At 73.1% G+C, this 45525-nt stretch carries 44 protein-coding genes and 3 pseudogenes; 19 read left to right on the top strand and 28 right to left on the bottom strand.

Features of this window, described 5'->3' with window-relative positions:
• The first annotated feature begins 154 nt into the window (after window positions 1–154).
• Genes BJF79_RS38255 through BJF79_RS38250 form a run of 3 tightly spaced genes read left to right on the top strand, consistent with a single transcriptional unit; the run spans window position 155 to window position 3305 of the window.
• Complete coding sequence (locus BJF79_RS38255; RefSeq protein ID WP_075904712.1) at window positions 155–952, top strand: hypothetical protein; 798 nt, start codon at window positions 155–157, stop codon at window positions 950–952.
• Window positions 949–3009: a hypothetical protein gene (locus tag BJF79_RS63630; RefSeq protein ID WP_262403179.1), complete on the top strand. Its 2061-nt coding sequence runs from the start codon at window positions 949–951 to the stop codon at window positions 3007–3009. Before BJF79_RS38255 ends, BJF79_RS63630 begins: the two co-directional genes overlap by 4 nt.
• 17 nt (window positions 3010–3026) lie before the next feature.
• Entirely contained in the window at window positions 3027–3305 is a 279-nt protein-coding gene (locus BJF79_RS38250) for an ATP-binding protein (RefSeq protein ID WP_262403182.1), read from the top strand.
• A gap of 35 nt (window positions 3306–3340) precedes the next feature.
• Here the strand turns inward: BJF79_RS38250 and clpB are convergent, their stop codons facing one another.
• From clpB to dnaK, 5 genes are all read right to left on the bottom strand, one after another.
• On the bottom strand, window positions 3341–5938 hold the full coding sequence (gene clpB, locus BJF79_RS38245) for an ATP-dependent chaperone ClpB (protein ID WP_075904708.1): 2598 nt from the start codon (window positions 5936–5938) through the stop codon (window positions 3341–3343).
• Window positions 5939–5981: 43 nt separating this feature from the next.
• Window positions 5982–6428, bottom strand: coding sequence for a heat shock protein transcriptional repressor HspR (locus BJF79_RS38240; RefSeq protein ID WP_143220764.1), 447 nt, complete (start codon window positions 6426–6428; stop codon window positions 5982–5984).
• Window positions 6429–6430: 2 nt separating this feature from the next.
• Window positions 6431–7606, bottom strand: coding sequence for a molecular chaperone DnaJ (gene dnaJ / locus BJF79_RS38235; protein ID WP_075904706.1), 1176 nt, complete (start codon window positions 7604–7606; stop codon window positions 6431–6433).
• Between the two features lie 103 nt (window positions 7607–7709).
• Window positions 7710–8447, bottom strand: coding sequence for a nucleotide exchange factor GrpE (gene grpE / locus BJF79_RS38230; protein WP_075904705.1), 738 nt, complete (start codon window positions 8445–8447; stop codon window positions 7710–7712).
• Window positions 8441–10297, bottom strand: coding sequence for a molecular chaperone DnaK (gene dnaK / locus BJF79_RS38225; RefSeq protein ID WP_075904703.1), 1857 nt, complete (start codon window positions 10295–10297; stop codon window positions 8441–8443). Before dnaK ends, grpE begins: the two co-directional genes overlap by 7 nt.
• Window positions 10298–10599: 302 nt before the next feature.
• Between dnaK and BJF79_RS52085 the strand changes: the two are divergent.
• The 4 genes and pseudogenes from BJF79_RS52085 to BJF79_RS38200 all read left to right on the top strand — a co-directional run.
• Window positions 10600–11754, top strand: a pseudogene (locus tag BJF79_RS52085) (S8 family serine peptidase); the annotation flags it as partial.
• 70 nt (window positions 11755–11824) lie between these two features.
• Window positions 11825–13918: a S8 family serine peptidase gene (locus tag BJF79_RS63625; RefSeq protein ID WP_083734551.1), complete on the top strand. Its 2094-nt coding sequence runs from the start codon at window positions 11825–11827 to the stop codon at window positions 13916–13918.
• Between the two features lie 203 nt (window positions 13919–14121).
• A complete protein-coding gene (locus tag BJF79_RS54460) occupies window positions 14122–14865 on the top strand; it encodes a HEAT repeat domain-containing protein (RefSeq protein ID WP_143220763.1) in 744 nt (247 codons plus the stop codon).
• 406 nt (window positions 14866–15271) lie between these two features.
• A complete protein-coding gene (locus tag BJF79_RS38200; RefSeq protein WP_075904695.1) occupies window positions 15272–15640 on the top strand; it encodes an ACT domain-containing protein in 369 nt (122 codons plus the stop codon).
• A gap of 305 nt (window positions 15641–15945) precedes the next feature.
• Here BJF79_RS38200 and BJF79_RS38195 read toward each other — a convergent pair whose 3' ends face one another.
• From BJF79_RS38195 to BJF79_RS38185, 3 genes are all read right to left on the bottom strand, one after another.
• Window positions 15946–16248, bottom strand: a complete 303-nt coding sequence (locus tag BJF79_RS38195; protein ID WP_143220762.1) for a hypothetical protein — start codon at window positions 16246–16248, stop codon at window positions 15946–15948.
• Window positions 16249–16310: 62 nt separating this feature from the next.
• The gene (locus tag BJF79_RS38190; protein WP_075904691.1) at window positions 16311–16589 is read right to left on the bottom strand and encodes a hypothetical protein; all 279 of its coding nucleotides are present in this window, start codon (window positions 16587–16589) and stop codon (window positions 16311–16313) included.
• A gap of 49 nt (window positions 16590–16638) precedes the next feature.
• Window positions 16639–17847, bottom strand: a complete 1209-nt coding sequence (locus tag BJF79_RS38185; protein WP_075904689.1) for a helix-turn-helix domain-containing protein — start codon at window positions 17845–17847, stop codon at window positions 16639–16641.
• A 256-nt stretch (window positions 17848–18103) separates the two neighbouring features.
• Here BJF79_RS38185 and BJF79_RS38180 point away from each other — a divergent pair, with 256 nt between their 5' ends.
• The gene (locus BJF79_RS38180; protein ID WP_075904687.1) at window positions 18104–18481 is read left to right on the top strand and encodes a hypothetical protein; all 378 of its coding nucleotides are present in this window, start codon (window positions 18104–18106) and stop codon (window positions 18479–18481) included.
• Between the two features lie 18 nt (window positions 18482–18499).
• Here the strand turns inward: BJF79_RS38180 and BJF79_RS38175 are convergent, their stop codons facing one another.
• Genes BJF79_RS38175 through BJF79_RS63615 form a run of 3 tightly spaced genes read right to left on the bottom strand, consistent with a single transcriptional unit; the run spans window position 18500 to window position 20643 of the window.
• On the bottom strand, window positions 18500–19945 hold the full coding sequence (locus BJF79_RS38175; RefSeq protein ID WP_075904685.1) for a sensor histidine kinase: 1446 nt from the start codon (window positions 19943–19945) through the stop codon (window positions 18500–18502).
• The gene (locus BJF79_RS63620; RefSeq protein WP_262403177.1) at window positions 19946–20203 is read right to left on the bottom strand and encodes a winged helix-turn-helix domain-containing protein; all 258 of its coding nucleotides are present in this window, start codon (window positions 20201–20203) and stop codon (window positions 19946–19948) included.
• Window positions 20194–20643 (bottom strand): response regulator transcription factor, encoded by a 450-nt coding sequence (locus BJF79_RS63615; RefSeq protein ID WP_262403176.1) that lies wholly within the window; start codon window positions 20641–20643, stop codon window positions 20194–20196. Before BJF79_RS63615 ends, BJF79_RS63620 begins: the two co-directional genes overlap by 10 nt.
• A 264-nt stretch (window positions 20644–20907) precedes the next feature.
• Between BJF79_RS63615 and BJF79_RS38165 the strand changes: the two genes are divergently transcribed.
• Window positions 20908–21450, top strand: coding sequence for a PepSY domain-containing protein (locus BJF79_RS38165; RefSeq protein WP_158079420.1), 543 nt, complete (start codon window positions 20908–20910; stop codon window positions 21448–21450).
• An 8-nt stretch (window positions 21451–21458) separates the two neighbouring features.
• Here BJF79_RS38165 and BJF79_RS63610 read toward each other — a convergent pair whose 3' ends face one another.
• On the bottom strand, window positions 21459–21800 hold the full coding sequence (locus BJF79_RS63610) for a hypothetical protein (protein WP_262403175.1): 342 nt from the start codon (window positions 21798–21800) through the stop codon (window positions 21459–21461).
• Between the two features lie 246 nt (window positions 21801–22046).
• On the opposite strand from BJF79_RS63610, the gene BJF79_RS38155 reads away from it, so the two are divergent.
• Both BJF79_RS38155 and BJF79_RS38150 read left to right on the top strand, forming a co-directional pair.
• Window positions 22047–23255: an MFS transporter gene (locus BJF79_RS38155; RefSeq protein WP_075904681.1), complete on the top strand. Its 1209-nt coding sequence runs from the start codon at window positions 22047–22049 to the stop codon at window positions 23253–23255.
• A 2-nt stretch (window positions 23256–23257) separates the two neighbouring features.
• Window positions 23258–24115: an SDR family oxidoreductase gene (locus BJF79_RS38150; protein WP_075904679.1), complete on the top strand. Its 858-nt coding sequence runs from the start codon at window positions 23258–23260 to the stop codon at window positions 24113–24115.
• 25 nt (window positions 24116–24140) lie between these two features.
• Here BJF79_RS38150 and BJF79_RS56425 read toward each other — a convergent pair whose 3' ends face one another.
• Window positions 24141–24305, bottom strand: a complete 165-nt coding sequence (locus tag BJF79_RS56425; protein ID WP_158079419.1) for a hypothetical protein — start codon at window positions 24303–24305, stop codon at window positions 24141–24143.
• 186 nt (window positions 24306–24491) lie between these two features.
• Between BJF79_RS56425 and BJF79_RS38145 the strand changes: the two genes are divergently transcribed.
• Genes BJF79_RS38145 through BJF79_RS38130 form a run of 4 tightly spaced genes read left to right on the top strand, consistent with a single transcriptional unit; the run spans window position 24492 to window position 25933 of the window.
• Window positions 24492–24947 (top strand): hypothetical protein, encoded by a 456-nt coding sequence (locus tag BJF79_RS38145; RefSeq protein ID WP_075904677.1) that lies wholly within the window; start codon window positions 24492–24494, stop codon window positions 24945–24947.
• Complete coding sequence (locus tag BJF79_RS38140) at window positions 24947–25264, top strand: winged helix-turn-helix domain-containing protein (RefSeq protein ID WP_075904675.1); 318 nt, start codon at window positions 24947–24949, stop codon at window positions 25262–25264. The genes BJF79_RS38145 and BJF79_RS38140 overlap by 1 nt, the downstream gene beginning before the upstream one ends.
• 43 nt (window positions 25265–25307) lie before the next feature.
• On the top strand, window positions 25308–25547 hold the full coding sequence (locus tag BJF79_RS38135; RefSeq protein ID WP_075904673.1) for a ribbon-helix-helix domain-containing protein: 240 nt from the start codon (window positions 25308–25310) through the stop codon (window positions 25545–25547).
• Window positions 25544–25933 carry a hypothetical protein gene (locus BJF79_RS38130; RefSeq protein WP_075904671.1) on the top strand — a complete coding sequence of 130 codons (390 nt, stop codon included), beginning with the start codon at window positions 25544–25546 and terminating at the stop codon, window positions 25931–25933. Before BJF79_RS38135 ends, BJF79_RS38130 begins: the two co-directional genes overlap by 4 nt.
• A 10-nt stretch (window positions 25934–25943) precedes the next feature.
• On the opposite strand, the gene BJF79_RS38125 is transcribed toward BJF79_RS38130, so the two are convergent.
• Window positions 25944–26531 (bottom strand): TetR/AcrR family transcriptional regulator, encoded by a 588-nt coding sequence (locus tag BJF79_RS38125; protein ID WP_075904669.1) that lies wholly within the window; start codon window positions 26529–26531, stop codon window positions 25944–25946.
• A gap of 32 nt (window positions 26532–26563) precedes the next feature.
• Window positions 26564–28333 (bottom strand): MMPL family transporter, encoded by a 1770-nt coding sequence (locus BJF79_RS38120; RefSeq protein ID WP_262403174.1) that lies wholly within the window; start codon window positions 28331–28333, stop codon window positions 26564–26566.
• Window positions 28334–28959: 626 nt separating this feature from the next.
• Between BJF79_RS38120 and BJF79_RS63605 the strand changes: the two genes are divergently transcribed.
• Window positions 28960–29232 (top strand): MFS transporter, encoded by a 273-nt coding sequence (locus BJF79_RS63605; protein ID WP_262403173.1) that lies wholly within the window; start codon window positions 28960–28962, stop codon window positions 29230–29232.
• Window positions 29139–30161 (top strand): annotated as a pseudogene (locus BJF79_RS38115) (MFS transporter); the annotation flags it as partial. The gene BJF79_RS63605 and the pseudogene BJF79_RS38115, both read left to right, overlap by 94 nt.
• Before the next feature lie 263 nt (window positions 30162–30424).
• On the opposite strand, the gene BJF79_RS38110 reads toward BJF79_RS38115, so the two are convergent.
• From BJF79_RS38110 to BJF79_RS38100, 3 genes are read right to left on the bottom strand one after another with little or no spacing between them, the layout of a single operon-like run.
• Window positions 30425–30829 (bottom strand): RidA family protein, encoded by a 405-nt coding sequence (locus BJF79_RS38110; RefSeq protein WP_075904667.1) that lies wholly within the window; start codon window positions 30827–30829, stop codon window positions 30425–30427.
• Window positions 30826–31581 (bottom strand): IclR family transcriptional regulator, encoded by a 756-nt coding sequence (locus tag BJF79_RS38105; RefSeq protein ID WP_075904665.1) that lies wholly within the window; start codon window positions 31579–31581, stop codon window positions 30826–30828. The genes BJF79_RS38110 and BJF79_RS38105 overlap by 4 nt, the downstream gene beginning before the upstream one ends.
• Window positions 31578–32549 carry a sugar kinase gene (locus tag BJF79_RS38100; RefSeq protein WP_143220760.1) on the bottom strand — a complete coding sequence of 324 codons (972 nt, stop codon included), beginning with the start codon at window positions 32547–32549 and terminating at the stop codon, window positions 31578–31580. Before BJF79_RS38100 ends, BJF79_RS38105 begins: the two co-directional genes overlap by 4 nt.
• Before the next feature lie 100 nt (window positions 32550–32649).
• On the opposite strand from BJF79_RS38100, the gene BJF79_RS38095 reads away from it, so the two are divergent.
• Both BJF79_RS38095 and BJF79_RS38090 read left to right on the top strand, forming a co-directional pair.
• The gene (locus BJF79_RS38095) at window positions 32650–33903 is read left to right on the top strand and encodes an amino acid deaminase (RefSeq protein ID WP_262403172.1); all 1254 of its coding nucleotides are present in this window, start codon (window positions 32650–32652) and stop codon (window positions 33901–33903) included.
• Window positions 33903–35498, top strand: coding sequence for an N-acyl-D-amino-acid deacylase family protein (locus tag BJF79_RS38090; protein ID WP_075904661.1), 1596 nt, complete (start codon window positions 33903–33905; stop codon window positions 35496–35498). Before BJF79_RS38095 ends, BJF79_RS38090 begins: the two co-directional genes overlap by 1 nt.
• Before the next feature lie 272 nt (window positions 35499–35770).
• Here the strand turns inward: BJF79_RS38090 and BJF79_RS38085 are convergent, their stop codons facing one another.
• The 10 genes and pseudogenes from BJF79_RS38085 to BJF79_RS38050 all read right to left on the bottom strand — a co-directional run.
• The gene (locus tag BJF79_RS38085) at window positions 35771–36652 is read right to left on the bottom strand and encodes a response regulator transcription factor (RefSeq protein ID WP_075904660.1); all 882 of its coding nucleotides are present in this window, start codon (window positions 36650–36652) and stop codon (window positions 35771–35773) included.
• 79 nt (window positions 36653–36731) lie between these two features.
• Window positions 36732–38375: an AMP-binding protein gene (locus BJF79_RS38080; RefSeq protein WP_075904658.1), complete on the bottom strand. Its 1644-nt coding sequence runs from the start codon at window positions 38373–38375 to the stop codon at window positions 36732–36734.
• Window positions 38372–40054 carry an AMP-binding protein gene (locus BJF79_RS38075; protein WP_075904656.1) on the bottom strand — a complete coding sequence of 561 codons (1683 nt, stop codon included), beginning with the start codon at window positions 40052–40054 and terminating at the stop codon, window positions 38372–38374. The genes BJF79_RS38080 and BJF79_RS38075 overlap by 4 nt, the downstream gene beginning before the upstream one ends.
• A gap of 110 nt (window positions 40055–40164) precedes the next feature.
• Window positions 40165–40836, bottom strand: a complete 672-nt coding sequence (locus tag BJF79_RS63600; RefSeq protein WP_262403171.1) for a VOC family protein — start codon at window positions 40834–40836, stop codon at window positions 40165–40167.
• A 5-nt stretch (window positions 40837–40841) separates the two neighbouring features.
• Complete coding sequence (locus tag BJF79_RS63595; RefSeq protein ID WP_262403170.1) at window positions 40842–41087, bottom strand: hypothetical protein; 246 nt, start codon at window positions 41085–41087, stop codon at window positions 40842–40844.
• 191 nt (window positions 41088–41278) lie between these two features.
• Window positions 41279–42073, bottom strand: a pseudogene (locus BJF79_RS63590) (sugar phosphate isomerase/epimerase family protein); the annotation flags it as partial.
• On the bottom strand, window positions 42037–42480 hold the full coding sequence (gene aroQ / locus BJF79_RS38065) for a type II 3-dehydroquinate dehydratase (protein WP_075904654.1): 444 nt from the start codon (window positions 42478–42480) through the stop codon (window positions 42037–42039). The pseudogene BJF79_RS63590 and the gene aroQ, both read right to left, overlap by 37 nt.
• 90 nt (window positions 42481–42570) lie before the next feature.
• Window positions 42571–43599: a DctP family TRAP transporter solute-binding subunit gene (locus BJF79_RS38060; protein WP_075904653.1), complete on the bottom strand. Its 1029-nt coding sequence runs from the start codon at window positions 43597–43599 to the stop codon at window positions 42571–42573.
• Between the two features lie 55 nt (window positions 43600–43654).
• Window positions 43655–44929, bottom strand: coding sequence for a TRAP transporter large permease (locus BJF79_RS38055; RefSeq protein WP_075904649.1), 1275 nt, complete (start codon window positions 44927–44929; stop codon window positions 43655–43657).
• 5 nt (window positions 44930–44934) lie between these two features.
• A partial coding sequence (locus BJF79_RS38050) for a TRAP transporter small permease (RefSeq protein ID WP_075904645.1) occupies window positions 44935–45525 on the bottom strand: 591 nt, incomplete at its 5' end.

Below are 45525 nucleotides of genomic sequence, written 5' to 3'. Positions count from 1 at the left end.
ACCGTCCGGACGAGCGGGAACGCTGGGCCCGCTGGCTCGTCGCCGACGCCTGGCGGCGCCGCGCGTTCATCGAGGCGGCGGTCGTCGGGCGGCTGCTGTCGAACCAGGAGGACGTTCGCCGCGTGCGCCGCGCCGACCACTGGAGGGCGCCCCGATGGGCGACCTGCTGCTCAGCGCGGCGCTGCTCCTGCTGGAGACCGAGTCCGCGGCGCGCCTGGTCGGCGCGGTCGGCGGGATGGCCGACGCGCTGCTCGGCGGCGGCGAGCACGGCGCCGAGGTGGCCCACATGCTGACCGACGTGCTGCCGGACGCCTGGCGCGGGCTCGCCGTCGAGGCCGTCGAGCGGGGGCCGCGCCGCCCGCTGCCGATGCGGACCTTCGCGTCCTCGCTCGAACAGGCGGCGGACCGCACCGAGGCCGAGGACACCTGGGCCGGCCTGGCGGCGGAGATCGACCACTTCGAGGAGTTGCGCGGCTGGTTCATCTTCGAGGCCGGGGGCGCGATGCACGAGGCGCTCACCACCGACGGCGGCCTGCTCACCCTGATCCGGGAGGCGGCCCTCGACCCCCGTCGGCGCCCCCACCTGGAGCCGCACCTTCCGGCGAGCGTCCGGCGGCATCTGGACGCGCTCGTCCGCGAGGCGGGCGGCACGCCGATCGCGGGGCGCGTGCAGACGTCCTCGCTGCGCCGGGTCGAGTCGATCGTCCGGACGGCACGGCACCTGGTGGCGCGGGAAGGGGAACTCGCCGACCTGGAGAGCATGGGCGAGGAACTGGACGGCTACCGCCGCCTCGGCAAGCTGCTGGCCGACCGCTGGGACGACCTGTTCACCGAGGTCGGGCGCGTCGCGGGCCCGTACGGGCTGCCGATGATCGCGCTGCTGGAACGGCTCCGCCCGCTCTACGACTGGTACCGGGCCGGGCAGCGCGGGGGACGGGGGCGACGGCGGTGAACGAGGAACTGGACGCCCTGCTGGGCGAGCTCGTCGAGGAGTGGCCGCAGCGGTTCCGGCACCGGCGGCTGCTGGTCGCGCTCGACGAGGCGGCCGGTCCGCCGGACCTGGCGCACGCCCTGCTTGCGGGTATCGCCGCCGGTCAGGACGAGTACGCGGTGTTCGACGGCCTGGTCGCCGAGGGCCGCTTCGCGCTCGCCGAATCGATGCTCGCCGACTGCGCCGCCATCGAGGAGGGGCGCGTCGGCGAGCTCACCCAGCGGCTCGACCGGGTGCGCGCCCGAAGGCAGAACCGGCTGGCCGTCCGGCTGGAGGAACTGGCCGAACAGGCGCGGCTCGCGGGCACGGACTTCACCGCCGACCGGGAACTGCTCGTCGAGTTCTGCCAGACGTCGTGGCCCGACGTGGCCGAGCACCTCGCGACGCTGGAGGAGGCGCTGGAAGATCGCATCGGCGAGCGGCGCGCCGCCGTCATCGCGCGGATCGACGCGCTCGCCGACAGCGCCGAGGAGTGGCACGCCGCCTGCCGGTCGCTGGCGGACAAGGGCCTGATCCTGGCCGCCGAAGGCATGCTGGACCGGCCGGACGAGCTGTCCGGCGGGCCCGCGGCCGCGCCGCCGCTCCCCGCCTGGCCCTGGAAGGCGGAGCCCGCGGAGGTCCTGCGCTGGCACCTGGACCCGGCGACGCCGCGGCCGTCGTCGTTCGCGCTGTGGTCCGTCCGGCAGGAGTCCGCCGAGCACCGGCTCCTCGACGCCTACGACTCCCTGCGCCGGACGGGCGGCCCGCACATCGCCGCCGGTTTCGCCGCCGCACTCGACGCGTTCCTCGGCGTCGAAACCGCCCCCGAGACGACCGCGCACCCCGTCGAGGGCGGCCACCTCACCGAGCTCTCCGGGCTGTTCGCCGACCCCGAGACCGGCGGCTTCCGCCCGTCCGGGCACGTCGACCTCTACGTCGCCGACCCCGGAACCCGGACGGTGCCGCCGCTGCCCGGTCTCGCGCCGTTCCTCGCCGTCGGCCACGGGCTCGTCCCGCGCGGGTACGCGGACCGGACGGACGCGGCCGTCCTCGACCTGCGCTCGCTGCTGCGGCTGGTCAAGACGCCCGCGCGGCGTCCGGTCGCGCTGCTGCGCGTCGCGGGCCGGCAGTGGCCGGTCACCGCCTTCACCCACGCCCTCGACACTCCCGACGAAACCGTGAACCTGCGGACGCTGTCGTGGGTCGTGGACCTCGCCGGGCTCGGCGACCTCGCCACCACGGCCGCACTGGAGTCCGAGAGCGGGCTCGACCCGGCGCTCGTCCGGCTGTTCCTCGACTTCCTGCGGCGGGACTCCGACCGGCGCCCGGCCGCCGGGGGCCTGCCCCGCTGGGGGGAGGACGCGCGGATGACCGCGCCGGTCCGCGACGCGGTGCTCGCGCCGGTCGCGGGCTCCCCGGCGGCCGAGGTCGTCTTCTGGGCGGCGCTGTCGGCCGCCATGCCGGGCGTGCCGGTCGGGGTGAACGACATCGTCCGCGAGATCGCGCTGAACTCCGACCGGGCAGATCGGGCGGGCCGGGGCGGCCAGGCGGACGAGGCGTCGGTGCGCGCGGGCATCGAGGCGCTCGGCGCCCTTCCCCTAGCCGCCCGGGCCGGCGACGACGGCATCGTGTTCCGCCGGTGCGGTGCGCTGATCGGCCTGGCCGGGCAGGCGAAGGAGCACCTCCCCGGCGCCGTGGAGCGGCTGTCGGAGGCGGCGGCCGAACCGGGACGCGCCGCCGCCGAACCCGACCTGCGCCCCTTCGATTTGTACCGGCACTCGCTCGCGCCGGGCCGTGCCGGCTACGACGCCGCGCCCGGCCCGGACGCGGCGCGCGCGCTCGTCGCGGAGACCGCGAACCTGACGGCCGCCGACGTGCCCGCTCGGCAGGCGACGGCGACCTCGCCGAGGTGCTCGCCCGCCTGCGGCCGGACTTCGCCGCCGCCCACCCGCGGATCGATCTCACGGTCCGCGGCCCGGCGGCGGCGCCCGTCGCCGTCCGGGCCGAGCTGCTGGAGACGCTGCTCTACGAACTGCTGAGCAACGCCGCCGAGGCCGTGGGCGAGAGCGGCGGCTCGGTCCAGGTGCTGGCCACGATGTCCGCCGGTGACCTGGTGGTCGACGTCCAGGACAGCGGCCCCGGGATCGACGAGACGATCGGCCACCGCGTCTTCCGCAAGGGGACGTCGACGCGCGGGGACGGGCGCGGCGACGGGCTGAACCGCGCCCGCACCCTCGCCCAGCGCGTCGACGGCGACCTGACGGTCGAGGCCCGGCAGGCCGTGCATCCGGTCCTGAAGGGCGCGCACTTCCGGCTCGTGCTCCCCGGCGGCTGAGCCGCCCGCCGCCCGGCCCGGACGCCCGGCGCGCCCTACTTCGTGAGCGTCAGCCCCCCGGCGGGTTCGACCGTGAGCCGGTCGGCGGCCTCGTCGAGGTCGACGACGACCCCGTCGCCGTCCCGCACGTCCCCGGCCAGCAGCTCGCGGGCGAGCTGGTCGCCGATCGCCGTCTGGACGAGCCGGCGCAGCGGCCGCGCCCCGTACAGCGGGTCGTAGCCGGTCAGCGCCAGCCACTCGCGGGCCGCGTCCGACACCGTCAGCGTCAGCCGCCGTTCCGCGAGCCGCTCGGCGAGCTTGTCGACCTGCAGATCCACGATGCGCGTCAGTTCCGCCGTCGACAGCGCGTCGAACAGGATGACGTCGTCGAGCCGGTTCAGGAACTCGGGCTTGAACGAGTTCCGGACGGCGTTCCAGACGGCTTCGCGCTTCGCGCCGTTCTCCAGCGTCGGATCCACGAGGAACTGCGACCCGATGTTCGACGTCAGGATCAGGATCGTGTTGCGGAAGTCGACCGTGCGGCCCTGCCCGTCGGTGAGCCGCCCGTCGTCGAGCACCTGCAGCAGGACGTCGAACACCTCCGGGTGGGCCTTCTCGACCTCGTCCAGCAGGACGACCGAGTAGGGGCGGCGGCGCACCGCCTCGGTGAGCTGCCCGCCCTCCTCGTACCCGACGTATCCGGGCGGGGCGCCGACGAGCCGCGCGACGCTGTGCTTCTCGCCGTACTCGCTCATGTCGATGCGCGTCATCGCCCGCTCGTCGTCGAACAGGAACTCCGCGAGCGCCTTCGCCAGCTCGGTCTTGCCGACGCCGGTCGGGCCGAGGAACAGGAACGACCCGGTCGGCCGGTCGGGGTCGCTGATGCCCGCGCGGGCGCGCCGCACCGCGTCCGACACCGTCCGGACGGCCGACGCCTGCCCGATCAGCCGGCGGCCCAGCTCGTCCTCCATGCGCAGCAGCTTGGCGGTCTCGCCCTCCAGCAGCCGCCCGGCGGGGATGCCGGTCCAGGACCCGACGACGTCGGCGACGTCGTCCGGCCCGACCTCCTCCTTCACCATCGCGTCCGTGGTGTCGGCGGCCTCCGACGCCTCCTCAAGCTGCTTCTCCAGCTCGGGGATCTCGCCGTAGGTGAGGCGGGACGACACCTCCAGGTCGCCGTCGCGCTGCGCCCGTTCGGCCTCGCCGCGCAGCTGGTCGATGCGTTCCTTGATCTCGCCGACCCGGTTCAGCCCGGCCTTCTCCCGCTCCCAGCGGCCGACCAGCCCGGACAGCTGCTCCTGCTTGTCGGCGAGGTCCTTGCGGAGCCGGTCGAGCCGCTGCCGGGACGCCTCGTCGGTCTCCTTCGACAGGTTCAGCTCCTCCATCCGCAGCCGGTCGACGGCGCGCTGCAGCTCGTCGATCTCGACCGGGCGGGAGTCGATCTCCATGCGGAGCCGGGACGCGGCCTCGTCCACCAGGTCGATCGCCTTGTCCGGCAGGAACCGCGACGTGATGTACCGGTCGGACAGCGTCGCCGCCGCCACCAGCGCCGAGTCGTTGATCTGCACCTTGTGGTGCGCCTCGTACCGGCCCTTCAGCCCGCGCAGGATCGCGACGGTGTCGGCGACGGACGGCTCCCCGACGAGGACCTGCTGGAACCGGCGTTCGAGCGCCGGGTCCTTCTCGATGCGCTCGCGGTACTCGTCCAGCGTCGTCGCGCCGATCATGCGCAGCTCGCCGCGCGCCAGCATCGGCTTCAGCATGTTGCCCGCGTCCATCGCGCCCTCGGCCGCGCCCGCCCCCACGACGGTGTGCAGCTCGTCGATGAACGTGACGATCCGTCCTTCGCTCTCCTTGATCTCGTGCAGGACGGCCTTGAGCCGCTCCTCGAACTCGCCGCGGTACTTCGCGCCCGCGACCATCGCCGACAGGTCCAGCGACACGAGCGTCTTGCCGCGCAGCGACTCCGGCACGTCCCCGGCGACGATCCGCTGCGCGAGCCCCTCCACGACGGCGGTCTTGCCGACGCCCGGCTCGCCGATCAGCACCGGGTTGTTCTTCGTGCGCCGCGACAGCACCTGGACGACCCGGCGGATCTCCGCGTCGCGTCCGATCACCGGGTCGAGGCGCCCGTCCCGGGCCGCGGCGGTCAGGTCGACGCCGTACTTCTCCAGCGACTGGTACGTGCCCTCGGGGTTCTCGCTGGTGACGCGCGCGTGCCCGCGCACCTTCGCGAACGCGTCCAGCAGCGCGTCCGGCGTCGCGCCCGCCTCCTTCAGCAGCCCGGCGGCGGGGCCGCCGTCCGCGGCGAGGCCCACGAGGAGATGCTCGGTGGAGACGTACTCGTCCTCCAGTTGCCGTGCGCGCGCGCCCGCCGTCGTGATCGCCCGGTGGAGCTGCGCGGACAGCCGCGGCGCCGACACCGTCGACCCGGCCGCCTTCGGCCGCGCGGCGAGCTGCTCCTCGGCGCGCCGCCGGATCGCCTGCCAGTCGGCGCCGACGGCCTCCAGCAGCGGCACCGCCGTGCCGTCCTGCAGCGAGATCAGCGCCACCAGCAGATGCTGCGGCTCCACCTCGGGGTTGCCTTCGGCCGCCGCCCGGCGGATCGCGACCGACACCGCCTCCTGGCTCTTCTGCGTCAGCTTGTCTTCCATGATCCGCTCTCCCCCTGCGTCACCTTGGAAAGCCCGGTGAGCCCTATTCGTGTTCGGGCCGCTGCTGCCAGACGACGACGCTGGTGCGCCGGATCGGCACCAGGTCGGACCCGGGCGCGCCCGGGTCGCCGTGCCGCCGCTGCTGCGCCAGCCGCGCCGCGACCGCACGGGTCGATTCGAGTTCGTTCGCGAGCTCCTCCAGGGCGGCGTGCGCCTTGGCGAGCTCGTCGCGGAGCCGCACGTTGTCGCGCTGCAGCTCCAGGATGTGCTTGATGCCCGACAGGTTGATGCCTTCCTCCTGCGAGAGCCGCTGGATCTCGCGGAGCAGGACGATGTCGCGCATCGAGTAGCGGCGGCCCCGGCCCGCCGTCCGTCCGGGGCACACCAGCCCCATCCGGTCGTAGGTCCGCAGCGTCTGCGGGTGCAGGCCGGAAAGCTGCGCCGCCACGGAGATCACGTAGACCGGTGTGTCGTCACCGAACGGGTCCATGATCACTCCTGTCTGGCCTGCTTGAGCAGGTCGGCGCGCAGGTCGTCGCCGTCGCCCGCCTCCCGCAGCCGGGTCAGGGCCTCGCGCGTCTGGTCGTCGATCTTCGCCGGGACCTGCACGTCCACCGTGACGAGCAGGTCGCCCTTGGTGCCGTCCCGGCGGGGCGCGCCGCGGCCCCGGACGCGGAACGTCCGCCCGTTCGGGGTGCCCTCGGGCAGCTTCAGCGTCACCGGCTGCCCCTGGAACGTCGGCACCCGGATCTCGCCGCCGAGCGCCGCCTCCGGGAACGTCACCGGCACCGACAGCGTCAGGTTGTCGCGGTCGCGGCCGAACACCGCGTGCGGCTTCACCTTGATGTTCACGTACAGGTCGCCGTTCGGGCCGCCCGCCTCGCCCGGCGCGCCCTTGCCCTTCAGCCGGATCTTCTGCCCGTCGGACACGCCCGCCGGGACGCGCGCCTGGATCGTCCGGGTGCCGGTGGCGCGGCCGCTGCCGTGGCAGGTCGGGCACGGGTCGTCCACGACCAGGCCGCGGCCCCGGCACTCCTTGCACGGCTCCTGGAACCCGAAGTTGCCCAGGTTGCGGGTCTCGTGCCCGGTGCCCTCGCAGTTCGGGCACACCCGCGGGACGGTCCCCGCCTTCGCGCCCGTGCCGCGGCAGTTCGCGCACGCGGCCTCGCTCGTCAGCTTGATCGGGACGGTCACGCCGTTCATCGCGCGGCCGAACGTCAGCGTCACGTCCGTCTCGACGTCGGCGCCGCGGCGGGCCCGCCGCGTCCCGCCCGTCCGGGTGCCGGCGCCGCCGCCCCGGTTGAACAGGCCGCCGAACAGGTCGCCGATGCGTTCCCCGGCGCCGCCGGTCTGCGTTCCGGCGCCGCCCTGCTGCCCGAAGATGTCGCCCAGGTCGAAGGGGAAGCCGCCGCCCTGCTGGCCGCGGAACCCGCCCGGCATGGACCGCACCGAGTCGTACTCCTTGCGGCGCTTCTCGTCGGACAGGACGTCGTAGGCCTCGGAGACCTCCTTGAAGCGGTCCTCGGCGTCGGCGTCGCCCCGGTTCGCGTCCGGGTGGTACTTGCGGGCCAGCTTCCGGTAGGACTTCTTGATCTCCTCCTGCGAGGCGGTCTTGGAGACACCGAGGACCTTGTAGTAGTCCTTCTCCAGGTAGTCCTTGGTGCTCACGGCGCCCCGCTCTCTGCTCTGCCCAACTGCCTACGTCCAGTCTCGCCGCCCGGCCGTCCGGCCCGTCCCGCCCCGCGCGGGGACGGGACGGGCCGTCCGTGCGTCACTCGTCGGACTTGCCGGAGTCGTCCGACTTGTTCGACGGCTTGTCCGCCGACTCGTCCGCCGCGGCGGCATCGGCGGTGTCGTCCGCCGCGTCCGCGTCGCCGCCCGCGGCCGGTTCCGCGTTCGGGTCCGGCTCGGCCACCGCGACCCGCGCCGCGCGCAGGATCCGCTCGCCGATCCGGTACCCGGGCTGCAGGACGTCCACGACGCTCGTCTCGGTGACGTCCGGCGAGTAGGAGTGCATCAGCGCCTCGTGCACCGTCGGGTCGAAGGGCTCGCCCTTCTCCCCGTAGCTCTCCAGCCCGAGCTTGCCGGTGACCGCCTCCAGCGCCTCCCCGACGGACTTGAACCCGCCGGTCAGCTCGTCGTGGTCGCGGGCGCGGCCGATGTCGTCCAGCACCGGCAGCAGTTCCGACAGCACCTGCCCGAGCGCCTGCTCGCGGACCGCGACCCGGTCCCGGTCGACGCGCTTGCGGTAGTTGTCGTACTCGGCCTTCAGCCGCCGCAGGTCGTCGAGCCGTTCGGTGAGCTGCTCCTGCAGCGCCGCGGCCTCGCCGTTGCCCGCCCCGGCCTCGGCGGCCCCCGCCGCCTCGTCGGCCGGGGCCGCCGGGGCGGCGGGCTTGTCCTTCTCGCCCGCCTTCTCCCGGACTTTCCCCGTCTCGGGGTCGATGCGCCGCTTGTCGCGGATCACCGGTCCCTCCTTCTCCTCGCCCTCATCGGGAGAGGTACTCACGATGCGTCACCCTTCGGCTTGTCGTCGTCGATGATCTCGGCGTCGACGACCTCGTCGTCCTGGCCGCCCTGCGCGTCCGCCGTCGGCCCCGGTTCCTCGGCGCCGGCCTGGGCGCCCTCGGGGTTCTGGGCGTACATCGCGGCGCCCATCTTCTGGCTGACCTGCGCGAGCTTCTCCGTCGAGCCCTTGATGGCGTCGACGTCGGTGCCCTCCAGCGCCTTCTTGACCTCGGCGACGGCCTCCTCGACCTCGCCCTTCAGCTCCGCGGGGACCTTCTCGTCGTTCTCCCGCAGGAACTTCTCGGTCGAGTAGGCGAGGGTGTCGGCCTGGTTGCGGACCTCGGCCTCCTCCTTGCGGCGCTTGTCGTCCTCGGCGTACTGCTCGGCGTCCTTGACCATCTGCTCGATGTCGTCCTTGGGCAGCGCGCTGCCGCCCGTGATGACCATCGACTGCTCCTTGCCGGTGCCCTGGTCCTTCGCGCTGACGTTCACGATGCCGTTCGCGTCGATGTCGAAGGTGACCTCGATCTGCGGGACGCCGCGCGGCGCCGGGGGCAGGCCGGTGAGCTGGAAGGTGCCGAGCTTCTTGTTGTACGCGGCGATCTCGCGCTCGCCCTGGTAGACCTGGATCTCCACGGACGGCTGGTTGTCGTCGGCGGTGGTGAACGTCTCCGACCGCTTGGTCGGGATCGTCGTGTTCCGCTCGATGATCTTGGTGAAGATGCCGCCCTTGGTCTCGATGCCGAGGCTCAGCGGGGTGACGTCCAGCAGCAGGACGTCCTTCACCTCGCCCTTCAGCACGCCCGCCTGCAGGCTCGCGCCGATCGCGACGACCTCGTCCGGGTTGACGCCCTTGTTCGGCTCCTTGCCGGTCATCTCCTTGACCAGGTCGGACACCGCGGGCATCCGGGTGGAACCGCCGACCAGGACGACCTGGTCGATGTCGTTCACCGTGATGTTCGCGTCCTTCAGCACCGACTGGAACGGCGCCTTGGTCCGGTCGAGGAGGTCGGAGGTCAGCCGCTGGAACTCGGCCCGGGTGAGCTTCTCGTCCAGGTGCAGCGGGCCCTCCGCCGAGGCGGTGATGTAGGGCAGGTTGATCTGCGTCTCGGACGAACCGGACAGCTCGATCTTCGCCTTCTCGGCGGCCTCGCGGAGCCGCTGCAGCGCCATCTTGTCCTTGGACAGGTCGACGCCGTTGGCGTTCTTGAACTTCTCGACCAGCCAGTTCACGACGGCCTGGTCCCAGTCGTCGCCGCCGAGGTGGTTGTCACCGCTGGTGGCCTTGACCTCGACGACCCCGTCGCCGACCTCCAGCAGGGACACGTCGAACGTGCCGCCGCCGAGGTCGAACACCAGGATGGTGGCCTCGTTCTCCTTCTCCAGGTGGTACGCCAGCGCCGCGGACGTCGGCTCGTTGATGATCCGCAGGACGTTCAGACCCGCGATCTGGCCGGCCTCCTTGGTGGCCTGGCGCTGGTGGTCGGAGAAGTACGCCGGGACGGTGATGACCGCGTCGGTGACGGACTCGCCCAGGTACGCCTCGGCGTCCCGCTTCAGCTTCTGGAGCACGAACGCGCTCATCTGCTGCGGGTTGAAGTCCTTGTCGTCGATCTTGGTCTTCCAGTCGGTGCCCATCTCGCGCTTGACCGACCGGATCGTCCGGTCGACGTTGGTCACCGCCTGGCGCTTGGCGACCTCGCCGACCAGGACCTCGCCGTTCTTGGCGAAGGCGACGACGGACGGCGTGGTCCGCGACCCCTCCGCGTTGGCGATGACGGTGGGCTCGCCGCCCTCCAGGATCGCGACGACCGAGTTGGTCGTCCCGAGGTCGATGCCGACCGCACGTGCCATGTTCTCGTTCCTCCGTCGTTCGTCCGGTGTTATCGCACCCGGTCGCGTCCCGCTGGTCGTAAGCGGCAGGGTGCGGCCGGTTGGTCTCCAGTTCGCAAGGTTGCCCGGGCGGCTCCTCGTTGTCAAATCACTTGAGTCGCCCCGACTCAACTTTGCTGATGTTCTCTCTAACAGGACGTGTGAGCCCCCTATTCCGGTTCCCGCCGCACGAGAAAACCGACCTATGGGGGCGAACACGGAGGCTTCCTCCGGCAGAGACCTAGCGAACCCATCCGCCAGAGGAGACACATGAGTCCCCAACGCTGGAGCCGGGCACTGCTCGGCTCCCTGCTCGCCGCGGGCGCACTGGCCGCGGTATCCGCACCCGCCGACGCCGCCCCACCGCCCACCGGCGGCCTGACCCCGGGCAAAGCCTGGAAGGTCACCCTGCTGACCGGCGACGTCGTGTCGGTCCGGACGGCCGAGGGCGAGCCCCCGCTCGTCTCGGTGACCCCCGCGCCCGGCCGCGAGAAGGGCGCCTTCCGCAAGGAGATCCGCCCGGACGGCCACGTCGTCGTCACCCCGATGGACGTCGCCGGGCTCGTCGGCCGCGTCATCGACCCCGAACTGTTCGACGTCACGTCCCTGATCAAGCAGGGCTACGACGACGCGCGCAGCAAGGACCTCCCGCTGATCGTGCGGCAGTCCGGCGGCCCCCGCGCCCTCTCCGCGCTCGGCGGCGGCCTCGACAAGACGAAGGACCTGCCGAGCATCGACGCCGTCGCCGTCCGGCAGCCCAAGAAGGAAGCCCGCGGCCTCGGCGAGACCCTCAGCACGAAGAGCGCGAAGTCGACCGGCATCGAGCACATCTGGCTGGACGGCAAGGTCGAGGCGACCTTCGCGCCCTCCGCCCCCGCCGCCCACCGCCTCGACCGGAACCTGCGCCAGGTCGGCGCGCCCGCCGCCTGCGCGCCGGGTACACCGGCGAGGGCGCGAAGGTCGCCGTCCTCGACAGCGGCGTCGACGCCGGCCACCCCGACCTCGAAGGACGCATCACCGCGACGGAGAACTTCTCCGAATCCCCCGACACCGCCGACCGCCTCGGCCACGGGACGCACGTCGCCGCGACGATCGCCGGCACCGGCGCGGCGTCCGGCGGCGAACGCAAGGGCGTCGCCCCGGACGCGGACCTGCTGATCGGCAAGGTCCTCGGCGACGACGGCTACGGCAGCGACTCCGCCGTCATCGCCGGAATGGAATGGGCCGCGGCCCGCGCCGACGTCGTCAACATGAGCCTCGGCGGCTACCCGACCGACGGCACCGACCCGGTCTCCCTCGCGCTGAACGGCCTCACCGCCGAGCACGGCACCCTGTTCGTCGTCGCCGCGGGCAACGACGGCGCGATCGAGACGGTCGGCGCACCGGGCTCGGCCGAAGCCGCCCTCACCGTCGGCGCCGTCGACGGCCGCGACCGCCTCGCCGAGTTCTCCAGCCGAGGCCCGGTCGGGCGCACCGCCAAACCCGAAGTCGTCGCCCCCCGGCGTCGACATCATCGCCGCCCGCTCCGAAGGCACCGCGATCGGCACCCCGCTCGACGCGAACTACACGAAGCTGTCGGGCACGTCGATGGCGGCACCGCACGTCGCGGGCGGCGCGGCCCTGCTCGCCGCCGCACACCCCGACTGGAAGCCGTCCCGCCTGAAGGCGGCCCTCGTCGGCACCGCCGACCCCGCCACCGGCGGCGACCCGTACGAACTGGGCGCCGGACGTCTCGACGTCGGCGAAGCCGCACGCACGCCCGTCCTGGCCGACCAGGGCGTCGTCGACCTCGGCACCTCCGCGTACCCCGGCCATGGCGAGCTGTCGACGAAGCTCGGCTGGACGTCGTCGTCGGGGAAAGCCGCCCGGTTGACGCTCGACGTCGAAGTGACCGACCGCGACGGCCGCACGACGGACGGCGCCGCGACCGTCCCGTCCCACGTGGACGTCCCGGCGAACGGCACGGCCACGGCCCCGCTGACGATCGACGCATCGCGCCTCGACCCCGGCCTGCACACCGCCGTCGTGACGGCGAAGGGCGGCGGCGCGACCGTCCAGACCGTCGCCACGCTCTACGTCGAACCCCCGACGCACACCCTCACCATCGACGCGACCCCGCTCCCCGGCGCCGACCCCGCGAACCTGTACGCCTGGGCGACCGTCGTCAACACGACCGACGTCGTGGAACTGGCCACGACCGTCGAGGTCGCGGACGGCGCGACGAAGATCCGCGTCCCCGAGGGGCGGTACTCGATCCTCGGCACCGTCCAGGGCGGCGGAACCGGTGACGCCTGGTACTACGCCGTCGCCGGTGACCCCGACGTCCTCGTCGACGGCGACACGACCGTGACGCTCGACGGCGCGAAGGCCGTCCCCGCCACCGTGCAGGTCGAGGGCGTCCAGACGAAGGCGATCTCGAACTACGCGAACGTCGTCCAGTCCACCGACCAGGGCATGTGGTCGATGACGACCACCTCCGGCGACGCCGAGGCGGCGCCCATGATGCTCCAGCCGATGGACGCCCCGCAGACCGGCTCGCTCCGCGCCTACGCCGCGCACCGGCTCCGCGGCCCCGACGGGTTCTACGACGTCCTGCGCCCGCTCGGCGACGGGATCCCCGCGGACCCGTCCCACGTCATCACCGCCGCCGAGCACGCGAAGCTGGCCCGCGTCGACGCGCGGTTCGCCGCGTTCGACGGCGACGCGACCGAAGTCCTCGCCGACAAGCGCTACGGGCTCACCCCCGAGGGCCTGCTGCTCTTCGACGCCTACGCCGACGGCACACCCGCCGGGACGACCCGCACCGACCACGTGTCGACCGGCGACGGCATCCGCTGGACGGCCTGGGGCTCGCCCCGCGACATCCCGGGCGGCTGGGTCGACCAGTCCACGGTGACCGAGTTCCGGCCGGGCCAGCACGTCGAACACACGTGGGGACGCCAGCCGCTCCGCCCCGGCCCGTACTCCGGCACCGGTTTCTCATCGAGCACGTGCGTCCCGGCCCCCACCACCCGCACCCGCGGCAACCTGCACGTCGCGCTCGTCGACCTGCAGACCCGTCCGGACGGGTTCGACTGCGGCGTCGAAGGCATCACCGGCAAGCTCGCACTGTCCGCCGACGGGAAGAAGGTCGGCGAGACGGACGGCCCGGTCGGCGACTTCACCGTCCCGTCCGGCGACACCGAGTACAAGCTGACGTACGAGAACGACTCGTCGGCGATCCTCCCGGTGTCGACGCGCACGTCGACGTCCTGGACCTTCGACTCCCGCGCCCCCCGCGGCGACGAGAGCACCGGCGTCCCGCTCCTCCTCGTCGACTACGACCTCAACCTCGACCTGACGAACCGCCCGACGGACGAACCGGCCGTCTTCACGGCGTCGCGCATGGCGGGCACCGGCGACACGAAGGTCACCGGCCTCCGTTTCTGGACGTCGACCGACGACGGCGCGACCTGGACCGAAGCCGAGACGAAGCCCCTCGGCAACGGCAAGTTCAGCGCCCCGCTCCCGTCCAAGGGCTCCGTCTCTCTGCGCGTCAGCGCGGAAGACGAGGGCGGCAGCGCCATCGACCAGACGATCATCCGCGCCTACAACGTCAACTGACCCACCCCGGCGCCCGGCGGAGGGAATCCCTCCACCGGGCGCCGCCCAGCGCCATAAGGTGAGCCGGTGGTGGACACCGATCACGTTCGTCTGGGTCGAATAGCCGACAAACTCGCCGCAGCGCGCTCGGCCCCCATACCGTCGACGCCTTCGGCGCGGAAACACACCGGTTCGAACTCAAGCCGCCGTTGCCCGAGGCCGTCGTGGCCGAGTTCGAAGAACGCCACGAGGTGGAGCTTCCCCCGGACTACCGCCTGTTCATCACCGAACTGGGAGCCGAAGGCGCAGGCCCGGGCTACCGGCTGTGCCGTCTCGACACCGCATGCTGTACGTATCGCCGGTCGGGCCACCTAGCCCAGCCCAGCCCGTACCTGCCCGGCCCGCGATACTTCGGTGATTGGGAGCAGCGGTACGAGGATGTGCCAAGGCCGGACCGGAACTTTTTGCGAGGCACCCTGGCGATAGCCGCCCACGGATGTTCGCTCGTGACCCACCTCGTGGTGACGGGACCGGCGCGCGGACGGCTGTTCAACCTCGACAGCGAAGGACCGGTCGGCCCGTACGTCGTCGAAGACATCGACTTCCTGGCCTGGTACGAACGGTGGCTGGACGAAATCGTCGCCGGTTACGACGTGGGCTGGTTCGGCGAACGGCTCCCGCTGGACGAACCCGAACTCCTCGCCGTCCTCACCGACGACCCGTCACCACCCCGGCGTGCCCGCGCCGGAGAGTCGCTGCTGCAACAGCCGGCGCTCGGCGACACCGCCTGGAACGCTCTGCTCGCCGCCATGACGAGCGACCCCGACCCGACCGTCCGCGCGAACTGTGGGACCAACTGCGTTGGGAAAGGCACAAGCACGGGCGCACTCTGTCCGACGCCGAAGCGATCGCGGACGACATCGCGCAACACGCCAGGTCGAGCACTCCACGCGGGCTCAACGCACTAAGTATTCTGCGCAAACTCACCTTCATAGACATCTGTTCGGAACTAGCGTGCGACGACCTCGAACGCCAACGGCATGGGGCATACCAGCTCGCCTGGCCGTACGCGTTCCAACAGGAAGACCCTCCGCAAAGCCTGCTGGTCGACGTGGTCGGCGGACTCATAGACGACGCGGACCCGCGCCTTCGATCACACGGCGTTGCCGCAATCCACCTTTTCCGTCTCGCCGACTTCCGCCCTCGGCTCAGCACGCTGCAGCAAGTCGAGACCGACCCCTGGGTGCAGTACGAGATCGAACGGTGTCTCAGCGAGGACCTGACCCAGACCTGGGAGGACTTCGCGGCGGCTGCAATGGATGGCTACACCGACGAGCCTCCCTTCTGACCACCAGCGCGGCTAGTTTTAGCGACATGTCGGTTGCGCAGAGCTTGGCCGTTCTCCCCACCCCGTTCCTCGTCGAGCACCTGCCGGACGCGACCCGTCCCCAGGACGACGAGTGGACCGCCCTCGTGCGTGCGCCCGGGGGCGGTCTCACCGTGGTCAGGGAGGCCCCGCACGACGTCCGGAACGACCGCTGGGTCGGCCTCTACAGCGGCGAGACCGCGCACGACCTGGAGGCGACCGGCATGCTGGCCGCTCTCGTGGACCCGCTCGCCGAGGTCGGGATCTCGGTGTTCGCCGTGTCCACCTACTACGCCGACCTGCTCCTGGTCCCGGAACCGAGACTGGACGATGCCGTCACCGCCCTCGAAGCCGCAGGACACACCGTCCGCAGGTAAGGCCGTCCGGCGCGTCCGCTCGGCGATCGCTGCAGCCGACGGACGACGGCCGAGGAAGGCGAACAGGCCACGCCGAGCCGGTCGCCGATGCCGGGGTGCGAGAGGACGACTCGGCGCGGCGGCCCGCGCATGCACCGGCGGCACCCGCCGCTGCTCGTCCAGCCGCCGGGCCAACTCCGCGAGGGTCGCGGCTTCGAGGAGCCGGTCGTGTCCCGCGCCGTCGCGGATGAGCGCCCACCACCGTCGCGTGAACGCCCCAGCCCATACGCACGTGCCCGGATAGCGCCGCTGCAGTTCGGCGGCGGTCACCGTTCCGTCCCGTCGCGTCGGGCGAGGTAGGCGAGGACGAACGTGGTCGCTTCGACGATTCGGTCGGCTTCGGCGATCGGTTCGTTACAGGACGTCCAGAACCAGTGGCGTCCGCCGTCGTCGGGGCGCGGACGGCACGTGATGACGTCGCCCAGGACGGACGCGTCGTCACAGCACCCGCCCACGCCCGGGTTCGAGACGCGCAAGCCGTGCGCGGTGAGTTCGACGTCGAGTCGCCGCGCGCCCAGATGCGCGCCGAGCACCGCGAGCGGGTCGGGTTGAAAAGTACGATCTGCCATAGGTCGGACCACCCTCCGGCCAAGGCCCGGCCCCTGGTGTGCCAGCACCAGGCCGGGCCGCCCTAGTTCGGAAATGGAGGGACCACCGGCGCTTCGTCCTCGACGGCTCGCAGCACGTGGACGATCCGGTCTGCGGCCGCCGTGACGTCGTCGGCCCGGCCGAGCGACTGCCCCCAGGCCCAGCGGAACTCGACGCCGTCGCAGGCGATGCGGTCGTTCAGGCGCGGCGCCGCCGGATTGGTGACCGTCAGGGCGTCACCGTGCAGACGCGTGCGCCAGCCGCGCCGCGCCAACTCGTCGGCGAGGGCTTGGAGCGGCGCCGAACCGTTCGTGGTCTCCATGGCCGGAACGGTAGGACTCGGGCGGATGCCGAAAGTCACAAGCGTGAACTCAGTGCGGAATGCCCATCCGTGCGGCGAGTCCTCGCAGCTCACGGCCTATGGCGGTGCTCTTGTTCTGCTGCACCATAACCGCTACGGTTTCGGCCACTTGGCCTGAATTGCGAATCTTATGCGGCGCGATTCGCTCGGCGCGCAGCAGCCAGCGCTCGGCCTCGGCGCGGGTCCTTTTCTCCCGTGCGAGCCCGCGCCCCACATCGGCCACGAACGTGGCGTGCCGTCCGCGGCGCGGGGCGATGGCGCGCTCGTCCACGTCCCGGGCGAGTTCCAGCAGCGTGCCGCCGCGCTCGCCGCGCTCGGTGGCCAGCGCGACCTTCCAGACGCCGACGTTCGAGGCGGAGAACGCTCCCCAGTTGGCGCCCGGGGTGTCGGGCGTGCGGTCGGCCAGTTCGGCGGCACGGCCGAGCCAGTCGCGTGCCCGTCCATGCTCGTGGACGACCGTGGCCTGCAAGGCGGCGGCGAGGGTGGTCATGCCGAGCACCTGCACGCCCAGGTCGTCCCGGACGTGCGGCTCCAGAGCGTCCGCCGCGCGTTCGGCGGCGGCGAGCGTCTCGTGCCGGGCGGTGGTCGGCATCGTGTGGATCCGCAGGGTCGCGGCCTTCCCGGCGGCGACCGGGTCGTCCAGCAGCGCGGCGGCCTCGGCGGCGCGCATGGCCGCGATCGCCGCCAGGTACCCGTAGCCGAGGTCCTTGGCCGCGAACGTGGCCGTCTGGAACGCCTCGATGAGAGCATGCAACGCCGCCCGGTGCGCCGCCTCGTCCGCCGGTGCACAAGCGTGAACGTGCAGTTCGCCGATGAGGGCGGGCAGCTTCTCCCCGACCGTCTCATGCTTGTACTTGCTGCGTTCGATGCGCCCGATCTCGGTGACGAGTTCGTCCAGCGGCCGGGCCCGGTCGGCCGCCGGCGCGGTGAGCGTGTTGGTCATCAGCGCGGCCCGGACGGCCGGGATCGTGGCGTGCGGCGCCGCCTGGACGGGGTCGGCGGTGAGGTGCGGGCCGCCGACGAGTTCGGTTTCGGAGACGCGGAGCGCGGACGCCAGCGCGGAGATGTGCGAGCGGCGGTCCAAAGCGCGCTGGCCCCGCTCCGCCATGGACAGGAAGCTCTTCGACAAACCCGCGAGCCCGGCGAGTTCCTCAAGGGTCAGCCCGCGCCATCGGCGAAGTGCCCGCAGACGGGCGCCTATGGTGATCTCGTCCCGCATCGTCCTCGCACCTTCCTCAAGGGATCAGACATCCTCAGCGTAAGTCGCGAGGCCCCTGCCCGGCCGCCGGAACGGGGATGGCCACGGAAGGGGAGATGACCGTGAACGGTGCAGAAGTGCGGCGGGTTGGTGGGGGCGAGGTGTTGGGGGGCTCGCGGAGCTGGCCGACCTGTATGGGCGGGTTTACGCGGAGCCGCCGTACGACTCCGCGCCCAAGTTCTCCCGGGCCCGCTTCCTGGAACGGACGCGCGGGCAGGTGCGGGCGTCGGGCTTCTCCCTCGTCGAGGTTCGCCGCGACGAACGACTCGCGGGGTTCGCGTTCGGGTTCTCGATGCGGCGCGGTGGCTGGTGGGCGAACGCGTCCCTACCGCCCCCGGACGTCCTGGACGCGCCGAAGTTCGCGGTGGTCGAGCTGGTCGTCGAGCGGACGGAACGCGGGGCGGGCCTGGGCGGGGCGCTGCTGGACGCTCTCCTGTGCGAGCGTCCGGAGCCGATCGCCACGCTCGCCGCCGTGCTCGGTGCCGACGCCTACGGCTGGTACGTGCGGCGGGGGTGTCGGAAGGCGGCGGAGTTCCGCGTCGAGCCGCCGCACTCCGACGCGCTCGTCCTCGACCTTCGCGGGGCGGCCGCCTGACGGCGAAGACGGGCGCGGCTACGGCGTCCACCGGCGGGCGGGGAGGCGGACTTCGAACAGTGCGCCGCCCTCGGGTGCGTCGCCGACGGTGATCTCCCCGCCGTGTGCGCGGACCAGGTCGTGGGTGATCGCCAGGCCGAGGCCGGCGCCGCCGTCGTCGCGGCTGCGGGCCTCGTCCAGCCGGACGAACCGCTCGAAGATTCGTGCGCGGTCGTCCGGTGGCACCCCGTCGCCGTCGTCGGCGACGCGGAGTACCGCCGCGCCGCCGTGGGCGGCGAGCCGCACGCGGATCACGGCGGCCGCGTGCCGTTCGGCGTTGTCGAGCAGGTTGCACAGGACGCGGGCCAGCCGTACGCGGCTGCCCGCGACCGTCGGCACGTCCGCGACGTCGGCCTCGATGACGAGCGCGCGTGCGCCCGCGGGACGGCGCCGCAGTTCGTCGCGCACGAGTTCCGCCAGGTCCACCGGCTCCGGCGAGACGGGCCGGTCTCCGGCGTCGAGGCGGGCGAGCAGCAGCAGGTCGGCGGCCAGGTGCTGGAGCCGGACGACGTCGTCGGTCAGTTCGGCCATGTCCAGCAGCCGGGGGTGCGCCGCCGCCACCTCCAGCTGGGTGCGCAGTGAGGCGATCGGGGTGCGCAGCTCGTGCGCGGCGTCGGCGACGAACTCGCGCTGTCGCGTGACGGAGCGTTCCAGCGCGGCCAGGGTCTGGTTCGTCGTGTCCGCCAGTTCCGCGACCTCGTCCCGCGACCTGGGCACCGGGACGCGCCGGGTCAGATCGCCGGAGCCCGTGATCTCCAGCAGTTCGCCGCGGATGGCCGCCACCGGGCGCAGGGCGCGCCGGGTGACCAGCCAGGTTCCGCCCGCCACCACGCCCAGCAGGAGGGGGAGGCCGACGAGCAGCGCGCGGTCCACCGTGGCGACCGCCTCACGCGACGTGGTCAGGGAGGCGCCCGCGTACACGGTGAAGGTCTCGCCGTCGGGGGTGGTCGCCTCCACCGCCGCGAACCGGTAGTCGGCGGTGCGGCCGTCCACGGTGGCGCGGCCCGTGGCGTGCCGGGCCTCTTCGGAGACCCGGCCCGAGCGGGGATCCTCCTCGTCCAGGTCGTCGCCGTCCTCTTCTGCCAGGAGCCGCGCGGCCCGCGGGCCGTGCGTCGTCGCGGGATCGCCGGTGCCGCTGACGGCCTGCAGGTCTTCGCTCGCCGCGCGGACGCGGCCGGCAGCGTCCACGATCTGGATCGGGCGCTCGTCGGTGTTGTCCAGCTCCAGGCGGTCGCAGGGGGTGCCGGTGGCGAGCTCGGCGGCGGTCTCGCGGGCGGTCATCTCGGCCCGCAGGTCGGTGTGTCCGGCGAGGTTGGCCCGCAGCAGGGACACCATGATCAGCGCCGCGGCGGCCAGTGCCGCGGCGACCACGGCGGTCGCGCCCACCGTGGTGCGGGCGCGCACCGAGCCGACCGGACGCGGCATCTAGGCGTCCCCGCCGGGACGAGCGCCGCCGTTGGCGGCCAGCCGGTATCCGACGCCGCGCACCGTGGTGATCGATCTGCGGCCGAAGGGGGCGTCGAGCTTGCGGCGCAGCGAGCTCACGTAGACCTCGACGATGTTCGGGTCGCCGTCGAAGGCGCCGTCCCAGACGTGCGCGAGGATCTGCGCCTTCGACACGACGAGGCCGGCGTTGGCCGCCAGATGCTCCAAGACGGCGAACTCTTTCGCGGTCAGGTCCACCTGTACGTCGGCGCGCAGGACGCGCGGCCGGCGTGGTCGATGGTGAGGTCGCCGAGTTCGATGAGGGGCGCGGCGCCCCGGGTGCGGCGCCGTAGCAAGGCCCGGATGTGGGCGAGCAGCACCACGTAGGAGAACGGTTTGGTGAGGTAGCCGTCGGCGCCGGTGTCGAGCCCTTCGGCCTGGTCGTATTCGCCGTCCTTGGCGGTGAGCATCAGGATCGGGGTGTCGTCGCCCGCCGAGCGCAGGGCCGAGCAGACCCGGTAGCCGTTCATCCGGGGCAGCATGATGTCGAGCAGAATCAGGTCGTAGTCGTTTTCCAGCGCCTTGTTCAGGCCCGTTGCGCCGTCGTGCGCCGTGTCGACCGCGAAGCCCTCGGCGGCCAGCCCCTGCGCCAGCGATCTGGCCAGCCGTTTCTCGTCCTCGACGATCAGTAGGCGCATCTTCCTAGCCTGTCAGAGGTCTATCTAAAGGTGGAGTCAACGTTCGGTCGGTCGCGGTTCAAATAGGCTTTCCGGCGGGTATTCCGCGGAAGCGGTCCGATCGGCCGCTTAGCATGTGCGGCAGAGATGTTTCCTTCCTTGCCTTGTGCGTGAGGAATGCGGACATATCCGGAGAGGGTCATGAAATTCGCTGCCAGAAACGCGTTGTCGGGGCGGGGGGCGTCGCTTGCGGCGGCGGTCGTGGTGGGCGCGCTGATCGGGGCCGTGACCACGTCCGTGGCCGCCGCCCGCGACGGCGGCGATCGGCGGTCGGCGTCTCGCATCACCGGCCTGCGGGCCGCCGACGCCGCGCTGAAAACGATCCCCGGCGGCCACATCGAGGGCCTGGAGATGGACTACGACGGCCGGAGGCTGGTGTGGGAGACCGACGTGCTGGCCGTCGACGGCACCTGGCGGGAGCTGCACCTCGACGTCCACGACGGCCGCGTCCTGGCCGACCAGATCGACCGGCCCGAGGTTTCCGAGGACGGCGACGGCTGCGACGACCCCAAGTCCGATGAGGGCGTCGCGGGTCCGGCGGCCCAGTCCGCGGCGCTGCGATCGGCGAAGATCAGCGCGTCCCGGGCCGCGCGGGTCGCGCTGGAGGAGGTGCCCGGCACCATGGTCTCGGTGGACTTCGAGTACCGCCGTACGGCGCACGTCTGGGAGATCGACATCACCGCCGAGAACGGGACGGCGCACAAGCTGAAGGTGGACGCCGCCTCCGGCGCGCTCGTCGCGAACATCTCCGGCGGGGGCGACGACTGATCGGTCCGTCAGTGCGCGGCGGAGTGCGCCGCCAGGCCGATCGGGAGCGCCTTCACCCGCAGGTCGTGACACTCCGGGCAGATCGGATCGACCCAGGGCGGTTGGGCGGGCACCCCGCTCAATTGCCAGGCGATCCCGTGGCCGCAGTGCCGCGCCTCGTACAGGTCCTCCCACACGACCAGGCAGTGCAGGCAGTAGAAACGCCATTTCTCGGTGGCCGTCGCGATATTGTGTGCGTGCCCGACTGGACACTGCGTGCGCGTATCTGCGTCTAGCGTGGACCACATATGGGGATGGCGGACTTCAGGCTGTGGAAGCACGGTCACTTCTTCCACGACGGTGTTCCCCATGTGAAGGTCCATCGGATTCCTCCCTGGTCTCGGTGCGTTGTTCCTCCGATGGATTCACCATGACGGACGTTCCTGAGGCCAGGCTGAAGCATTCTGAACGTTTCTTCAGAGCGATTCATTTGCGACATTTCGGCACAAGTTAGGTTGATCGTCTCTTCGTTCGCGACGGATCTATCTCGTTTCGCGATAGATCCGATGACGAACATGTGTTGGACTCATCGATCATCCTTGGCCGAGGCTGACGGCATGAGACCTCAGGTGTCGCGCGGGTTGCTCCTGCTGATGTCGACGGCGACCGGACTGGCGGTCGCGAACAACTACTTCGCCCAGCCGCTGCTCGATCTGATCGGACGCGAGCTGGGGATGACCGCGTCGGCGGCGGCGCTGGTGGTGACGGCCGCGCAGTGCGGGTACGCGCTCGGGCTGATCCTGCTGGTGCCGCTCGGCGACCTGGTGGACCGGCGGCGGCTGGCCGTGTGCCTCTACGCCGCGACCGCGGTGTTCCTGCTGGTGTCGGCCACCGCGACCAGCGGCGCGGTGCTGCTGGCCGGGACCGCGCTGACCGCGCTGACCTCGGTGGGAGCGCAGGTCGTGGTGCCGTTCGCGGCGACGCTCGCGGCGCCCGAGGAGCGCGGGAAGGTCGTCGGCACGGTGATGACCGGGCTGATGCTCGGGTTGCTGCTGGCGCGGACGGCGTCCGGCACGCTGGCCGAGCTGGGCGGGTGGCGGACGGTCTACTGGGTGAGCGCGGTCCTGATGGCGCTGATGGCCGTGCTGCTGCGCGTCCGGCTGCCGCGCCTCGACGGTGAGCCCGCGGGTCTCTCGTACGGCGGGTTGCTGCGCTCGACGGTGGCGATGCTCAAGTACGAGCCGCTGCTGCGGTGGCGGGCCGCGATGGCCGCGCTGAGCCTGGCGTCGTTCAGCGTGCTGTGGACGGCCGCGACGCTGCTGCTGGCGCGGGCGCCCTACGGCTGGTCGGAGTCGGCCATCGGGCTGTTCGGCCTGGTCGGGGTCGTGGGCGCGCTGACCGCGTCGGTCGCGGGACGGCTGGCCGACCGCGGCCGCGTCCAGGCCGTGAGCGGGGCCGGGACGGTCCTGCTGGCGGCGTCGTGGCTGCTGCTCGCGGGCGGGGAACGCTCGGTGGTCTGGCTGTTCGCCGGTGTCGTCCTGCTCGACCTGGCGCACCAGGCGGTGCTCAACAGCAGCCAGAACGTCGTCTACGCGCTGCGCCCCGAAGCCCGCAACCGGATCAACTCCGCCTTCATGACCGTGTTCTTCGTCGGCGGCGCCGTGGGCTCCGCGCTGACCGCGGTGGTCTGGGCGCACGGCGGCTGGACCGCCGTGTGCGTCCTCGGCGCCGCGCTCTCCACCGGGACCGTCGTCCTCTGGGCCCTCGAACGGCTCGCCGCCGCCCGCACCCCGAACCTCGTCCTCGCCACCGCCAAGGGAGATTGACCGTGTCGCGAACCGTGCTGATCACCGGAGCCACCGGAACCGTGTCCACCGCGCTGATGGACGCCCTCAAGGGGACGGACGTGCGCCTGCGGGCCCTCGTCCGGGACGCGTCGAGGGGCGTGCCGGGCGCAGAGACGTGCGTCGGCGACCTCGACGACGCCCGGTCGCTGCCGCCCGCCTTCGAGGGCGTGCAGGACGTGTGGCTGCTCGTGCCGAACGGGCCGCGGGCGCCCGAGCACAACATGAACGCGCTGTGGGCCGCGCGCCGCGCGGGCGTCGAGCGGATCGTGCGGCTGTCGGTCGTCGGGGCGGCGCACGACGCGCCGAACCGCAGCGGACGTCTGCACGCCCTGTCGGACGTGGAGACCGAGTCGTCCGGAATGCGGTGGACGATCCTGCGGCCGCACTGGTTCATGCAGAACCTGCTGAACGAGGCGGCCGACATCGCCCGCGGGACGTTCGCGCTGAACATGGCGGACGCGCGGATCGGCATGATCGACGCCCGCGACATCGCAGACTGCGCCGCCCGGATCCTGCGCGACGACCCCGGCCGCCACCACGGCCGGACCTACACCCTGACCGGCCCGCGTTCGCTGACGTTCGCCGAGGTCGCCGAGCGGCTCGGCGCCGCCCTCGGCCGGCCGGTGAGGTACCGGCCGGTCGGCGACGACGCCAAGCGCGCGGCGCTCCTCGGGTACGGGGTCCCGGCCTGGATCGTCGACATGCTGGAGGAGTACGCGCGGGCGTACGCGTCCGGCTGGGGCGACCACACCACCGGGACGGTCGCCGAGCTGCTCGGCCGTCCGCCGCGCGACGTCGCCGACTTCGCCCGCGCCCACGCCGCCGCGTTCACCCCCTGAGGAGGAGGTCATCGTGCGAGGGCGATCACGGCCGGCCCGGGACGGTCGCGGAACGGGCGTAGACCCGCCCGCCGGAGGCGGCCGAGGCCAGCGGACGGCGCCACAGCGTCGCGCCGTCGCGCGGGCGGGTGCGCGCGAGCGCGGTCCCGGGGCGTTTCAGGACGGTGCCGTCGCCGAGGGCCCGCCGCACGTACGGCCGCCCGCAGGCCAGCGCCCGTCCGGTCGACAGGTCGATCTCGTCGGCGCATCCGGCGAGTGTAAAGCCCTCACCGGGCGGGCGAGAGGAAAGCGTGTCCCGGTGGCCCCGGCCGCGACTTTCCTGTGAGGAAAGTACGTGCTACTTTCCTCACAGGAAAGTAGATGAGGGAGGGCTGCCATGAACCCCGACGACGCCCGCAGCGCACTCGCCGACGCGCACCGGCTCCAGGAACGGACGCGCGACGAGCACGTGCGTCAGCAGTTCGCCTGGCCCTACATGTGCGCGACGGCGCTCGGCATCTTCATCGCCTTCGGGTCGACCGACCTGCCCGCGCCGTGGGACACCCTGGCCTTCCTGCTGGGCGAGGGCGTCCTCATCGGGTCGGTGATCCTGCAGCGCCGCCGGGCCGCCGTCCGCATGAAGGCGAACGTCGGCGACGGCCTGTTCGTGCTCCTCGGGGCCTTCCTGGTGCTCGCGGGCTACATCGCCTTCAACGTCGTCGCGTCGCTCGGCGTCCTGTCGTTCGGGCTTCCCACGCCCCGGATCTTCGCGGCGGCCGCCTTGGCGCTGCTCTTCCTGGCGCTCGCCGGACCCTCCCGGCGCCTGTACACCGCGCTCGTCCGGAACACCTGATGGAGCCCGGGTTCGACGAGTTCCTGCACGTGCCTGCGCGGCTGTCGATCGTCGCGCTGCTCGCGCCGGCCGACTGGGCCGAGTTCGCGTTCGTCCGCGACGCCGTCGGCACGAGCGACTCGGCCCTGTCCAAGCAGATCACCGCGCTGGCGAACGCCGGCTACGTGACCGTGAAGAAGGGACGCGACGGCGGTGTGCGGCGCACGCACGTGCGCCTCACCCCGCGAGGACGGGAGGCGTTCGCGCGGCACGCGGCGGCGCTGGAGGCGATCGTCGCCGCCGCCCGGCACGCCCCCGCGGGGGAAGAAGCGTCCTGAGGCGATACACACTCCGGCGGTCACGAGTGTGTATCGTGTGGGCATGGCGCGTCTCAACATCACGCTCCCCGATGAGCTGGCCGCCACGCTCCAGGGGCTCGCCGAGGACAAGAAGATCGCCTCGGTGTCCGGTTTCCTCGCCGACGGCGCCCGCCTCAAGCTGTCCTACCTGCGCGACGCCGCGACCGTCGACGAGCTGTTCGGCCCGCCGACCCCCGCCGAGCAGGCCATGATCGACCATCTCGTCGACGAGAACGCGCCGCACGACCGGCACGCCCAGTGATCACCGGTCAGGTCTTCGACGCGACCGCCCTCCTGGACCTGGCCACCGGCAAGACGATCTACGTGCGGGCCCGGCTGCGCGCGTCGATCGCCCAGCACGCCACGGTCGTCATCCCCGCCGCCGCGCTCGCCCGCGCCTGGCAGCTCGTCCCCGACCGCGGCCGCACCGTCCTCGACCGGCTCCCCGCGATGCAGGTCGTCCAGGTCGACGACCTCGACGACGTCATCGCCAAGCAGACCGGACGGCTCGTCGCCGCGACCCCCGACCTGCGGCTCGACATCGCGCAGGCCGCCTGGTCGGCGCGCTGGCGCCGCTGGCCGATCCTGACCGCCGCGCCCGAGGAGTACACCGGCGTCCCGGACGTCCGGGTCGAGCCGATCCCCTGAGCGGTCCCGGTCAGGCCCAGGACGCGAGGCCCGACTGGAGCGTTTCGAGGGCCTCGTCGACGGCGTCCGGGAGGTTCATCGACGGGTCCTCGGTCCAGCGGACCATCAGGTCGAGGAACACGCCGAAGACCGCACCGGCGAGGGTCCGGACGGCGCGGTCGTCCGGGGCGCGGCCCGTCCGCTCGGCGAACACCTCGCCGAGGGTCCGCATCGTCGCGAGGAGGTTCCCGAACGCCGCGCCGCGCAGTGCCGGGACGTCCAGGATGAGGACGGCCCGGTCCCGTGCGGCGGCGGCGTCGGCCGGGGGGAGCCCGTCGAGCGTCGCGCGCATCGCGTCGCGCAGCGCCCGCAGCGGCGGGACGTCCGGCGGGCTGCCGCGCAGCGCCTCGAACAGGACCGGGTCGTAGTCGTCGCTGACCACCAAGTCCTCTTTCGTGGGGAAGTAGCGGAACACCGTGGTGTGCGCGACCTCGGCCTCCCGCGCGATCTGCTCGACCGTGGTCGCCTCGTACCCGCGCTCCCGGAACAGCCGCAGCGCGGTCGCCTGGATCAGCGCCCGCGTCCGGGCCTTCTTCCGTTCCCGTAGCCCAGACGCCACCGCGCACCTCCCGTACGTGCCTCCGGTCGACCCTACCGACCGTCCGGACCGTCCACGAGGCCCCGGCCCTCGACGTCCACCCGCGGCAGGACGCGGTCCAGCCACCGCGGCAGCCACCAGCCCGCCCGCCCGAGCAGCGCCAGCACCGCCGGGACGATCGTCATCCGCACCACGAACGCGTCGAAGAACACCGCGACGGCCAGCGCGAACCCGAACGACTGCAGCATCGGCAGGTCCGACAGGACGAACCCGGCGAACACGCTGATCATGATGAGCGCCGCCGCCGTCACCACCCGGGACCCGTGCGCGAGCCCCGCGACCACGGACGGGACGGGCGCCGCGCCCCGCACGTGCTCCTCCCGCATCCGGGTGACGAGGAAGACCTGGTAGTCCATCGCCAGCCCGAACACCATCCCGATCATCATCACCGGCAGCAGGTTCACGATGATCCCGGACGCGTGCACGCCGACGCCGTCCAGCCAGCCCCACTGGAACACCGCGACGACCGCGCCGAACGTCGCGGCGATGCTGAGCAGGAACCCGGCCGTCGCCTTCAGCGGCACCAGGACCGACCGGAACACCAGCATGAGCAGCAGGAACGCGAGCCCCACGATGAGCAGCAGGTACCCGGTCAGCGCGCCCGCCAGCTTGCGGGACGTGTCGACGTCGATCGCCGTCCGCCCGGTGACCGCGACCCCCGGGCCCGTCGCGTCCCGGATCTCCTCGATCAGCTCCTCGGTCGCCTCGCTCGTCGGCCCGCCGTCCGGCACCACCCGGACGAGCGCCGTGCGGCCCGCGTCGTCGACCGCGGCCGTCCGCACGTCGGCGACGCCGTCCAGCGCCCCGACCGTGGCGGTGACGCGGCGGGCCGCCGCCGCGGCGTCCGCGTCCTGCACGACCAGCGTCAGCGGCCCGTTGAACCCGGGGCCGAACGCGTCCGCGACCAGGTCGTACGCCCGCCGCTGCGTGGTGTCGCGCGGCGCCGTCCCGTCGCCCGGCAGGCCGAGCCGCAGGTCGAGCGCGGGGACCGCCGCGACCGCCAGCGCCGCGACCGCGAACGCCAGCACCGGGACCGGGCGCGCGGTGACGAACCGTCCCCACCGTCCGCCGGTGCGGGCCCGCGCGGGCCGCCGCCCCCAGCGCCCGGCGACGAACCCGATCAGCGCGGGCAGCAGCGTCAGCGCGACCAGCACCGACACCGCCACGGTCAGCGCCGCCGCGAGCCCGAGTTCGGTCAGCACCGGGATGCCCACGACCGCGAGCCCCGCGAGCGCGATCACGACCGTCAGGCCCGCGAACACCACCGCCGTCCCGGCCGTCCCGACCGCGCGCCCGGCCGCCTCCACCGGTTCCCGCCCGGCGAGCACCTCGTCCCGGTAGCGGGAGATGATGAACAGTGCGTAGTCGATCGCGACCGCGAGGCCGAGCATCAGCGCCAGCGCCGGGGTGTCGGAGTTCAGCGTCAGGAACCCGGACGCGGCCACGATCGCCGACAGCCCGACGCCGATCCCGGCGATCGCCGTCAGCAGCGGCAGCCCGGCCGCCGTCAGCGACCCGAGCGTCACCGTCAGCACGACCGCCGCGAACCGCGACCCCCGCCAGCTCCCCGGCGCCCTCCTCCGGCGGCGGCACGCGTCGCCGCTCAGCTCGACCCGCAGGCCCGGCCCCTCCGCCGCGGCCCGCAGCGCCGCGCGGTCCGCGTCCGTCAGCTCGTCCGCCGGGACCCCGTACCCGACCTCCAGCACCGCGACCCGTCCGTCCGGCGAGACGACCGGTTCCGCGACCCCGGCCACCCCGGGCACGGCCGCGATCCGCGCGGCGGTCGGCCCGCACCGCGCGCTCGTCCGGTGCCCCGGCGAGGACGACCCGGGCGCTCGCCCCGCCGCCCGCGGCGTCCGGGAACCGCTCCATGACCAGGTCGTTCGCCCGCTGCGCCTCGGTGCCCGGCACCGCGAACGCGTCCTGCGTCGGCGCGGACAGCGTGGCCGCGCCGACGCCGCACACCGCGAGCAGCCCGGCCCACAGGGCGGCCACCAACCACCGCCGCCGGAAACACCACCGCCCGAGCCGGGCCAGCGACACCGCCATGACATCCTCCAAAGCGCTAGTGGAGTAGCAATTGTTAGTCGACTAGCGCTTTGTCGTCAACGGCCGCCGGACTCGGACGACGACGCCCTGTACGCCTGCCTCGGCGACCGGATCGGCGCCCTCGACGGCGTCGAACGCGTCGAAACCGTCCCGATCACCTCCTTCGCCGAACGGGTCGCCCCGGCCGTTTGATAGGTTCCATCGAGTCATGGGCGTTTTCACCAAGTAACTCCAGCGGCGCCGCCGACGGTCGATCACCGATCCCGTCGACGCCGGCGCCACGGGTGCACATCCGTCACCCGGCTCCCGCACGCCCGCGGGAGCCCTACCTGGAGTTCCCTTGAACATCTCTCGTTCGGCGTCTCGCCGCGCCCTGCCCGAAGCGGGCACGGCGAGCCGCTGGAAGGCCCTGACCGTCCTGTCCCTCCTGCAGTGCCTCATCGCCGTGGACGTCACGGTCGTCAACGTCGCGCTGCCGTCCATCGGCGGCGATCTGGCCGCGGCCCCCGCCGAGCTGACCTGGGTGGTCACCGGATACGCGCTGGTCGGCGGCGGCCTGCTGCTGCTCGGCGGGCGGATCGCCGACCTGTTCGGACGCGCCGCGCGTTCCTGACCGGTGCGGCCCTGTTCGGGCTGTCGTCCCTGCTCGCCGGGGCCGCGCCCGACCTGCCCACGCTCGTCGCCGCCCGGTTCGGGCAGGGCGCCGGTGAGGCGCTCGCCGCGCCCGCCGCGATGTCGCTGATCGCGCTGCTGTTCACCGAGCCGGACGAGCGCGCGCGGGCGCTCGGCGTGTGGGGCGCGATCTCCGGCCTCGGCATGGCGGGCGGCGTCGTACTGTCCGGCCTGCTCACCGAGCTGCTGCACTGGCGCTGGATCTTCCTCGTCAACCTGCCCGTCACGATCGCGGTGCTGGCGCTCACCCCGCGGCTCGTCGAGCGCGACCGCGCGCCGGAACGCGGCGGCGGGCTCGACGTGCCCGGCGCCGTACTGCTGACCGCCGGTCCGCTGGCGCTGGTCTTCGGCGTCCTGCGGGCCGCGCACCGTCCGTGGGACGACCCCGCGGTCGCGGCGCCGGTCCTCGGCGGGTTCGCGGCGCTCGCCGCGTTCGCGCTGGTCGAGCGGAGGTCGCGGCGTCCGCTCGTCCCGCCGTCCTTCTTCGCCGACCGCACCCGCACGGTCGCGAACGCCGCGACCGTCCTGCTCAGCGCGGCGTTCTCGACGACCTTCTTCATCGTCACCCTGTACCTGCAGGACGTGCTGGGCCTGAGCCCGCTCGAGACCGGCCTGTCGTGGCTGCCGTTCTGCGCGGTGCTGCTCGCCGCCCTCCTGCTGACCGGGAAGGTGATCGCCCGCGTGGGTACGAAGGGCACCGCGCTCGCGGGCGCCGCGGCCACCGCCGCCGGGGCCGGGCTGCTGTCCCGGATGCCGGTCGGCGGCGGCCTGTGGCCGGACGTCCTGCCCGGGACGATCGCGATGGCCGCGGGCATGGCGCTCGGGCTGATCGCGCTGCAGAACGCCGCGCTGCACGGCGTCACCGAACGGGACGCGGGGATCGCCTCCGGCGTGCAGCGGTCGGTGGACCAGCTCGGCGGGGCGCTCGGCCTCGCCGTGCTGGTCGGGCCGCGGCCGCCGTCGCCGCGCGGTCGCCCGGCGACCTCGCCGCGCAGGTGGCCGGCTTCCAGGCGGCCTTCCGCTACGCGCTGGTCGCCGTCGTCGTGGCCGCCGTCGGCTTCGCCGTCCTGGCCCGCACGCCCCGCTCCGAGTAACCCCGGGTCGGCCGCCCTCGGCCGGCCGACACCGGTCGGTCAGCCGAGGGCGGCCAGGGCGTCGATCTCCACCAGCATGGACGGGTGGGGGAGTTCGACCGCGACGGTGGTGCGGCAGGGGAGGACGCCGCTCGGGCAGTTCGCCTCGACGAACTCGCTGTACGCCTCGTTCATCGCGGGGAAGTCGTCGCGGGTCTTGAGGTAGACGCGGAACATGAGGACGTCCTCGACGGTCGCGCCGCCGGCTTCGAGGATGGCCTTGACGTTCTCCAGGACGCGCGTGGTCTGGGCCTTCACGTCGCCTTCGTGGACGAAGTCGCCGGTTTCGGGGTCCTGCGGGCCCTGTCCGGAGACCTGCAGCAGCGGGCCCTTGCGGACGCCCTGGGAGAACGCGTACGGGGAGGCCGGGGCGTCCTTCGTGGTGATCTCGGTTTTGTCGCTCATTTGGTGGTTCCTTCCGTGTGTCCGTAGTCGGTGGAGATGGCGCGGGCGGTGGCGAGGAGGCCGGGGAGCAGGCCGACGACGGCGTCGCGGTCGAGGACGACCTCGGGCACCGAGATCGAGACGGCCGCGACGACGCGGTCCGAGGCGTCGCGGACGGGCGCGGCGACGCAGCGGATGAACGTCTCGTGTTCGGCGTCGTCCATCGCGTGGCCCCGGTCGGCGACGCGGTCGAGTTCGGCGAGGAGTTCGTGGGGGCCGGGGATCGTGCGGTCGGTGAACCGGGTGTACTCGATGGATTCGGCGATGCGGCGGCGGCGGGCGTCCGGGAGGTCGGCGAGGAGGACCTTCGCGATCGCGGTGGCGTGCCGGGGCATCGGCAGCCCGACGCGGGAGTACATGCGGATCGCGTGCCGGGCGTCGTATTTGTCGAGGTAGACGACGTCGTCGCCGTCGAACACGCCGAGGTGGATCGTCTGGCCGGTGGTCTCGTTGAGCTTCGCGAGGTGGGGTGCGGCGACGTCGCGGATGCCGTGCCGTTCGAGGGACGCGCGGGCGAGCGCGAACATGCGCGAGCCGAGGTGGAACCGGTGGTCGCCGTCGCGGTGGACGAACCGTTCGGCTTCGAGCGTTCGCAGGAGCCGGAGCACGGTCGTTTTGTGGACGCCTGCCGAACCGGCGAGTTCGTCCAGGTTTCTTGGGCCCTCGCCTAGTTCGATCAGGATGCCGAGCGCGCGCGCGAGGCTCTGGCTCATGAGTCCTCCATGACGATGCCCGACGCGCGCACGGTGGTGCCCGCCCAGGCGTCCGGTGACGCGGAGAGGAGGGCGTCCACCATGTGCGGCGGGGGCGGCGGGCCGTGGTCGCCGGGGACGACGAGGGTGGCGGCCGCGGCGAGGTGGCCGAGCCGCAGGCGGCGTTGCGGGGTGTGGCCGCGCAGCGTTCCGGCCAGGTATCCGGCGGCGAAGGCGTCCCCCGCGCCGATCGGTTCGACGACGTCGACGCGCGGCGCGGGCTCGGTGACGGTCCCGTCGCGGGTGACGGCCGTCGCCCGGTGCGCCTCCTTGAGGACCAGCACGGACGGGCCGGGCAGCAGTGCGCGCAGCGCGTCCGGTTCGGCGGTGCCGAGGACGGCGGCGGCCTCGTCGGCGCCGAGCAGGACGATGTCGGCGGCGTCGAGGAGCGGCCGCAGGACGGACGGGTCGCGGCGCCGCCACAGCGCGGGCCGCCAGTTCAGATCGAAGCTGACCACCCGGTCGCGGGGGCGGGCGAGGAGGGCGCGGGTAAGGGCGAGGGCGGAGTCCGACAGGGCGGCGGTGATCCCGGACAGGTGGACGAGCGGGGCGGCGGCGAGCGTCGGGTCGTCGAGCAGTTCGGGGCCGATCGCCGAGCCCGCCGAGCCGTCCCGGTAGTAGTGCAGGACGCTGCCGGACGGCCCGGTCTCCTTGACGTACAGGCCGGTGGGGCGGTCGGGGTCGATCGTGGCGGCGCGGACGTCGACGCCGCCCGCCGCGAGTTCGCGCAGGACGCGGCGGCCGAACCCGTCGGCGCCGACCCGCCCGGCCCAGGCGGCGGGGACGCCGAGGGCGGCGAGCCCCCGCGCGACGTTGGACTCCGCGCCGCCGCACGAGTGGCGGAAGGACGGGACGTCCTCCAGCGGGCCGGGCCGTTCGGGCAGCAGCACCGCCATCGTCTCGCCCACGCAGACGACCGTCGGTTCCATCCGCCCTCTCCGCCGTTGACCGGTTCCGGGCCGCGATGTTACAACCGCAGAAGCGCATGATGCAACGTTCGTTGCATGTGGTGCAACATAGGAGGTCGTGGTGGAGAGCATCGACGGTGCGGCGGTGGACGCGCTCGCGGACGAGCGGCTCGACTGGCGCTTCAAGGCCGTACCCGCGGCCGCGGACGGCATGTCGGTCGCGGACGTCCGCGCCGATCCGCTGCCGCTCGACGCGTTCGGCACGCCGCTGCTGACCCTCGACGCCGCCGCCCTCGACCACAACATCGCCGCGATGGCGGCCTGGACGCGCGACGCGGGCGTGGACCTCGCCCCGCACGGCAAGACGACGATGGCCCCGGCGCTGTGGCGGCGGCAGCTCGACGCGGGCGCGTGGGGCATCACGCTCGCGAACCTCCCGCAGCTGCGGGTGGCGCGGGCGTTCGGCGTCCGGCGGCTGATCCTCGCGAACGCGCTCGTCGACCCGGCCGGGCTCGCGTGGCTGGGCGCGCAGCTCGACGCCGATCCGGGGTTCGAGTTCCTGTCGTGGGTCGACTCGGTCCGGACGGTCGAGCTGATGGACGACGCGCTCCGGGCCGCACGCACCGACCGTCCGGTGCACGTGTGCGTCGAGCTGGGCGGCCCGCACGGACGGACGGGCGTGCGCGACGACGCGGAAGCGCGGACGGTCGCGGCCGCCGTCCGCCGCGCGCCCACGCTCCGCCTCGCCGGGACCGGGGGCTACGAGGGGGCCTTCGCGCACGACGCGTCCGCCGAGAGCCGCGCCGCCGTGGACGCCTACCTGCGCCGCGTCGCCGACCTGCACCGCGCCCTCGACCACGAGACGGACGAACCGGTCGTGACGGCGGGCGGCAGCGCCTACTTCGACCAGGTCGTGGACGCGCTCGGCGACCTGCCCGGACGGACGGTCCTGCGGTCGGGCGCGTACGTGGTCCACGACGACGGCTTCTACCGGGGCATCTCGCCCTTCGTGCGCGGAACGTCCGGGGCGCGGCTGCGGTCGGCGATGCACGGCTGGACGCGCGTGGTGTCCCGCCCGGAGCCCGCGCTCGCCCTCGTCGACACGGGCAAGCGCGACGTCCCGTTCGACGACGGCCTGCCCGTGCCGCAGCTCGTCCGCGGCAAGGGCGCCGCGCCCGTGGACGGCGCCCGCATCACCGCCGTCAACGACCAGCACGGGTATCTGCGGGACGCGTCGGTCGAGGTCGGCGACGTCGTCCGGCTCGGCCTCTCGCACCCGTGCACCGCGCTCGACAAGTGGACGCTGATCCCCGTCGTGGACGACGCCGACGCCGACCGCCCGCGCGTCGTCGACTTCGTCCGGACCTGGTTCTGATGACGGTCGTCCGGGGCGCGACGGTCGTCGACGGGACGGGCGGGCCCGGACGCGTCGCCGACGTGCGGCTCGCGGACGGCCGCATCGCCGAGATCGCCGAGACGGGCGATCGGCCGACCGGCCCCGGCCGGACGATCGACGCCGCCGGGCTCGTCCTCGCGCCCGGCTTCATCGACATGCACGCCCACTCCGACCTGGCGCTGCTCACCGACCCGGACCACCTCGCCAAGACGAGCCAGGGCGTGACCCTCGAAGTGCTCGGGCAGGACGGCCTGTCGTACGCGCCCGCCGACGACACGACCCTCGCGTGGCTCCGCCGCGCCATCGCCGGATGGAACGGCGACCCGGACGGGTTCGACTGGTCGTGGCGGAGCGTCGGCGAGTACCTCGACCGGCTCGACGCGGGCATCGCCGTCAACGCGTGCTACCTCGTGCCGCAGGGCGCCGTCCGGATGCTGGCGATGGGCTGGGACGACCGCGCGCCGACGCCCGCCGAACTCGACCGGCAGCGCGAGCTGGTCGCGGACGGCATGCGCGACGGCGCCGTCGGGATGTCCAGCGGCCTCACCTACACGCCCGGCATGTACGCGGACGGCGACGAACTCGCCGAGCTGCTGCGCGTCGTGGCGTCCCTCGGCGGGTTCTACGCCCCGCACCACCGCTCGTACGGGGCGGGCGCCCTGGACGCGTACGCGGAGATGGTCGGGCTGTCGCGCCGCACCGGCTGCCCCCTGCACCTCGCCCACGCCACAATGAACTTCGGGGTGAACAAGGGCCGCGCGCCGGAGCTGCTGGCCCTGCTCGACGCCGCCGTCGCCGACGGCTGCGACATCAGCCTCGACACCTACCCGTACCTGCCCGGCTCCACGACGCTCGCCGCGCTGCTGCCGTCGTGGGCGTCGGCGGGCGGCCCCGACGCGCTCCGCGCCCGCCTCGCCGACCCGGGCGAACGCGCCCGGATCCGGCACGCGATGGAGGCCGAGGGGGCCGACGGCTGCCACGGCGTCCCGGCCGAGTGGGACACGATCGAGATCTCCGGCTCCCCGGACCCCGCGGTCGTCGGACGGACGATCGCCGGCCTCGCCGCCGATACCGGACGCGACGCGTTCGACGTCTACCGCGAGCGGCTCCTCGCCGACGACCTCGCGACGACGATCCTGCAGCACGTGGGGCACGAGGAGAACGTCCGGGCGATCATGCGGCATCCGTGCCACACGGGCGGGTCGGACGGGCTGCTCGCCCCCGCGAAGCCGCACCCGCGCGCGTGGGGCACGTTCCCCCGCTACCTCGGCCGCTACGTCCGCGAGCTGGGCGTCCTGTCGCTGGAGGAGTGCGTCGCGCACCTCACCGGACGTGCGGCGCGGCGGCTCCGGCTCGCCGAACGCGGGTTCGTCCGGCCCGGGTACCACGCCGACCTCGTGCTGTTCGACCCGGCGACGGTGCGCGACACCGCCACGTTCGACGACCCGCGACGGCCGCCCGACGGCGTCCCGTACGTGTTCGTCGGCGGCACGGCCGTCATCGACGACGGGACCCGCACCGGCGCGCTCCCCGGACGGTCGCTGCGCCGTGCCCCGGACGGCTCGACCCGCTGACCCCGCGTCCCGGCCCGGGGCCCTTGGCCGCCCGCGAATCCGGGCGTTTACCGGACACGCCCGGTCATGGTGGTGTTACCGTTGCGAACGCATCGGGGGCCGGACGTCCACGCCGCGCGCGGCGGGACGGCCGAGCGATCACGGCCCGGCGCAGCCGCGCGGTGACGATCCGCCCGGACAGGACGACTCGCGGGGGCCGAACTGCGCCGGTGGACGTGCGCCCGCGCGTCCTGACCCCGTCGCCGGGCCGGTCGAAATCCCCGACCGCGCTCCTACGGCAGCAGCCCCGCGCGCCGTGCCGCCGTCACCGCCTCCAGGCGGGTGTGGCTGTCGAGCTTGCGCATCGCCGACCGCAGGTAGCTCTTCACCGTCTCCGGCACCAGCCCGAGCCGCGCCGCCGCCTCCGCGTTCGTGCAGCCCATCGCCACGTACGACAGGACGTCCAGCTCGCGCGGCGTCAGCACCGGGCGCGGCGCGCCGCCGTCCGGCCCGTCGGGCAGGCCCGCCGCGGCCAGCCGCAGCGTCGCCTCCAGCAGCCGGTCGCGGGTCACCGGATCGTCGACCCGCTCGGCCAGCGCGCGCAGCTCCGCGTGCACCGCCCGGACCTCCTCCCACCGCGCCGCCGCCGACGACTCCTCCGGCCGCGCCCGGGTGAGCGCCTCGTCCGCCCGATCCCGGACGGCGAGGTCCTGCTCGATGTCGCGCGCCGCCTGCATCGCCGCGCCGACCACCCGGTCGGCCAGCCCCAGCGGCTCCCGCAGCGCCCCGTACAGGACGCCCCGGACGCGGCGCCGCACGACGATCGGCACCGCCACGATCGACAGCAGCCCCTCGCGTCCGACCGGACGGTCGTAGTCGTGGCTGATCGTCGCCGCGCGCGGGTAGTCGCTCACCCACGCCGGGCGGCCCAGCGCCATCGCCTTGCCGCCCAGCCCGTTGCCGTGCCGCACGACGAGCCCGTTCAGCGAGTCGGTGCGGCCGCCGACCAGCTCGGTGATGCGCAGCCGGTCGCGGCCGGTCAGTGCGCCGCCGAACACCATCGGCAGGCCCGTCGAGCGGTGCAGCGCCAGCACCGCCGCCCGCACCGCGCCCGCGTCGCCGCCCGGCCCGGGGGCCGGGGCCGCCGGGCGCCCTTCCGAAGACAGCGCGTCCATGTGACCAGCATGCACCGGAAGCGGCCGTCCCGTAACCCGATGCCCCGCCGCGTTCGTCCCGGACGGTCGTCCGGACGGGTCAGGCGTGCTTCGCGGTGGCGGCGTCCGCGAGGCCGAGGATGTCCACGGCCTCCTGCCGCATCTGGACCTTCCGGACCTTTCCGGTGACCGTCATGGGGAACTCGTCCACGATGTGCACGTACCGGGGGATCTTGTAGCGCGCGAGCTTGCCGTCGCAGAACGCCCGCAGCGCCTCGGCGGTCAGCGGCTCCGCACCGTCCCGCAGCCGCACCCACGCCATCAGCTCCTCCCCGTACCGCTCGTCGGGGACGCCGATGACCTGCGCGTCCACGATGTCGGGATGGGTGTAGAGGAACTCCTCGATCTCCCTCGGGTAGACGTTCTCGCCGCCCCGGATCACCATGTCCTTGATCCGGCCGGTGATGTTGACGTAGCCGTCGGCGTCCATCACCGCGAGGTCGCCGGTGTGCATCCAGCGCGCCGCGTCGATCACCTCGGCCGTCTTCTCCGGCTCCTCCCAGTAGCCGAGCATGACCGAGTAGCCGCGCGTGCACAGCTCGCCGGCCGTGCCGCGCGGGACCGTCACGCCGGTGGCCGGGTCGACGACCTTCACCTCCAGGTGCGGGTGGACGGCCCCGACCGTGGACACGCGGCGGTCCAGCGTGTCGTCCGCCCGCGTCTGCGTGGACACGGGCGACGTTTCCGTCATGCCGTAGCAGATCGTGACCTCGCCCATGCCGAGCCGGTCGATGACCTGCTTCATCACCTCCACCGGGCACGGCGACCCCGCCATGATCCCGGTGCGCAGGCTCGACAGGTCCGCCGAGCCCAGCGACGGCTCGTTCAGCACCGCGATGAACATCGTCGGCACCCCGTAGAGCGACGTGCAGCGCTCGGACGCCGCCGCCTGCAGCGTCGCGCGCGCGTCGAACCCCGGCGACGGGATCACGACGCACGCGCCGTGGCTCGTCGCCGCCAGGTTCCCCATCACCATGCCGAAGCAGTGGTAGAAGGGCACCGGCACGCAGATGCGGTCCTCCTCGTCGTAGCCGCACAGCTCGCCGACGAAGTAGCCGTTGTTCAGGATGTTGTGGTGCGAGAGCGTCGCGCCCTTCGGGAACCCGGTCGTCCCCGACGTGTACTGGATGTTGATCGGGTCGTCGGCGCTCAGCCCCGCCCCGATCTCCGCCAGCACCGCCGGGTCGCCCGCCCGACCGGCCGCGAGCAGCTCGTCCCACACCGGGGTGCCGATCAGCAGCACGTCCGTCAGCGCCGGGCAGCGCGGCCGCACCTGCTCGATCATCCCGGCGTAGTCGGACGTCTTGAACACCGGCGCCGCGACGAGCGTGCGGACGCCCGCCTGGTTCAGGACGAATTCGAGTTCGTGCACCCGGTACGACGGGTTGATGTTCACGAGGATCGCGCCGAGCTTCGCCGTCGCGTACTGCACGAGCATCCACTCGGCGCAGTTCGGCGCCCAGATCGCGACCCGGTCGCCCTTGCCGACCCCGCGCCCGTGCAGGCCGAGCGCGACCGCGTCGACGTCGGCGGCGAACCGCGCGTACGTCCAGCGGCGGTCCGTCGCGTACTCCACCACCGCGTCCCGGTCGGGGTGCAGCTCGACCGTCCGGTCCAGGTTCGCGCCGATCGTGTCGCCGAGCAGCGGCGCCTTCGACACACCGGAGGCGTACGAGAGCGTCATCGCAGGTCCTCCTCACGGAACTCGCCTTCGGGCCGGTCGCCGGCCCCCGGATGCTTGCCGATCTCGCTCGTCCGCAGTTCCACCCGACGGATCTTGCCGGAGATCGTCTTCGGAAGCTCACCGAATTCCAGCAGCCGGACCCGCTTGTACGGGGACAGCTGCGCCCGGCTGTGCGCGAAGATCGCCTTCGCGGTCGCCGCGTCCGGCTCCCACCCGGCGGCCAGCGTCACGTACGCCTTCGGCACCGCGAGCCGCACCGGGTCGGGCGACGGCACCACGGCCGCCTCCGCCACCGCCTCGTGCTCGATCAGCACGCTCTCCAGCTCGAACGGGGAGATCTTGTAGTCGGACGCCTTGAACACGTCGTCCGCCCGCCCGACATAGGTGATGTACCCGTCTTCGTCGCGGGAGCCGATGTCGCCCGTGTGGTAGAAGCCGTCCGCCATCGCCTCGGCCGTCCGGGCCTCGTCGCCGTGGTACCCGACCATCAGCCCGAGCGGCCGGTCCTCCAGCTCCAGGCAGATCTCGCCCTCGTCGCCCGGCTTGCCCGTCACCGGATCGATCAGCGCGACCCGGTAGCCCGGCACCGGCCGTCCCATCGACCCCGGCTTCACCGGCTGGCCCGGCGTGTTCGCGATCTGCACGGTCGTCTCGGTCTGTCCGAAGCCGTCCCGGATCGTGCGGCCCCAGGCGTCCTTCACCCGCTGGATCACCTCGGGGTTCAGCGGCTCGCCCGCCGCCACCACCTCGCGTGGCGGCGTGCTCAGCCGGCCGAGGTCGGCCTGGATCAGCATCCGCCACACCGTCGGCGGCGCGCAGAAACTCGTCACGCCGCACCGCTCGATCGTGTCGAGCAGCCGGTCCGCGTCGAACCGCGTGTAGTTGAAGATGAACACGCACGCCTCGGCGTCCCACGGGGCGAAGACGTTGCTCCACGCGTGCTTCGCCCACCCGGGCGACGAGATGTTGAGGTGGACGTCGCCCGGCCGGAGCCCGATCCAGTACATCGTCGACAGGTGCCCCGCCGGATACGACGCGTGCGTGTGCTCGACGAGCTTCGGCTGCGCGGTCGTCCCCGACGTGAAGTACAGCAGCAGCGTGTCGCTCGACATCGTCTGCCCGTACGGGACGAACTCCTCGGACAGGCCGTACGCGTCGGCGTACCCGACCCACCCCGCGACGGGCCCGCCCACCGCGATCCGCGTGAAGTCGCCCTTCAGGCCGTCGAACTTCCCGGCGTGCTCGGCGCCCGTCACCACGTGCCCGGCCGCGCCCCGGGTCAGCCGATCCTGGAGGTCGGCGGGCCCGAGCAGCGGCGTGCACGGGATCAGCACCGCGCCGAGCTTCATCGCCGCGAGCACCGTCTCCCACAGCTCGACCTGGTTGCCGAGCATCAGGACGACCCGGTCGCCGCGCCGCACCCCGTGCCCGCGCAGCAGGTTCGCGACCTGGTTCGACCGCCGGGACAGCTCCGCGAAGGAGAACTTCGCCTCCGTCCCGTCCTCCTCGACGATCCACAGCGCGGGCGCGTCGTTGTCCTCCGCGATCCGGTCGAACCAGTCGATCGCCCAGTTGAAGCCGGTCAGCACCGGCCAGCGGAACCGCTCGTACGCCACCGCGTAGTCGTCGCGGTTCGCGAGCAGGAAGTCGCGCGCCCCGCGGAACTCGACTGCCGGCATTGCACTCTCCTCGTGGCCGGACGGACACCTCCGGAGCATCGTTGGCCAACCAGCGTGACCCACGCCACCCCCGAACGGGGGTACTCATACCCCGGACGGCGGGCCGTTGATCACCGCCCGCGGGAGTGCGCGGCCCGGTGGGCGGCCATGCGGACGGGCGCGTTGACGGTGCCGTACCCGGTGTAGCCGGACGTCCGCTGCACGAACTCGAAGAACACCCGCGACCCGAGGATCTCCGTGCACAGGTGGAAGTACTCGGCGTCGCCGTCCCGGTCGTACATGACGTCGTTCTCGCGGAGGGCGCGGAGCAGGTCCGGGGCGAGCGGCAGCCGGGCGTCCAGGTCGTCGTAGTAGTTGCCCGGGACGGCCAGGAGCGGGGCGCCGCGCTCGCGCAGCGCCCGCGCGGTGCGGAAGATGTCGTCGGTGGCGAACGCGACGTGCTGCGGATCGGGGACGGCCGGGGCCCAGGCGCCGCGGCGCAGCAGCGTCCCGTCGAGGAGCAGGCGCAGCCGGCGGTCCGGGTCGGTGACCGCCCGGCTGCGGACGAGCCCGAACGGCGCGGCGAGCTCGGCGTCGTGCTCGGGCGCGAGGCCGAACAGCGACCGGTAGAACAGGGTCGCCTCGTCGAACGCGTCGAACGGCTGCGACAGCGCGAGGTGGTCGATCGCGGTGACGCCGGTGCGGGTCTCCCCGGGCGATCCGGAGAGGATGAAGTCGCCGCGCCAGCCGTCCGGCGCGCCCGTTCGGCAGAAGAAGACGGCGGTGCCGTCCGGGGCGGCCACCGAGGTCAGGTCGGCCTCGGCGGCGCTGCGGCTGCGCGGCAGGACGGGGGCGAGCAGCGCGGTGGCGCGCTCGCCGCGCGTCCGGGGTCGGCGGTCTCGACGGCGAACGCGCCGATGGCCGCGCCCGCGGCCGCCGCCGGGGCCGCGGCGTTGAGCAGGACGCGGGCGTCGCCCTGCCGCCACAGCTGCACCGGCTTGGACCGATGCTGCCCGACGTGCGCGAACCCCGTCGCGGCGAGCGTCCGGGCCACTCGGCCTCGGCCTCGGCGTCGACCGCCAGCTCCACGAACGCGAACCCCTCCGGCGCGGGCGCGGCCGGGAGCGGCGCGGGACGGTCGCCGTCGGCTGCTTCGGCGTGGACGAGCGACTCCTCCAGCACGATCAGCGAGCGCATCGCGTCGACGGCCGCGCGGCCGGGCGGCGCCTGCCGGAAGACGTCGTTGAAGACCTCCAGCGACAGCGGCCCCTGGTAGCCCGCCGCGAGCACCCGCGAGGTGAAGCCGGTGAGGTCGAAGGACCCCTGCCCGGGGAAGAGCCGGTGGTGGCGGCTCCACTGCAGGACGTCCATGCGCATGTGCGGCGCGTCGGCGAGCTGGAGGAAGAAGAGCTTCTCGGCGGGGAACCCCGCGATGCCCGCGATGTCGCCGCCCACCGACAGGACGTGGAAGCTGTCGAGGCACAGTCCGAGCGCGGGATGGTCGCCGCGCAGGACGAGGTCCGCCGAACGCTCCCACGTCCGGACGTGCTTCCCCCAGGCCAGGGCCTCGTAGGCGACGCGGACCCCGTGCTCGGCGGCGACGTCGGCGAGGGCGTGCAGCTGCCGCGCGGCCAGCGCGTCGTCGTCGACGGCCTCGGCCGCGACCGACGAGCACACCAGGACGGTGCGGGCGCCGAGCCGCCGCGCCAGGTCGAACTTGCGCCCGGCGCGGCGCAGGTTCCGCCGGTGCAGGTCCGCCGGGACGGCCTCGAAGTCGCGGAACGGCTGGTAGAGCTCGACGGTCAGCCCCAGATCGGCGCACCGTTCCGCGACCCGCTCGGGTTCCAGCGGGCAGCCGAGCAGGTCGTTCTCGAAGATCTCGACGCCGTCGAACCCGGCCGCCGCGGCCGCGTCCAGTTTGTCCTCCAGCGTGCCGGACAGGCACACCGTCGCGATCGATCGTCGCAAGGCCGGTCCTCCTTCCGTTCCCGGGGCCGCCCGGTTCACGATCCGCCCGGCCGGGCGCGGGCCGCGAGCCATCGCAGTGCGAGGACGTACCCGTCGATGCCGCAGCCGGCGATCACCGCGGCGGCGACCGGCGAGATGTACGAGTGGCGCCGGAACTCCTCGCGGGCGTGCACGTTCGTCAGGTGCACCTCGACGAGCGGCGCCGTCAGCATCGCGCAGGCGTCGCGCAGCGCGACGGACGTGTGCGTCCACGCCGCCGGGTTGAGCACCACGGCCGCGCCGTCGTCGGCGGCCTCGTGGATCCAGCCGAGCATCTCGTGCTCGGCGTCGGTCTGCCGGATCGTCGCCTCCACGCCCAGCTCGTCGGCCGCCGCCCGGCAGGTCTCGACGAGCTGGGCGTAGGTGGCGGTGCCGTACTTCTCCGGTTCCCTTACCCCGAGCCTGCCGAGGTTGGGTCCGTTCAGCACGCGAACCTGCACGAGTCGGTCCTTCCGTGGTTCAGCGGGTGCCGGACGGCCGGACCTGCGTCCGGCCGTCCGGCCGTTCGGGCGTTCGGCGGTCGGGGGCGGTCAGGACTTGCCGGGGGCGGACGAGCGGATCGCCTTGTACAGCTCGGCCTGCTCGCCCTTGAGGTGCTCGCCGAAGTACTTCCCGGCCTTCTCGGCGAACGCGGTGCGGTCGACGTCCTCGACGATCGTGGGCTTGCCCTTGCTCCGCCACTCGGCGAGGACCTTCGTCTCCGCCTCCTCGATGCACTTGCGGTTCTCGGCGCGGGTGTCCGAGACCGCCTTCCGCAGCGCCTGCTGCTGCTCGGGCGAGAGCTCCTTCCAGCGGTCGCCGTTGATGACGATGAGCTGGGAGCCGGTCTGGTGGCCGGTGAGGCTGACGTGGCTCTGGACCTCTTCGAGGCTCTTCGCCGCGATCGTCGGGATCGGGTTCTCCTGCCCGTCGATGATCCCGCGCTGCAGGCTGAGGTACAGCTCCTCGAACGCGACCGCGGTGGCCTCCGCGCCGATCGCCTTGGCGTTCTCCAGGTAGATCTCGGAGTCGGGGAACCGCATCCGCAGGCCCTTGAAGTCGGCGGGCTCGCGGATCGGGGAGTTGGCGCTGAAGTGCCGCATGCCGAAGAACCAGACGCCCAGGACCTGGGCGCCGGTCGCCGTGGCGAAGTCCTTCTTCAGCTCGGTGCCGCGCGTGCCGTCGAAGAAGCCGAACAGGTGGTCCGGGCCGTCGAACGCGTAGGCCATGTCGAGGACGCCGATGGGCGCGTAGCTCGCGGCGAGCGCGGACGAGCCCTGCACGTCCATGTCGAGGTCGCCGGTCTTGACGGACGTGAAGCGCGCGGCGTCGTCGCCGAGCTGGCTGTTGGCGAAGGTCTCGATCTCCATGCCGAGGTCCTGGCCGTTGATCTTGTCGGCTACCGCCTCGATCCCGCAGCGGGTGTGCGGATGGTCGGCGGCGTGGCTGTTGGCGAAGGACAGCTTGACGGTCCCGCCGTCGTCTCCGCTGTTCATCGCACTGCAACCGGCCGTCAGGACGGCCGCGGCGGCCAGCGCCGTCAGCGCCTTGCCGGGGGCCTTTCCGGGGGTCTTGCGCATGTGCCTTGCTCCTCAACGGGGGTGGGGGTGGGGCGGGGTCGGGGGTCGGGGCGCGCTACAAGCCGAACAGCGCGGGCAGGAAGGTGACCGTCGCGGGGACGAACGTGATCAGCATCAGGACGGCCAGCAGCGGGATCAGGAACGGCAGGGTGCCGCGGAAGACCTCGTGGACCGGCACTCCCGAGACCGGGCTCATGACGTAGAGCACCGCGCCGATCGGCGGCGTGAGCAGCCCGATCATCAGGTTCAGGATGAGGATCACGCCGAAGTGCATCGGGTCGACGCCGAACTCGGTGGCGATCGGGAGCAGGATCGGCACCGTGATCACCAGGACGGAGAGCCCCTCCAGGATGGCGCCGAGCACGATCATCAGGAGGTTGACCAGGAGCAGGAACACGATGGTGTTGTCGGTGAAGCCCAGCATGGCGTCGGCGACCGCCTGCGGCACCCGCTCCCGGGCGAGGATCCAGCCGAGCAGCCCGGACGCGCCGATGATCAGGGTGATGGACGCCGTGGTCTCGGCGGTCTCCCGGGCGATGCCGAACAGGTCCCGCCAGCCGATGCTGCGGTAGACGGCGCCGAGCACGAGCACGTAGGCGGCGGCCGCCGCCGCGGCCTCGGTCGGCGTGAACACGCCGCCGAGGATGCCGCCGAGGATGATCACCGGGGCGCCCAGCGGGCCGAGGACGCGCACCCCGCTGGCCCGGAGCCGCTGCCACGAGAACGCCTCGCCGCGCAGGTCGTCCCGCTTGCGCATCACGACGTACACCATGATCGCCATGCCCGCCGCCATGAGGAACGCGGGACCGATCGACGCCGCGAACAGCGCGCCCGTCGAGACCCCGGCGATGCCCGCGTAGACGACCGCGGGGATGCTCGGCGGCATGATCGGCCCGAGCAGCGCGGACGACGCGCTGAGGCCGACGGCGAACCGCGGCGGGTACCCCTTGCGGATCATGTGCGGGATCTCGACCTTGCCGAGACCGGCGGCGTCGGCGAGGGCCGACCCGCTCATCCAGGAGAACCCCAGGCTCACCCCGACGTTGACGTAGCCGAGGCTGCCCCGGACGCGGCCGGCGGCGGCGAGCGCGAACTCGAACAGCCGGTCGCCGATGCCCGCGCGGTTCGCGACGACGCCGACGAGGATGAAGAGCGGGACGGCCAGCAGCGGGAAGCTGTTGAGCGCCTCGGTGGTCTGCCGGACGCTCAGTCCCGCCGAGTAGCCCTCCAGGGAGACGTAGGTCAGGCAGGGGCCGAGCAGCGCGAACGCCACGGGAACGCGCAGCAGCAGGAGCGCGGCGATGGCGACGGCGAGCAGCACCATGTCCATGTCGGCTACCCCTCCTCTCGGTTGTCGGGACCGGCCGGCTCGGGCGTCCCGCCCGTTTCGTCCGGCTCGTCCGTCCCGTCCGTCTCGGGTTCCGGGCGGAAGACGGCGACGGTCGAACGGACGGCCGTGAGGGCCAGCCCGATGAGCGGGATCACGTAGAAGAGGCGCATCGGCATGCCGAGCGCGGGCGAGGACTGCGCGTCGTCGGTCGTCACCAGGACCCACGCCTCGTAGAGCAGGTTGAGGCACACGATCGTGACGGTGACGTTGGCGGCGATGCCGATGACGCGCAGCAGCCGGGGCCCGGCCACGATGTCGACCACCTTCAGGGCGACGTGGCCGTCGCGCGCCATCAGGTAGCCCGCCATGGCGAAGGTGAGCCAGACGAACGAGAACCGCGCGAGCTCGCCCGTCCAGACCCAGCCGCCGCCGGGCAGGTAGCGCTGCGCGGCCTGGAGCAGCATCAGCGCGCCGATCAGCGTGAGCAGGAGAGCGGCGAGGACCGCCTCGGCGAGCGACAGCGCCCGCAGGACGCGGCCCGGCCGCCGTCCGGGAGGCCGTCCGGGAGGCGGTTCGGGGGGTTCGGGCGGCGCGGG

Source organism: Actinomadura sp. CNU-125 (genome assembly GCF_001942465.1).
Classification (GTDB): Bacteria; Actinomycetota; Actinomycetes; order Streptosporangiales; family Streptosporangiaceae; genus Spirillospora.
This window is presented reverse-complemented; position numbering and strand designations above follow the sequence as displayed.

Excerpts from the sequence above, each read along its gene's own strand:
- BJF79_RS38255 (WP_075904712.1), top strand. The coding sequence starts at position 155 with ATGGGCGACCTGCTGCTCAGCGCGGCGCTGCTCCTGCTGGAGACCGAG.
- clpB (WP_075904708.1), bottom strand. The coding sequence starts at position 5,938 with ATGGAAGACAAGCTGACGCAGAAGAGCCAGGAGGCGGTGTCGGTCGCG.
- BJF79_RS38240 (WP_143220764.1), bottom strand. The coding sequence starts at position 6,428 with ATGGACCCGTTCGGTGACGACACACCGGTCTACGTGATCTCCGTGGCG.
- dnaK (WP_075904703.1), bottom strand. The coding sequence starts at position 10,297 with ATGGCACGTGCGGTCGGCATCGACCTCGGGACGACCAACTCGGTCGTC.
- BJF79_RS38200 (WP_075904695.1), top strand. The coding sequence starts at position 15,272 with ATGTCGGTTGCGCAGAGCTTGGCCGTTCTCCCCACCCCGTTCCTCGTC.
- BJF79_RS38195 (WP_143220762.1), bottom strand. The coding sequence starts at position 16,248 with ATGGCAGATCGTACTTTTCAACCCGACCCGCTCGCGGTGCTCGGCGCG.
- BJF79_RS38190 (WP_075904691.1), bottom strand. The coding sequence starts at position 16,589 with ATGGAGACCACGAACGGTTCGGCGCCGCTCCAAGCCCTCGCCGACGAG.
- BJF79_RS38185 (WP_075904689.1), bottom strand. The coding sequence starts at position 17,847 with ATGCGGGACGAGATCACCATAGGCGCCCGTCTGCGGGCACTTCGCCGA.
- BJF79_RS38175 (WP_075904685.1), bottom strand. The coding sequence starts at position 19,945 with ATGCCGCGTCCGGTCGGCTCGGTGCGCGCCCGCACCACGGTGGGCGCG.
- BJF79_RS63615 (WP_262403176.1), bottom strand. The coding sequence starts at position 20,643 with ATGCGCCTACTGATCGTCGAGGACGAGAAACGGCTGGCCAGATCGCTG.
- BJF79_RS63610 (WP_262403175.1), bottom strand. The coding sequence starts at position 21,800 with ATGGGGAACACCGTCGTGGAAGAAGTGACCGTGCTTCCACAGCCTGAA.
- BJF79_RS38155 (WP_075904681.1), top strand. The coding sequence starts at position 22,047 with ATGAGACCTCAGGTGTCGCGCGGGTTGCTCCTGCTGATGTCGACGGCG.
- BJF79_RS38145 (WP_075904677.1), top strand. The coding sequence starts at position 24,492 with ATGAACCCCGACGACGCCCGCAGCGCACTCGCCGACGCGCACCGGCTC.
- BJF79_RS38140 (WP_075904675.1), top strand. The coding sequence starts at position 24,947 with ATGGAGCCCGGGTTCGACGAGTTCCTGCACGTGCCTGCGCGGCTGTCG.
- BJF79_RS38135 (WP_075904673.1), top strand. The coding sequence starts at position 25,308 with ATGGCGCGTCTCAACATCACGCTCCCCGATGAGCTGGCCGCCACGCTC.
- BJF79_RS38110 (WP_075904667.1), bottom strand. The coding sequence starts at position 30,829 with ATGAGCGACAAAACCGAGATCACCACGAAGGACGCCCCGGCCTCCCCG.
- BJF79_RS38105 (WP_075904665.1), bottom strand. The coding sequence starts at position 31,581 with ATGAGCCAGAGCCTCGCGCGCGCGCTCGGCATCCTGATCGAACTAGGC.
- BJF79_RS38100 (WP_143220760.1), bottom strand. The coding sequence starts at position 32,549 with ATGGAACCGACGGTCGTCTGCGTGGGCGAGACGATGGCGGTGCTGCTG.
- BJF79_RS38090 (WP_075904661.1), top strand. The coding sequence starts at position 33,903 with ATGACGGTCGTCCGGGGCGCGACGGTCGTCGACGGGACGGGCGGGCCC.
- BJF79_RS38085 (WP_075904660.1), bottom strand. The coding sequence starts at position 36,652 with ATGGACGCGCTGTCTTCGGAAGGGCGCCCGGCGGCCCCGGCCCCCGGG.
- BJF79_RS38080 (WP_075904658.1), bottom strand. The coding sequence starts at position 38,375 with ATGACGCTCTCGTACGCCTCCGGTGTGTCGAAGGCGCCGCTGCTCGGC.
- BJF79_RS38075 (WP_075904656.1), bottom strand. The coding sequence starts at position 40,054 with ATGCCGGCAGTCGAGTTCCGCGGGGCGCGCGACTTCCTGCTCGCGAAC.
- BJF79_RS38060 (WP_075904653.1), bottom strand. The coding sequence starts at position 43,599 with ATGCGCAAGACCCCCGGAAAGGCCCCCGGCAAGGCGCTGACGGCGCTG.
- BJF79_RS38055 (WP_075904649.1), bottom strand. The coding sequence starts at position 44,929 with ATGGACATGGTGCTGCTCGCCGTCGCCATCGCCGCGCTCCTGCTGCTG.